The 57,671-nt window shown below is 59.1% G+C and carries 29 protein-coding genes; 16 read left to right on the top strand and 13 right to left on the bottom strand.

Features of this window, described 5'->3' with window-relative positions; translation table 11 throughout:
* Positions 1 to 722 precede the first annotated feature (722 nt).
* Positions 723 to 1,052, bottom strand: a complete 330-nt coding sequence (locus ABIQ96_RS01090) for an HU family DNA-binding protein (RefSeq protein ID WP_348212682.1) — start codon at positions 1,050 to 1,052, stop codon at positions 723 to 725.
* Between the two features lie 788 nt (positions 1,053 to 1,840).
* Here ABIQ96_RS01090 and ABIQ96_RS01085 point away from each other — a divergent pair.
* The 5 genes from ABIQ96_RS01085 (at position 1,841) to ABIQ96_RS01065 (ending at position 11,081) form a co-directional block, all read left to right on the top strand.
* Entirely contained in the window at positions 1,841 to 5,386 is a 3,546-nt protein-coding gene (locus tag ABIQ96_RS01085) for a pilus assembly PilX N-terminal domain-containing protein (protein ID WP_348212681.1), read from the top strand.
* Between the two features lie 70 nt (positions 5,387 to 5,456).
* The gene (locus ABIQ96_RS01080) at positions 5,457 to 6,152 is read left to right on the top strand and encodes a hypothetical protein (protein WP_348212680.1); all 696 of its coding nucleotides are present in this window, start codon (positions 5,457 to 5,459) and stop codon (positions 6,150 to 6,152) included.
* Positions 6,149 to 8,674 (top strand): LamG-like jellyroll fold domain-containing protein, encoded by a 2,526-nt coding sequence (locus ABIQ96_RS01075; protein ID WP_348212679.1) that lies wholly within the window; start codon positions 6,149 to 6,151, stop codon positions 8,672 to 8,674. The genes ABIQ96_RS01080 and ABIQ96_RS01075 overlap by 4 nt, the downstream gene beginning before the upstream one ends.
* Entirely contained in the window at positions 8,671 to 9,318 is a 648-nt protein-coding gene (locus ABIQ96_RS01070; protein ID WP_348212678.1) for a response regulator transcription factor, read from the top strand. Before ABIQ96_RS01075 ends, ABIQ96_RS01070 begins: the two co-directional genes overlap by 4 nt.
* 86 nt (positions 9,319 to 9,404) lie before the next feature.
* The gene (locus ABIQ96_RS01065; RefSeq protein ID WP_348212677.1) at positions 9,405 to 11,081 is read left to right on the top strand and encodes a hypothetical protein; all 1,677 of its coding nucleotides are present in this window, start codon (positions 9,405 to 9,407) and stop codon (positions 11,079 to 11,081) included.
* Positions 11,082 to 11,323: 242 nt separating this feature from the next.
* Here ABIQ96_RS01065 and ABIQ96_RS01060 read toward each other — a convergent pair whose 3' ends face one another.
* The 5 genes from ABIQ96_RS01060 to ABIQ96_RS01040 all read right to left on the bottom strand — a co-directional run bounded on the left by ABIQ96_RS01060 (position 11,324) and on the right by ABIQ96_RS01040 (position 23,503).
* On the bottom strand, positions 11,324 to 12,901 hold the full coding sequence (locus tag ABIQ96_RS01060) for a sugar porter family MFS transporter (RefSeq protein ID WP_348212676.1): 1,578 nt from the start codon (positions 12,899 to 12,901) through the stop codon (positions 11,324 to 11,326).
* 28 nt (positions 12,902 to 12,929) lie between these two features.
* Entirely contained in the window at positions 12,930 to 13,847 is a 918-nt protein-coding gene (locus ABIQ96_RS01055) for a carbohydrate kinase (protein WP_348212675.1), read from the bottom strand.
* 13 nt (positions 13,848 to 13,860) lie between these two features.
* The gene (locus ABIQ96_RS01050) at positions 13,861 to 16,011 is read right to left on the bottom strand and encodes a glycoside hydrolase family 32 protein (RefSeq protein ID WP_348212674.1); all 2,151 of its coding nucleotides are present in this window, start codon (positions 16,009 to 16,011) and stop codon (positions 13,861 to 13,863) included.
* Between the two features lie 98 nt (positions 16,012 to 16,109).
* Positions 16,110 to 19,958 (bottom strand): autotransporter-associated beta strand repeat-containing protein, encoded by a 3,849-nt coding sequence (locus ABIQ96_RS01045; protein WP_348212673.1) that lies wholly within the window; start codon positions 19,956 to 19,958, stop codon positions 16,110 to 16,112.
* 446 nt (positions 19,959 to 20,404) lie between these two features.
* Positions 20,405 to 23,503 (bottom strand): glycoside hydrolase family 32 protein, encoded by a 3,099-nt coding sequence (locus ABIQ96_RS01040; RefSeq protein ID WP_348212672.1) that lies wholly within the window; start codon positions 23,501 to 23,503, stop codon positions 20,405 to 20,407.
* 1,060 nt (positions 23,504 to 24,563) lie between these two features.
* Between ABIQ96_RS01040 and ABIQ96_RS01035 the strand changes: the two genes are divergently transcribed.
* The 6 genes from ABIQ96_RS01035 (at position 24,564) to ABIQ96_RS01010 (ending at position 44,507) form a co-directional block, all read left to right on the top strand.
* Positions 24,564 to 25,691, top strand: a complete 1,128-nt coding sequence (locus ABIQ96_RS01035; protein WP_348212671.1) for a GntR family transcriptional regulator — start codon at positions 24,564 to 24,566, stop codon at positions 25,689 to 25,691.
* Between the two features lie 279 nt (positions 25,692 to 25,970).
* Positions 25,971 to 30,533 (top strand): autotransporter-associated beta strand repeat-containing protein, encoded by a 4,563-nt coding sequence (locus ABIQ96_RS01030; RefSeq protein ID WP_348212670.1) that lies wholly within the window; start codon positions 25,971 to 25,973, stop codon positions 30,531 to 30,533.
* 201 nt (positions 30,534 to 30,734) lie between these two features.
* The gene (locus tag ABIQ96_RS01025; protein ID WP_348212669.1) at positions 30,735 to 36,995 is read left to right on the top strand and encodes a lamin tail domain-containing protein; all 6,261 of its coding nucleotides are present in this window, start codon (positions 30,735 to 30,737) and stop codon (positions 36,993 to 36,995) included.
* A gap of 35 nt (positions 36,996 to 37,030) precedes the next feature.
* A complete protein-coding gene (locus tag ABIQ96_RS01020) occupies positions 37,031 to 40,585 on the top strand; it encodes a family 78 glycoside hydrolase catalytic domain (RefSeq protein ID WP_348212668.1) in 3,555 nt (1,184 codons plus the stop codon).
* An 89-nt stretch (positions 40,586 to 40,674) separates the two neighbouring features.
* Positions 40,675 to 43,581 (top strand): PVC-type heme-binding CxxCH protein, encoded by a 2,907-nt coding sequence (locus ABIQ96_RS01015; RefSeq protein ID WP_348212667.1) that lies wholly within the window; start codon positions 40,675 to 40,677, stop codon positions 43,579 to 43,581.
* Between the two features lie 137 nt (positions 43,582 to 43,718).
* A complete protein-coding gene (locus ABIQ96_RS01010; RefSeq protein ID WP_348212666.1) occupies positions 43,719 to 44,507 on the top strand; it encodes a DUF1080 domain-containing protein in 789 nt (262 codons plus the stop codon).
* 208 nt (positions 44,508 to 44,715) lie between these two features.
* Here ABIQ96_RS01010 and ABIQ96_RS01005 read toward each other — a convergent pair whose 3' ends face one another.
* From ABIQ96_RS01005 to ABIQ96_RS00985, 5 genes are all read right to left on the bottom strand, one after another.
* Complete coding sequence (locus tag ABIQ96_RS01005) at positions 44,716 to 45,561, bottom strand: amidohydrolase family protein (RefSeq protein WP_348212665.1); 846 nt, start codon at positions 45,559 to 45,561, stop codon at positions 44,716 to 44,718.
* A gap of 121 nt (positions 45,562 to 45,682) precedes the next feature.
* Positions 45,683 to 46,933 carry a tagaturonate epimerase family protein gene (locus ABIQ96_RS01000; protein WP_348212664.1) on the bottom strand — a complete coding sequence of 417 codons (1,251 nt, stop codon included), beginning with the start codon at positions 46,931 to 46,933 and terminating at the stop codon, positions 45,683 to 45,685.
* A 124-nt stretch (positions 46,934 to 47,057) separates the two neighbouring features.
* Entirely contained in the window at positions 47,058 to 48,089 is a 1,032-nt protein-coding gene (locus tag ABIQ96_RS00995; protein ID WP_348212663.1) for a zinc-binding alcohol dehydrogenase family protein, read from the bottom strand.
* A 55-nt stretch (positions 48,090 to 48,144) separates the two neighbouring features.
* Entirely contained in the window at positions 48,145 to 49,083 is a 939-nt protein-coding gene (locus tag ABIQ96_RS00990) for an aldo/keto reductase (protein ID WP_348212662.1), read from the bottom strand.
* A complete protein-coding gene (locus tag ABIQ96_RS00985; protein WP_348212661.1) occupies positions 49,080 to 49,883 on the bottom strand; it encodes a sugar phosphate isomerase/epimerase family protein in 804 nt (267 codons plus the stop codon). The genes ABIQ96_RS00990 and ABIQ96_RS00985 overlap by 4 nt, the downstream gene beginning before the upstream one ends.
* Positions 49,884 to 49,990: 107 nt before the next feature.
* On the opposite strand from ABIQ96_RS00985, the gene ABIQ96_RS00980 reads away from it, so the two are divergent.
* Positions 49,991 to 50,788, top strand: a complete 798-nt coding sequence (locus ABIQ96_RS00980; protein WP_348212660.1) for a helix-turn-helix transcriptional regulator — start codon at positions 49,991 to 49,993, stop codon at positions 50,786 to 50,788.
* Positions 50,789 to 51,542: 754 nt separating this feature from the next.
* Positions 51,543 to 52,532: an SAM-dependent methyltransferase gene (locus tag ABIQ96_RS00975; protein ID WP_348212659.1), complete on the top strand. Its 990-nt coding sequence runs from the start codon at positions 51,543 to 51,545 to the stop codon at positions 52,530 to 52,532.
* A 137-nt stretch (positions 52,533 to 52,669) separates the two neighbouring features.
* Here the strand turns inward: ABIQ96_RS00975 and ABIQ96_RS00970 are convergent, their stop codons facing one another.
* On the bottom strand, positions 52,670 to 53,026 hold the full coding sequence (locus tag ABIQ96_RS00970) for a hypothetical protein (protein WP_348212658.1): 357 nt from the start codon (positions 53,024 to 53,026) through the stop codon (positions 52,670 to 52,672).
* 128 nt (positions 53,027 to 53,154) lie between these two features.
* Between ABIQ96_RS00970 and ABIQ96_RS00965 the strand changes: the two genes are divergently transcribed.
* The 3 genes from ABIQ96_RS00965 (at position 53,155) to ABIQ96_RS00955 (ending at position 54,742) form a co-directional block, all read left to right on the top strand.
* Positions 53,155 to 53,664 (top strand): GNAT family N-acetyltransferase, encoded by a 510-nt coding sequence (locus ABIQ96_RS00965; RefSeq protein WP_348212657.1) that lies wholly within the window; start codon positions 53,155 to 53,157, stop codon positions 53,662 to 53,664.
* A 98-nt stretch (positions 53,665 to 53,762) separates the two neighbouring features.
* Positions 53,763 to 54,179: a hypothetical protein gene (locus ABIQ96_RS00960; protein WP_348212656.1), complete on the top strand. Its 417-nt coding sequence runs from the start codon at positions 53,763 to 53,765 to the stop codon at positions 54,177 to 54,179.
* A gap of 125 nt (positions 54,180 to 54,304) precedes the next feature.
* Complete coding sequence (locus ABIQ96_RS00955; RefSeq protein ID WP_348212655.1) at positions 54,305 to 54,742, top strand: hypothetical protein; 438 nt, start codon at positions 54,305 to 54,307, stop codon at positions 54,740 to 54,742.
* A 331-nt stretch (positions 54,743 to 55,073) separates the two neighbouring features.
* Here the strand turns inward: ABIQ96_RS00955 and ABIQ96_RS00950 are convergent, their stop codons facing one another.
* Positions 55,074 to 56,324 carry an integron integrase gene (locus ABIQ96_RS00950; RefSeq protein WP_348212654.1) on the bottom strand — a complete coding sequence of 417 codons (1,251 nt, stop codon included), beginning with the start codon at positions 56,322 to 56,324 and terminating at the stop codon, positions 55,074 to 55,076.
* Positions 56,325 to 57,671: the final 1,347 nt, after the last annotated feature.

Below are 57,671 nucleotides of genomic sequence, written 5' to 3'. Positions count from 1 at the left end.
TTAACGTTGGGGACTTATTTGCCTGTAGCGCTTCTGAGGGTGTTAGAATCCATGTTGCCGATCTCCTGAAGCACTCCGACATCGGCGCGCCGCAGTATTTTCAGACCCAGACTTGGCCGTATTCGAAGACCAGCATTTCGATCTGCTTGCCGAGCGCGGAGTGAATTGAAGCGGAGTATGGCAGGGTGCCCGGCCCTTCCGCCAATCAAGATTGATTGTTAGGCCTGTCGTTCGAATCTTTTTTTTGCGGTTTTACCTACCCGTGGTAAAGTCGATGCGTGGTGGTTTGGAAGCGTGAATGATTCCCCCCGCAAGGATCCGCAAAGAGATCCGCCTCTTCCAAGCCACCTGTTCCCATCCTCCAATGGCATCCGGAGAGGCGACCCATTTGGGGTGGATAGCTGTTTCACAACAGCAGCAGCTTCCCGTTCAGGAAGCTGCTGGAGGAGTCGCTTGACGGCTGGCAAGTCCCCCCCGGTTCCTGCGCTGCGCCTTGTCTCTCGATGCTTGGTTCCGGAGGAATTTCCGCATCTGTTCAGATTTAGCACGGTTCCGGTCCCAGCGCAAATTCCGTTGCTCAAGTGGACTTCCGATTCGCGGCCCAGCGACAAAAATCATTTACCGAATTTCATGTTGGAGCGGACGATGAAAATCCCACAAAAAAAGCGGCCCCTCGGACGAACCGGGGAGCCGCTTGGATTGGATCGTCTAATTGACCGATCTCAGAGAACCATGTCCTTGAGCTTCTTCAACGGACGCACTTTGACTGCTGTCGATGCTGGCTTGGCCTTGAACATGACTTCTTCCTTGGTGAAAGGATTGATGCCCTTGTGTGCCTTGGTAGCCGGCTTGCGCACGGTGCTGATCTTCAGAATGCCGGGGAGAACGAATTCGCCGACAGCGTTCTTTTTGACGTGTGCTTCGATGACGTCGGTCAGGCTGTCGAGGACGGCCGAGACCTGCTTGCGGGTGAGTTCCGTGCTTTCCGCGATTTGATCGAGAATCTGGGTCTTGTTGAGTTTGTCTTTGATGGGTGCTGATTTCTTAGCCATGAGTGCGAGTTCAAATCACCGGTCACGAATGTCAAGGCCACAGCGTGAAAGAAACGCTATAAATCAAGGGTGATTCGCGCGACACCCGGAAGGAGGCGGGGGAATTCGCCTGTTTCGGGGTGGATTGGCGGTGGGAATTGATTCCGTTGCCTCCGTTTTGGTGCCGGCCGCCGCCGCGTTGTTAGGTTTGCATTTCGAATCGTTGATCCGGACTTCGGTCGGCTCACCACCCGGGAGCGGGGAGGAGACGAGGGTGTCGTTCGCCAGCTTGCTAGGATCGCAGGACAGACGCCCGACTTCGGCTCCAGTGCTTTTTGGGGGCAGGGCCACCTTGTGTTCTGCTTCCGCCGTTGATTTAGAGAGAGGATGGGGACCCATGCGGATCGGATTGACGGTCCGGGGGCTTGGACGGGATTCTGGGTTTCCGCTCGTTCAGGCGGCCCTGCGAACCGGTGCCCAGTGCTTTTACCGACAATTCGCGACCATGGGCTATCCGGAAGCCTGTTTCCCGCACTCCGAACCGCGAATGCGGCTGCCTGGATGACGAAATATTTCACGATTTCAAAGATTCATTACCCGCTGTAAACGGTTCAAAATAAGGGGAAATCGGGCATCCTATAGAAACAGGGAGGTAGGCGGAGCCGCAAGTTTGAGGTATTTACATTTGCACTGGCCGGGCGTGCCTGCATTTCGCTCAAACCCGACCATTTGATAGCCAAAGCACCCGCTGGATCCACCATCCAACACCAGCGGATTTTCAAAAAACCCCAGGCCGGTCAGATAAATTCATGAAACTCAAACCCAATAAAAAATCGACCGGAGGCTTTGCGCTCATTGTCACGCTGTCGCTGATGATTCTGCTGACGGTCATCGCGGTAGGGCTGCTGACGCTGAGCTCCATCAGTCTCCGGACCTCTTCCCAATCCTCCGACATGGCGACCGCCCGCAGCAATGCCCGGATGGCGCTGATGCTCGCGGTGGGGGAATTGCAGAAAAACGCGGGACTCGACACCCGGGTCACGGCGCGGGCGGATTTGGTCGATGCCAATGCTTCCCCGGTTCTCGGTGTTTGGAAAAGTTGGGAAGGAACGGATCATGATGCTACGGGACTTCCGAAGGCTCCGACTTATACCGATCACAAAAGCGCACGTTTCCTAGCGTGGCTGACCTCGGCGTCAGTGGGAGCCACCATGGGCAATCTGCCAAATACCAAGGCTGCCAATGGCAAGGTTGCGCTGCTCGGAGAAAAATCGGTGGGTGCTATCGATCCCGACAAGCGCCAGATTCATCTCGAGCCAACCAGAGTCACCTCAGGTAATTCGCACGGCACCTACGCATGGTGGATCAGCGGGGAAAATCAGAAGGCCCGCCTGCCAAGGCCCTACGCCCCCGCCACGGACAATCCCGCCACTTGGTCGGTATTGGCCAAGTCGTACGCGCCAGCTGATCCTGTGCCGTTCGGTTTGGATAAATTGCTCAAGGACACTTCTCTTAAGGATCCGGCCATGATGTCTATCGGGGCGAAGGCGATCAGTCTTCAGCAAAGCAACCTTTTGGATCCCACCACCGCTGTTCCCAATCCGCAACGCTCTCAGGAATATTATCATGATCTCTCGGTGAACTCCGTCGGACTTCTGACCAACACCGCGACCGGCGGCTGGCGCAAGGATCTGTCACTAGTCGCGGATACCTACGATACTTCGTTGCCGTCCGCCAATCTTCCGTTTTTCAGAGTCCTCCCTGAAAGGGATCTGTTATACACCAGGCCGTCTAGCAATGCCGTCGTCGCGAAATCCCTGCTCTATCCATGGAGCGACTATCGGCGCGCCGCCGTCAGCGGCAACGAGGCGATTTATCGATTTCCGCCGATTGGCAGTTGGGCAAACCTCGCGAGATACGCCACGCTTTACAAGAAATTCGGCGCGACCAGTGCCTCCGGTTCGATGTCCACCGGGATCCAGGCAACTGCCATCAGTGGTGATGTCGGAAGTTTCATCCATAACGTCCGAATTCTGCCGGTGATCGCCCGCGTGCAATGGATTTACTATCACCACACGGTTTTCAACGCCACCGGTGCCAACGCCGGCAAGTATGATGTGAAACTCGCCGTGCAACCGGTGCTCACACTGTGGAATCCCTATAACGTCACCATCACCGCACCTGGGAAATTGTCGTTCAGGCTGATCGGATCGCTTCCGCCCGTGATTTCCTACAAGATCTGCGGGGTTGCCCAGCCTTTGGGAGTTACCTTGCAGGACAGTGCCATGACTCCTGCGGCGAAAGCGACGACTAAAGGCGCGTTCCCAGGCGAGAGCACTTATGTCATTGAGAATCTTCAGTCATTGGCTCCGGGTGAGACCCGGGTTTTCAGCCCTAAGAGCGCGTCCAACACCCTGGAACCTGGTTATTCTCCTTACACCGCGGCCAAGCCATATGGGACATCCGCCACGATCGCGACAGTTTCCCCGGCTCCAACAGGTGGCGACAATAAGATTACCACCGATGTCGCCTTCATCTCCGAGTTTTCCGACAAGGGGGACGGCGTAGGACTCTACATGAACATGGATGCATCGATGGGAACCGTCCTTGCCTATCGAATGTTGTATGACAAGGCAAAGGCGAACGAATTCTATCCGCCGTTTCCGGCGAGCAAATTCCCATCTCCCACTCTCTCTGAAGCGATGGTGCCAACTCCTTTCCTGTCCGTTACATTCGGTGCGCGGATGGCCAGTAACACCCACTTGCCGTCGAAGGGGTTTGTGCAGTCCAGTCCGTTTGTGAACTACACGGCGATGGGCAAAAAGGGCCCGGCTGAGGAAACCATCACTTACAGCTATCCGGGGGTGCTTCACAACGTGAACTCGCCATTTGAATTCAGCTTCCAGGGGCTGCAGTCCATCGGCGATTATATCCCCGATACGGATGCCAAGAACCATGGATTCATCATGACCGGCTTCAAGGTTTCGAATGGATTGTCGCGTTGCGTTATCGACGAATTGCCCGGCCGTCCGCTCGCTTCCCTCGCGGAGCTTCAGAACTGGGACGCGCGTTATGAAAATCCGGTGCCTCCCTATTCATTCAATCTTGTGGGAAACAGCGACGCCAACCCGCTGTTCCCGTCCAACGCTGTCGTCAACGCCGCCGAGGTAAATGCGAAAAGGGCTGAAAACCTGCAGAACGACGATTCCTACTGCCTCAATCACATGCTGTTCGACGATTGGTTCTTTTCCTCGATCGCTCCGGAACCCACCAGCTTTGGTGCGCCCTCCGCCAGCTCTTCGGCCAAAACCACCTACACCAATTTCCTGAGAGACGCCACCAAGCCGCTGGCGAATCGTTCCTACAGGGCAATCCAACAGGACGTCGCGTATGCAGCCTCGTCCGCCGCGAATGCCAGCACGCTTGCGACCAAAAACGTCGGAGTGATCGCCACCTCTTACAAGACCATCGCCTCGCGCCTCGAGGTCGAAGGAATGTTCAACGTCAACTCGACTTCTGTAAAAGCCTGGCGCGCCCTGCTTGGCCACGCGCGGAATCAAAAGGTCCCCTACATTGGGAGCAATAGTACTCCCGAACTTTCCGGCGAGACCGATTACCCGTTCAGCCGCTTCAGCGTGGCTGGCGACGTGGAAGCGTCGAAGTCCGGAAACTCCGGGACTTTCGCCGGTAATGCCCAATATGCCGGCTACCGGGTATTTACCGAGAGCCAATTGGACCTTCTGGCGGATGAAGTCGTCAAACAGGTCCGCCTCCGCGGCCCGTTCCTTTCTCTATCGGAATTCGTGAATCGTCAGCTCTCCCAAGACAACGGCCTGGCTTTGGCGGGAGCCATCCAGACCGCTCTGAACAAACTCGCGGATAGTTCGCAGAATCCGTATTCGGTGGTTCAAAAGGACACCACCCCGGCGACTCCCGGAGGTGTTTCGGGATCCAATAAATCGACGGCAAATCCGCCTGGCGGTGCCCCAGGCGACACGGGTTACAAATTTGGGGCGGCTGCGGTTGGCTACAATCTCTACGGCGTTCCTGGATGGACGCGCCAAGCCGACGTCCTCCGCCCGCTCGCCCCGATCCTTTCCGCCCGCGACGATACCTTCACCATCCGCGCCTATGGTGATGCCCGCGATGCCACCGGAAAAATCGTCAAGGCCCGTGCGGTTTGTGAAGCGACCATCCGCCGCAGCAGGGAATACGTGGATTCCACCGATGACACGGCTGTTGTCGATCTCTCGACATCGTCGGGGACGCTCCCCACCAAAAGGGCGGCGAACGGCCTCTTCGGCCGACGTTTCGAGGTGATCTCATTCCGGTGGCTGTCGCAGGACGAGGTTTGATGGTTCCTCGCTGTGGATTTTTTTGACACGTCTCCGCCCGTTGCCTAGCTTTTGAAATTCCTGTACGCCCATGCGCCGCCTACTTCTACTCGCACTCCTGTTTCCGATGCTTGCCCATGCGCAGGACAAACCCGCAAAGCGGACCTGCCGGATACTTTTCCTCAATCCGCCCGCGGATGCTCCGAAGAAGCTGTATCTGTTCGATGGCGTGGCCTCGCATGAAATCCAAATGCCGGAGATGAATTTCTCGGACGTCTATCAACTCGCCGGCGGCGACACCACCCTCCGCCTGCTGCCCGCGCCGGTGGTCAAGGCCGAGGAAATCCCGGCGGGCGCGCCATCCGGCAAGCTGGCGGAATCGGTGGTGGATCTCTATCTCGTCGCGAGCTCCGACCCTGCGAACAAGGTGGTTCCGGTGCGGTTCCAGATTATTGACGCCAGTGCGATGAAATTCAGACAGGGCCAGATGATGTGGTACAATCTAACGAATCTCGCTGTGGGCGGAAAATTAGGAAGCCAGAAACTCGCGATGAAGGGGCAATCCCGCGTGGTGACCGAGGCACCCACCTCGGGTCCGGAATCATATGACGTGGAACTCTCCTATCAGATTCCCGGCGATCCGCAGTTCCATCCGATCAGCCAGACGAAATGGGTCCATGATCCACGGTCACGGATGGTCATGTTCATCTACGGAGGCAATGACAACAGCGTACCGCAGATTTCGGGATTCAAGGATTTCCGGGACGCTCCCGCAAAGACCGAATGAACTGGCGCATCGGCTTGATGGCGGCTGGCCTGCTCCAGATGGCGGGCGCGGCACCGGCATTCACTCCCTACGTAGCGGACGACGCGACCCTCCACCTCTGGCATCTCGATGAACGGACTCCGCCGTTTCAGGACTCCGGCCTCAGCCCTGCGCCGCTGTTAGGCCTGCTCAACGGGGCGGCTTCGGGAATTCCATCGTTGGATGGTTTCGGATCGGCCGTCTCATTTACCTACTCCGCCACCACCGAGCCGGGCAACGCCCACCCGTATGGTCCGATCCTGCTGGCCAAGCCGGCACTGGATTCGGGGCCGGCCGACAATGTGGATGTTCCGTTTCCGGTGATGGGCGAGAATGGTGCTTTCACCATGGAGGCGATTGTGAAACTGGACATGTTGCCGTCCGCCTCACCGAGCTTCGCCGCCGATATTGTAACGATGGATGATGACAGCCAGGCGCACCGTGTTTTCCTGTTCCGCATCGAGAAGCCCGGGTTTCTATCATTCGTCCCGATCTCCGGTGACGCCGTGCGCGGTGGGGGGTTGGCGACAATCCCAACGACCGGCCCGCATGCGATCAACACTCATGACTGGTTCCACGTCGCCGTGACTTATGACGGAAACGAGAACGTCGCGGACAATCTCAAGCTCTACTGGACGCGGATCGGATCGGGAGCGGAGGCCGCCAATCAGATCGGTCGTGGAACCCTGCCTGCCGACCTGCGCCGCGAACTTGGCGATTTCGCGTTAGGAAACTCAGGGAAAATCAATGCGCTCGGGCCGTTCGAGTTCTTCCCCGGTAGCATCGACGAGGTGCGGATGAGTGGTGTGGTCAGGCGGCCGCAGGATTTCTTTTTCGTCAGCCCGGAGGCGAAAAAGCGGGCGGACGAATTGCTGTCGGAAGACCATCCCGGACAGCCGCGCGCGGATCTGGCATTGAAACAACTTTTCGTAGATGACGTGTCGATACCACTTCCCGTGGACCGCTCGCCGTTGGCTCTCGGACCGGGGACGCATCGGTTGGATTTTGATTTTGGATTTCCCCCAGGAGTCGTCGCCGACCCGACGGCCGTGAAATGCCGCATGGACGGACTCGACGAGGACTGGCACGCCACGGCGCGCGGCATGACCCTCACCTGGGAAATGCTCGACAAGTCGGGGGAGCTGATAGGCCGTACGATTTTCTCCGCCACCCGTTCCAGCCCGGGATGGGAGAGCGACGTGGTTGACTCGCCATGGGTCCGCAGGTCCGAGCCGCTGTTTATACCGGAGAACACCCGCCGGATCCGGGTGACCATGTCATCAGGCACGCCGGACACCACCGGGTGCTGGGTGATCGATGATATTGCTCTAACAAGATCCGCCAGGCCCGACGCGAATCTCTGGATGAATGGAGGGTTCGATGACGGCGAGCGCACCGACCAGATCGGCGGCATTCCCTCCGGTTGGACGCGGGGCGGCAGCGAACCCGCGATCGCCCGGTTGATGCTGGGAGGCGCGCCGGCGCTGGGATTGCTGGATGCCGAGCAGAACAGCTCGGCGTTCTGGACGAGCACCCAGAATCTGTCGGTTAGGCCGGCCGGAGGAGGAGAGACCTTCCTGCTCTCCTGGTCGGAAGCGTTCAATGTGATTTCGGGCTCGTCGTTGCGCGCCACCTATATGAACGTGCCGTCCGGAGAATATACATTCCGGGCGATCGCGGTATCGGACAAGCCCGCGGTGCGAACTTCGGCTCTGGCGTTTCCACTGCTTATCCGGCAGCCGGTATGGAAGCGGGCATGGTTCCTGCCGCTGGTCGTCGCTGCGGGACTCATTCTTGTCGGCTGGACCTTCTTTCTCAACTATCAGCGCCGCTCCCGCAACCGCATCGCCGCGATCCGCATGGCCAGCGCGGTGGAGAGAGATCGGGCCCGCATCGCCCGTGACATGCACGACGATCTCGGCACCCGCGTTTCATTGTTGAAACACGCCGCCTCGGTCGTCCTCGGGGCGATCGAGAACGAACCGGGGAAGGCGCGCTACCAAGCGGTGAGACTGGAGTCCGCCGCCTCAGACCTCGTTTGGGCGATGGATGGTCTGGTCTGGGCGGTGAACCCGGCGAACGACACGCTGGAACATCTAGCAGGCCACTTGTCGGGAGTGGCTCAGGAAATTTTTCGTGATGCCCCCGTCACGCTGCGGATTTCAATCCCGACGGATTTTCCCACGTTCCCTCTGCGGTCGGATTTCCGTCATCATTTCTCGCTGGCGACCAAGGAAGCGCTCCACAACATCCTGAAGCATGCCGGCCCCTGCGAAGCCACCCTGCAGTTGATGATCGAAGAGAAGAACCTCGTTGCGATCATTACCGACACCGGCACGGGTTTCGATCCTGCCGACCCGGATGCCGGCAACGGACTCACCAACTTTCTCGCCCGCGCCGCTGAAATGCAGGGCACTTGTGAGATCCATTCCGCGCCGGGGAAGGGCACGCGGGTGGTTTTGCGTTGTCCTATGCCGAAAGTTCCGTTGGTCTTACCCTCATGAAATCCAAAGCCCATAAAGTCGTCATCGTTGAAGACGACTCAATGTTCCGGGAATCCTTTATGGAAACCATCGCCACCACCGATTCCTGGACCGTCAGTGGCTGTCACGTCCGCGCGGAGTCCGCCATCGAGGCGATTCCCAAGTCTCCTCCGGATGCGGTCATCGTCGATATCCAGCTCCCCGGATTGTCGGGAATTGATCTTGTTAGAAAATTGAAGCCGCTGTGTCCGGAGACCCAGTTCCTGATGGTCACCGTTTTCGAGGATGCCGACATGGTGTTCGAAGCGCTGGCCGCCGGTGCTTCGGGTTACGTCTTGAAACGGGACGTGCATTCGCGTCTGTTGGAATCGTTGGATGACGTGCTTTCAGGCGGTGCGCCGATGTCCAGTGCCATTGCCCGCAAGGTGGTCCAGCATTTCCGGCTCCCGATTCAGGAGCCGGGCGAGGATTTCCATCTCACCCAGCGGGAAACGGAAACGCTCGACCTCCTGGTGAAAGGCTATTTCTACAAGGAAATCGCCAGCGAGCTGGGAATCCGCATCGATACCGTGGCCTTCCATCTGGGCAATATCTATCGGAAACTTCACGTCCGCACCCGCAGCGAGGCCATTCTCAAATACATGGGCCGTGGAGGCGAATCCTGATGTGTTAGCGGGTGGGGATGCTCCATAAACAGGGAGCTTCACGAACCGGCGGTGAAAGCTCACCGTTATCAACCACACGCCCACGAATGAAAACCCATCGCTTCGGAAAATTGATGTTGTCCACCCTGAGTGGAATTCTCCCGCCCCTCGCGTCATGCGGAGTGGCGATGGCGGACGAGTCGAAACCGGTGATTCCTGCGCAACCGCGCATCGTCAATCTCTACAATTTCATCCGCAATTCGGACTACCGCCTCCAAAACTCGGAAGACATTCTTTTCGACACGACGAAGCGGCAGATCGAATTGATCAAACCCACGCACCTGCCAGCGACCTGGGCTTTGCAATACGACGCGCTGATCAATCCCAAATACCAGGCGCTGCTGAAAGAACAAGCCGGTCCCGACGACGAGATCGCCGCCTGGTGGGAGATCCCGCGGCAGTTGGTCCAAAAGGCGGGACTGAAATGGCGGGGCCATGACCATGACTGGGACTCGACCGCCAACGTCGGATTTTCTCCAGGCTATTCGCCGGATGAACGCCGCAAGCTGGTGGACGTCTACATGGCGGATTTCAAGCAGATCTTCGGCTACTATCCGAAGTCGGTGGGCTCGTGGTTTATCGACGAGGTGACCTTGGACCACATGGTCAAGCGCTACGGCATTGTCGCGTCGTGCAATTGCAAGGACCAGGTGGGCACCGACGGCTACACATTGTGGGGCGGCTATTGGAACCAGGCCTACTATCCGAGCCGAGTGAACGCCTACATGCCCGCCCAGACGAAGAGCGGCCAGATCGATGTTCCGATCTTCCGCATGCTCGGCAGCGATCCGATCTATCAGTATGGCCGTACCAACGGGATGTTCACCCTCGAGCCGGTCTATGCGGGAGCCGGCGGCTCGGAGGCGTGGGTGAACTGGTTCATGAAGAACCTGATCCAAGAACCATCACTGGCGTTCGCCTATACCCAGGCAGGCCAGGAAAACTCGTTCGGCTGGGACGGGATGAAAAACGGACTTACCCTGCAGGTGAAACTGCTGGAAAAGCAGGCGCAGGCCAAGGAGATCCAGGTCATGACGCTGGGGCAAGCGGGCAAGTGGTTCAAGAGTCGCTATCCGCTCACGCCACCGACCTCGATGGTTTCGATGGATGATTGGAGGAATCAGAATCGCAAGACGGTTTGGTATAACAGCCGTTTTTACCGGCTGAACGTTCTGTGGGAGGATGGCGGATTTTTCATCCGCGACCTCCACCGCTTTGATGAAAAGGTCGTCTCAGTGACGCATGATTCCGCGCTCACCACCTCGTCGTTGGCGTATGGCACGCTTCCGGTGATGGACGGTTCGCTTTGGTCCGAGAAGGAAAAAGCGGGCATCCGTCCGGTGCTGTTAGCTACGGATGGAAACAGCTCGCCGATGGCTCCTGAAGGTCCACCGGTGGTCAAGGAGTTGAATCAAACGGATCTGGGAATCAGCCAGCCTCTCGCCGGCGGGGGAACTTTTTACATGGTGTGTCGCGAAGCGAACGTCACCTGCACGGGGCTGGACGGACAAGGAAAGCCTTTGCACTGGGCATGGGAGATGAGGGGAGGGGATCAGCAGAAATCCGCCGTAAGCAAAGTGGATCCGAAGAGCATCACTTATCGCGTCGGGGACACGAACTACGAACTCGGACTCTCGGGTTCATCCCAACAAATGCCCGACGGCGCGATCCGGATTATTCCCAACAGTTCGGGAAAACTCGTCATGACCCTCGGCGGATCGTGAGTTTGTCCGTTAGACCCATTGGTAAAAGATTTTTCCGTTAACCGTGCCGCATCGTCGCCCCAAGGTGCGGCGATCTCCGAATCGCCGTGGTCCATGGAAAGCCAATGAACGAGGCTAGCCACTTTCAATTGTCACCTCATGGGCTGGGGCGATTCGGAGATCGCTCTTCCTTGTGAAGAGCTGCCTCGTCGGGACTCATGGGCGTTCCGGCAATGAAATTTGGCAAACGGCCCAGATGAAAATCAGCTGATGCCGAGTTTTTTCTGGATGTCCTCCAGCGGGATGCCCTTGGTTTCCGGCACCGAGAAGATCACCCACAGCAATTGCAGCACCATCATGCCGCAGAAGAATGCAAAGACCGTCGCCGGCGAGAAGGCGGTGACCATCTTCGGGAAAAACGTCGTGAGCAGGGCGGCGAAGATCCAGTGGGTGAAACTGCCGAGTGCCTGACCTTCGGCGCGGTGGCGGTTAGGGAAGATTTCCGAAATCAAGACCCAGATGACAGCGCCCTGGCCCACCGCGTGCGATGCGATGAAAGCGAAGATGCAGAGCATAACCACCATTCCGCCAGAGCCTGCGGACTCGGATGCCCTCGTCATCGCCATTTCGGCCACAGATTTTACGTCATCAGGAGTGGCTTGATCGGAGATTAATACCGGCCCGGGTTCGTAGCGTGGATCGGCGGATGCTGTTAGCAATGCCGTCTTTGCCTCTGAAAAATCTGCTTCGACCTTGGTGCGGCTCTCCGCATCCGCTTTTTCGACACGGGGTGCCATTTCCACCACGGCGATCGCCGTAGAGGCGACTTTGAATTGCGGAGCCCAATGAGAAAAGGCGAGCGCACACAGCCCGAGCGAGGCGATGTAACCAAACGACCCGATCAAAAGCAGGGTGCGGCGTCCCATCCGGTCGATGAGCCAAAGACCGACAAACGTGAAGACGAGATTGGTGATGCCGATACCGACGGATTGTAACAGCGCGGCTTTTTCTCCCAGACCCGTCATTTCAAAAATCCGCGGGGCGAAGTAGAGGATGGCGTTGATGCCGGAGAGCTGGTTGAAGAACGCCACGAAGAACGCCAGCATGATGGGAACGCGCAGCCCCCAGGTCCAGAAACGTCCCGAGGTTTTCTGCCCTGACGATGCGGACGTGATGAGATCCGCTTGTGCTTCGAGCTGGCTATCCGTTGCGTTCGGTTCGATCACGCGCAAGGCCGCCAATCCTTTCGCACGGTCGCCCTTGCGTGTGAGAAGCCAGCGCGGGCTTTCGGGAATAGCGAAGCACATGACCGTGTAAATGACGGACGGAACGGCGGCCACGCCGAGCATCCAGCGCCACGCATTGGGGCCGATTCCGGCAAGCAGGGCATTGGATAGAAATGCGATTACGATTCCGAAAACGATGTTGAACTGGAACATGCCTGCCAGACGTCCGCGGTGGGCCGGCGGAGCGATTTCCGAGATGTAAAGCGGCGCGGCGACCGTGGAGATTCCGATGCCAAGTCCACCGATGAAACGCGCGGCGATGAACATATTCACATCCGTGGCGAAGCCGCAGCCCAAAGCGGAAATCAGATAGAGCGCGCCAATCCACAGCAGCGTCGCCCTGCGCCCGAAGCGGTCGGTGGGCCAACCACCCGCGAGCGAACCGATCACGGTTCCATAAAGCGCGGCGGCCATTGCGATGCCGTGCATGCCGGGGCTCAGTCCCCAGAGTTTCTGGATCGTTTGTTCGGCTCCCGAGATGACCACGGTGTCGAAGCCGAAAAGGAAACCGGCCAGCGCCGAGACGATTGCGAAGAAGAAGATTCGAGGATTCATGGTTGGGTTTTAAGAGAGAAATGCATTGTCAGGTAGTGGCCGCCTGATGGCGCGCGCCGTTGACATCGAAGCGGGCGAGTATGGAATCCGGCAGCCGTGGGACGGCACCGGCTTGGGAACAAACGTGGGTGGCCACTTCGTTGGCGGCTTCCGAAATCCTGCCAATCGGCCAGCGGTTCAACAAGCCCATCGTGACGGCCGCAGTGAAGGAATCTCCGGCGCCAATAGTGTCGCTGACATTCACGGCAAGTCCGGGATGCTCGCACCATTCAACGCCATCGTAAAGAATGCTGCCTTCCGCTCCACGCGTGAAGGCGATGAGACGGAGTCCGTATCGATCGAGAAGCGTGGTGAGACACTCGCGGACGGATCCCTGAATGTCTAACATGGCGGCGATCTGGGGCAGCTCGGCGTCGTTCAATTTCAGAACATTGGCCAACTCCAGCGAAGCCTCGATGGTGGCGCTGGAGTAATGGTTCTGCCGGAGATTCACGTCGAAAACCCTGAGCGCTTCGGGACCGGTCAGCGAGACCAATCCACGAATGGTCTGCGCCGAAGCCGCGGAGCGTTGGGCGAGGGTGCCGAAACAAACCGCATCCGCCTGCGCGAAGACGTTTTCCAGACGGGGATCGGAAACGAGGTGATCCCACGCCGCGTCGGGCTCGATGGTGAACGCGGGTTGTCCGTCTTCCATGATTTTCACGCCGACGGATCCGGTGGCATGGGTGGGATCGATGGAAATGCCGGAAACCGGAAGCCCGAGATCGATTAGATTCCGGAGTAGTCCGGCACCCGGCTCGTCGTCTCCCACCCGGCTGGCGACTTGTGATTCCGCGCCGAGAGCACGGGCGTGACAGGCAAAATTGGCGGGAGCGCCACCCATGCGGGGGCCGGAAGGAAGGAGATCCCAGAGAATCTCGCCGATGCCGATGACCAGAGGTTTCATAAAGTGCGTCGGATCATTTCCAGACCGAACGGAGAGTATGGATTTTAAGGGATTCGAAAATTACCGAACCACCGGAGGCGACGATTTTCACAGGCTTGGTTCCGGGTGTTTGACGCAAATAGCGGCTGACGAAAGTGCCGTTGATGAAGGCCTCCATCGAAACGGTATCGACGAAGACGTGGATGTGGAGTTTGCCGTCCACCGGTGGTTGGACGCCTTCCGCTCCGGAGAATGTCTGATCGTCTTTTTTCCAGATCGCCGGGCTTTGATCGAAGATTTTGAAACCCATTTCAGCAGCCTGCGAGTTAGCATCGACCACGGCTTCGATTTCGAACTGTCCGCCGCTGAAGTCCGCCAGCGGATCAACGCCATCGGAAGTGACGGTTAGGTTTTTCCACTCCTTGGTGGATTCACGCAGCTTGGTGACCTCCTCGCTGGGTTCGGCCCAGAGGCGGATGGCACCACCGACCTTTTTCAGTGAGAAATCCATGGGCACGGTCATCTCGCAATTGAACGGAGCTCCCTGCATTTCAGCACCGCCCGCCCGCATCCAGCCGATGTGGACGCGGCGGCCGCCGGGCGCGTTGCTGTAAGTCTGGCCCGCATAGGCGCTGCCGAAATAGTACCGATGCGGACCGCTTTCCGCAGTAAATTTCCGGCCGTCGAAACTTCCCAACATGTATTTCCCGTTCGCGCCCCAGACGACCCAGCGGGTGTTCTTGGCATCGCCATCGACGGGCAGTTCGAACATGTCCGGGCACTCGCCTTCTCCGGGAATCTGATAGTCGCAGGTCTTCTCCCATTTTACCAGATCGGGGGAGGTGTAGATGGCGTAGTCATTTCCATCGTAATAGAGGTTGAGGATCCAGCGCTTGGTCGCCTCGTGCCACTGCACCTTCGGATCGCGGTTTTCCGCGCGGACATGCGGGATCACCGGATTGCCGGCGAATTTTCGAAAGGTTTTTCCGTTGTCGTCGCTGGAGGCGATGGACTGGGTTGTAGCGATTCCCGGAAGATAACTGTTGGGGCCGTGCGCGGTATAGGCCAGGACCAGCGTGCTTTCACCCTTGACCGGAAAGCCGACTTTCCCCTTGGGAGCGAGTACGGCGGAACCTGAAAACATGGAACCCTCGGCATCGGGAAACAACGCGGGCGGCAGTTCCTTCCAGTGAAACAGGTCGGGACTGACCGCGTGTCCCCAGGTCATGTTGTCCCAGCCGTGGTTATAGGGATTGTGCTGATAGAAAAGGTGCCAGTTGCCGTCCTTCCAGACGAGGCCGTTGGGATCGTTGAGCCATCCGCGGCGGCTGGTGAAATGATACTGCGGCCGGAGCGGCTCATGATAGATTCCGGTCTCGCCCGGATAGGTGGAGCTGATGGCGACTTTTTTCCAAGCCTCCTGCAGTGCGCCGGGAAGTTTTCCGGTGATGGTGATCTTCCTGCCCTGGAAGTTGGCGAGATCCGTGAAGACCCAGAAGTCGGGATGGTTGGTCAGGCAGATGTCGGAAAAGGTGAAAGGCTTGTCCTCGCCGTCCAGCGTCATGAAAAAGCGTTTCTTCAGCTTCGTGTCGAGGCTGACGGGCCAGACCAGATAGCGCTGGTTCACGGTGAACTCCTGACGGATTTCCATCACCCGCGGAGTGTCGCTTTGATCGATCTGATCCACGTTCAGGTGACCCCAGGTGCCTTTGCGCGAATCGATGATTTCCAACGAGACGGTTTTTCCCATCAGATCGGATAGATCCCACGTTTCCCAATCCAGCCGCTCGCTGCCGCCGGGCTGTTGGTTCGGGCCGGTGGAGGTTCGCACGACTTTTCCGAGCGACCGCAGGTTGATGCAGGTTTCTCCGGGAAATCCACCACCGCCTATCAGGAAGTTGAGGAATTTCCGTTCGACCTTGAATTCTGGTGAAACCAGCGTGCCGGTCGTGTCATCGCCGCCCTGATAGCTGTTGACGAATCCCTTGCCAAGGAATCCATCTACAGCCATCTGGCCTTGAAGCGCGCCCTGGGCCGGATTCTTCCCGAAGGCCTCGCCGGTGACTTTCCAGCCGCCGTAGTCCGCTCCTTCGAAATCGGCGATGAGAATGTCGTCCGCGGCCTTCAAGCCGGGGTGGGCGAGTGCCGCAAGGAAAAGAATAGTGGTTGTTAGTTGGGTGCTCACGCAAGAGATGAAAAGTCTGAAAATAGGCTGCCAGCCCGCGCGTCGGCGGGCTGGCAGCAAGGGTAATGGATCTCCCCCGATGATGGGGATGGTTTGGATTACGGCAAGGTCGCGCGCAGGCGGGCGAACACTTTTCCATCGACGGCGTTGGAAGCCGGGATGTGGACGGTGACGGCGTCCGGTGTGGCGGTTTGGTTCACGGCAACCGTGACTCCGTTGGCATAGGATCCTCCAGCTTGCACGACGGGGACGTCAGTCCAAATGCCGTCGAGATTGTCGTCCCATTGAACGATCAGCGTGGCGTTTCCGAGCGAGGCTTCCTCACGGGTGAACGTCAGGGTGAGGCCGTTTGTTCCGCTACCGGTTGCAGTGACGAGCGTGCCGCCGTCCTGGGCGAGAGGATCGCCACCGAGGATCCATTCCAAACCATTGGCAACTCCATCGAAATCCGGATCGGCGTTGAACGCAGGGTTCCTTCCCGCAGTTCCATCAAGGCCCTTTGAATCGGCCCAGTTGGTGTAAGGCGTGCCGACGGCAGTGAGAGTCACCTGCCCTGAAGTGTAGTTCAGGGTGAAGATATTGCTGCCGACCGTGACCGTGCTACCGTTGGGATAGCCCGCGAAGGTGCCAGTAATAGTACCCACGGCCTCAACAATCGGGAGTACGGTATTCACGGTGACGATGCCGGTGCCGATTTCCTCGAATGTAAGGTTGGCGCCATTGATATTGATGTCGCTGCCGAATGCCGCCAGTTCATCGGCGCTGTCGGAGGTGCTGTTGATGCTCACCGCGAGGGTGGAACCACTCGCGAGGCTGGCCGTGTCGCAAGAGAAGACGCCGATGGCGCTGTCTCCTGGTGCGATGGTTGCTCCCGACGCAACGGTCACTGCTGAGTATTGGTTTCCGTTGCCGGCAAGCGTGCCGGCACTGATCGTCGTGGGGCCGGTGTAGTCGTTGAAGCCGTTTAGGGCCAGGGTTCCGGAACCGGTCTTGACCAGTCCTCCGGCAGCGGTGGGCGTGTCAAAATCCGTGAGACCTCCTGATAGAGTGATCTTGTGATTCGCGCTATCGAAGGTCACGGGATTGATGAGTCTGATCACCAGCGGAGAGGACCAGTCGGCTGCCGCGCCGATGGTGCCGCCCTTGAGGTTGATTTCATAGTGGCCCGAGCCACCGGCGCTCGTGATTCCATCCGTTCCGACGTTCAAAGTGCCTGAGGTGAGGTTGTAAATGCCGGTTCCGGTCGTGAGGATGGATCCCAATTCCAATTGGCGGACGTTGATCGTTCCGCCGTTTTGATCCAGTTGGGAGGTGATGGGGCCGATGGCGAGTCCGAGACGGGTGTTGCTCATTTCAAGTGTTCCGCCGTTCATGACGTAGGATGCGACGGTCCCGCCGGCACCGCTGGCACCGATGAACGCATCAGGATGGTTGCTTGAATTGTAAGTGATGGTGCCACCGTTTTGTATCACCGAGCCATTGCCTCCGTCACGTCCGATCACCCAGGCATCACTGAAGATACCGGTGATGTTCAGCGAGCCGCCGGGTTCAACCGTTAGGGATGCGTTTGCGCCGGCCAGGTTGCCGATCCAGACGGCTGTTCCTCCGGTTCCCGTGATCGATGTCGGGCCGGTGATGGTGGTAGCCGCAGTGGTGGTCACGATTCCGGCGAACGAATTCGTTCCGCTGAGGGATTGCGTGCCGGCATTGGCAAACAGGGTGCCGGTGAAGGTATTGGTTCCACCCAATGTCGCGGAGATTGTTCCCCCGTTCAGGTTGAGCTGGCTTCCCACCGACGTGGTGCCGTTCAGAAACAGGTCGCCGCCGCTGACGATGATTGCCGAGCTGAAGTTCGATGCGCCGGTTAGAGTCAGCGAACCGGCACCGGACTTCGTCAATCCGCCGGAGCAGGTGATCGTGCCGCTGCCGCCGATGCTGTAGCTCTTCGTGTCGCCGGTGACGGTGACGGAGCCGGTGGAGACACCGGTGGTCACGTTCACCGCAGGGGTGTCGGAGCCGCTGTCGCTGAAGGTCACCGGATTTCCATCCGTAAACTGGGTTGCCCCGGTTCCATCATTCCAATTGACGTCGGCGAAGTTCCAGTTGTTGGAGGTGCCATCGCCCACCCAGGTGAGCGGGAGGCGGCTGGTGCCGAAGACCACATCCGACCAGCTCTGGCCGAGACGGATTTCGTCGTGTTTCACGGTGCGCCCGTTGTCGAATGCAGCCAGTGAGATTCCGTTGAAGGACATGTCGGCCACGGCCGTCTTGATCAGCGTGGGCGTGCCTGGCTCGAAGGCGGAGATGGGATTCTGATAGACATAGACATCGTCCGGGCCGGACTTGAAATCGATGCGAACCACGTAGAAGTTCACGCCCGTGCTGCCGGGACCGATCAGGGACGTTGCGTTGTTGGGAGCGCGCAGGTTGACGACGGGGTTGTTCGTATCGTTGCCGACACCACCAATCCGGCCCGAATCGCCAAGGTTGCCGCGATGGAACTCGAACTCGTAGAATTTGCTGGTTCCGTCCGGCTGCTGCATGAAGCTCAGATAGAGAGTCTTGCCATCGGCTCCGATGTTGCCATTTCCGTCCACGTAACCCGCCGTGCCGAAGCGGCCACCGGGCGTGGTGTCCACCAAACGGCCGCTGCGCTGCGCATTGGGCGTGAATGAGCTGTTTGACAGCGACATCGCATCGTACCCATTCGGAGCGTTGGTTCCGGCGGCGAGGTTGCCGGCCAGCACGTTTGACCCGCCGTTGTCGACGGCCGCCCATGCGGCGCCCCAGCCGAGGCCACCGAATTTCCCATCCATGTTGGTGGATCCGGTGTTGTAGTCGAATCCTTCGTAAGCCAGCAAACCGGCCGGCGTGGTCTGGACGACCACTGTTCCGTCGTTGGATGGCGTGGAGCCTTGTGAATTGGTGGCGACTACATGATAGGCCCCCGCATCACCGGGTTGGATATTGCTCAGATTAAGCGTCGAGCTGGTTTGTCCCGAGAGGAGGGTCGCACCCTTATACCACTGATAGGTCGAATCCGGCTGAGCGCTGGCAACCGCCGTGAAACCGATGGAACCGCCAACATAGGCATTGACGGTCGCCCGCGGCTGGCTGGTGAAAACGGGTGCGGCAAGTGTCGCCGCCAGAGCCACATCATCCCAAGTCGTGCCGAAGCGGATTTCGTCATGAGCCACGGTGCGGCCGTTGTTGAACGCGCCCAAGGAAACTCCGCTGAAAGACATGTCGGCGACGGCAGTCTTGGTCAGTGTGGCTGCGCCAAGGCCGGGGTCGGTGGCGGAGGTCGGGTTCCGATAGACGTAAACGTCATCGTTGCCGGGTTTGAAGTCGATCCGCACGATGTAAAAGTTCACCGCCGTGCTGCCCGCGCCGATGGCGGAATGAGTGCCGTTGGGGGCCCGCAGGTTCACGTTGGTCGTGCCGGTGTCGTTGCCAATGCCGGCGATGCGTCCGCCGTCTCCCAGATCGCCGCGATGAAACTCGAATTCGTAATAAGCGCTGGTGCCGTCGGGCTGCTGCATGAAGCTGAGATAAAGCGTGGTGCCATCCGCCCCGATCCGGCCATTGGGGTCACGATAGCCACGCGAGCCGAACGGCCCCGTGGTGGAGGTATTGAGCGACCGCCCAACGCGGCGGTTGTTCGGCAGATTACTGCTGTTTCCGAGCGAGCGGAGGTCGTAGCCGGTGGGCGAGCTGGCTCCTGCGGCGAGGCTGCTTGCAATCACATCGGCACTGCCGTTGTTGACCGTCTGCCAAGCTCCGTTCCATCCCGTGCCGCCGTTTTGGGTTGTTAGGTTTCCGGAGCCCGTGGCGTAGTCGAAGCCCTCATAGGCCAATTGCGTGGCCTGCGCGCCGAGGGGGACCAGCAACAATCCGGCCAGCAGGGCGGCGGAATTCGCGCTGAAATTGGGAGATATCAGTTTCATGGGATTTGTGTTCTTTGGGTTTGCAACGAGAGAGGAGACGCCGACGTGGGAATCATCGCCTCACTGATTGAATTCCCCTCACAAGCCGATAAGGAGTCGTTTGCGACAACGAAAAAATCCCTGTGTTTGGAGGTTCCTGTCATGTCAGGTTTGTCGGTAATCATTACAAGTTCTTGGCGCTGATAGAATGCGCGAACGAAGCTTGATGGAATGTTGATCCATACCAGGAGAAGAGTCAGTCCGTGGTGATCCGGCTATGGCGGGCCCCGTCACCCGCTGAGCGAATTCGACGATGGATCAGGCTCTTTGCGCGAATTGAACCCGCTCCCTATCGATGAACATGATTCAGGGAATCGGACGTCAAAGCCGCGGGAAGAGCCGGTTTTTTGGATGTTAGCCCTTCACTTCGAGATCACGTTTGAGATCGATGGGTTCCGTTGACACGATCATGGTATGGTCGCCCGGAGGCGTGCGAATATCCTGCCGTTTGCCGTGTTCGAAGCGGGGATGTGAACGGTCACCATATCCGGGGTAGCGCTTTCATTGACCGTGACGACGACACCGCCGGAATGAGTTCCCCCGTTTTGATCGATCGGGATGTCGGTCCAACTGCCGTCGAGGCCGGAGCTCCATTGCACGGCGAGTGTGGAGCTCCCGAGCGAGGATTCGTCGCGGGTGAAGGAGAGCGTTAGTCCGTCGTCCGCGCTGGAGGTGACGGACGCCGCCGCGTCGCGGGCGAGCGGGTTTCCTCCGAGGATCCATTCGAGTCCGTTAGGGATGGCGTCTCCGTCCGGATCGGCGCCGAAGGCAGGGGATCTCCCGGGAGATCCGTCCAGTCCCTTCACATTGGTCCAAGCAGTGAATGGCGTTTGTCCGACGGCCTCCGTCCACGATCTGGCCATGCGGATCTCGTCGTGAGCCACAGTCCGGCCGTTCACGAAGGCACCGAAGGAAATGCCGTTGAATGACATGTCCGCGGCGGCCAGCCGGGTCAGGGTGGGGGAGCCCGGCTCGGTCGGGGAAGTCGGATTCCGGTAAATATAGACGTCATCGTTGCCCGCTTTGAAATCGATGCGCATGACATAGAAATTCACCGCCGTGCTTCCCGCTCCGATGGTGGTCTGCACGCTGTTAGGCGCGCGCAGGTTGATGTTGTTGCCCGCCTGGTCGTTGCCGATGCCGGCGATCCGGCCCGAATCGCCGAGATTGTCGCGGTGAAACTCGAATTCATAAAAGAGGCTGGTGCCGTTGGGCTGCTGCAGGAAGCTGACATAGAGAGTGGTTCCGTCCCCGCCGATGCGGCCGTTTGAGTCGACGTATCCGCGCGCTCCGAACGGTCCGGTGAGTGTGGTATCGAGCAGCCTGCCTATTCGGCGCCCGTTGGGAAGGCGGGTGTTGTTTCCTGATGAGAGGAGTCCGAAATCCGCGGGCGCATTGCCGCCGGCTGCCAGGCTTCCGGCGATGATATCCGCACTGCTGCTGTCGACCGTCTGCCAGGCGGCGGCCCAGCCTATACCTCCGTTTTTCCCTGATAGGTTTGCGGATCCGGCGGCATAGTCGAATCCCTCGTAGGCCATCGGGCCTGCCGGGATGATGGGGAAATCCGCTTCGAGCGTTACGTTGTCGGCGAGGTATTGTTTCTCTCCATCGGTAGCGGTCGTGCTGCCCGATGTGTTTTGAAGATCGATCACCGCGAATATTTCGGTGCCGACATCCGCAAGGACGGGAGTGAAGACTGCGGTCGCTCTAACGGGGGTGACGTTGGCGAGCGAAGGCAGTGCGGCATCGTCGGCGTTGACCGTTTTTGTTCCCGCCGATCCCAGCAAGGTTCCCTTGTCACCTGGAACTCCGGCGGTGACGCCTTTCCTGAACGACACCGTCAGATCGCCGGTGTAAGCGTAGTTTCCGGGGCCATCCATGATCCGCGCTCCCAAGTCAGCGCCTAGGGTGAAGGTTTTGCCGAGATCCGCCGAGGCGACATGGCCGAGGGACTGGAACAGGCCAGCACGGTTCTCCGTGGCTCTATTCCGCGCCTTCAGCGACGCTGCTCCGAGACCGGTGAAATTCGGATAGCCTGCTGCCTGGGTGAGGGCGTCGTTGCTGTCGTCCAGATACCCCGCCGCATCCGTCCAATCGCCGAAGGCCGTCCAGTTAGGAACCGCATTGTGAAACGTCGATCCGCTGGGGATTCCTGTTTCAAATCCTGGATTGAGGATCGTCGTGGCCAGCGGCGTTTCAGGCGTCCAAGAGGAGTTGAGCGACTTCACACTGAGCGAATACACATACGCCTGACCACCGATGGAGCGAAGCGAAGGTGTTCCGGTCCCACCGGTGGGGCTGATGTAATGTGCGCCGAAACTCTCGCCGTCGAAGGCGTAGGCTTCCAAGCTCAGGCGGTCGAGAAGCAGGCGCAGTTTCACCCGGCCGTTGCGGGGTGTTAGGGGTCCGTCCACCGAGGTGACGGTGCTGCCGTTAGTTCCGGTGTGGGTAAGGGCACCGCTGGCCACGTCATAGCGGACCGTGGTGCGCGGGAGATCGATGGCGATCTGCGTGGCGGTGCCGGGACTGAACTCCAGCGAGAGATCGACCAGGTCGAGGGTTCCCATGCCGTTGAACAGGTTGCTGGTGGTGGTGAGTGCCTGCTCTGTCACCACCTGGGTTGAGTTGACCAGCGTCGAGATCTCGGGAATCGGGAAGGAACAGAGACGAACGCCGGACGGCGTCGTTCGTAATGTTAGGTCGCATGGGAAGGACATTTGCTGGTTGAAGGGCACGCCGTAACTGGTGGCGGAGTTCGGACCACCATTCATCCATCCGATCTGCACCGTGCGGCCACCTGGGGCCTGGTTGAATGTCTGCGCGGCGTAGAAATCTCCGCGGCTTGCGTGAAACGGACCGGCTTCGGTGGTGAAGGTGGTGCCGTCGAACGTGCCGATCTCATAGTCGAAACTCGCATCGTAGATCACGCATTTGGTATTCGCGGGATTTCCGTCCACCGGAGCGAAGAACAGGTCCATGCATTCAAACGCCCAGTCGCGCAACAGGTCGGATGCGAACGTCCAATCCTTGAGATTGGTCGAGGTGAAAAAACGCACCCGGCCGGGGTTGGTATGCACCCACAGCACCATGACCCAGCGCTGCGAAGCTTCATGCCAAAATACCTTCGGATCGCGCTCGACGTTGTCGAAGCCTTGGTTGGGAACCACTGCGCGGCCGTTGTTGTAATATTGCCACGTTACGCCGCCATCGGTGCTGTAGGCCATCGCCTGATAGGACGGTCCCGTGTTCGCATAGGTGAAAAAGGCCACCAGTGTCTTGCGCGAACTCACCTGCATGCCGAGGCTGTTGTTGTGATCGACCACTGCTGTGCCCGAGTAGATCACGCCATTGCGGCCATCCACCTGATAGGGAAGCAGCGCATGGTCGACCTGCCGCCAGTGGAGCATGTCGGTGCTGACAGAGTGGCCCCAGACCTGGTTTCCTCCGCCGGTGCCCAGCGGATTGTGTTGGAAAAACAGATGGTAATCCCGGCCGTCGAAGACCATGCCGTTAGGGTCGTTGAGCCAGTTCCGGCGCGAGGTGAAATGGATCTGCGGACGCGACGTCTGGTCGTAGCCAACGCCTGGAGGATCCGCGGCGGGGAAGCCGGGAGTGAGTCTGAACCCGCCGTCACTGGCTGGAGCGGGCTCGTCACTGGCGGCGAAATCGTCGGCATTGATGTGCCCCAGCCACCCGTTGCCTGGTCGAAGATCACCACCCGGACGAGCTTTCCTGTTAGGACTGCGGCATCGAACGTCACTGGAAACATCGACTCACTGTCGAAGCCGGTGCCCATGGCATATTCCTGGCCTTCGCAGAGCAGCTTGATGCCGGTCTGGCCGGGCAGGTTTCCGCCGCCGGCGAGAAACGTAATGTAGCGTTTGGAGATCGTAAATTCCTGCGAGGTCAGCGTGCCGGTTGCTCCGTCGCCGCGGGTGTCCCCGGGATTTCCGGTAATGCCGTCGTAGTTTTCAAAGGTCCCGATCCAGTAGTTGCCCTGATGGAGGCTGGCGACATTTTCGCGGGCGGTGGTGTTGTCGCCGAAGGTTGGCTGGCGGGTGAAAGCTGTGCCGACGGCGGTCCAGTTAGAGAGTGTGCCTGCTTCGAAGTCGGAGTTGGGAAACAAAATCACTCCGGCAAACGCGGGCTGAACGGCGAGGGCTGCGACAGCCAGGACGATGGGTTTCAAGACGGGTTTCATCAGTTGATGCGGCGGGAAGGCAACTTTGAGGAAGTCGGCAACCTGCCGTAGCGGCAACCGGGAAACAGAAAATCTGAGAATTACTTGTATTGGCAGATCGGTAAGTGCTCATGACTGGAATACAGAAACGGGCTCCCGAAATTCTCCTTGCTGCGAAGTCACGGAATTTCTTTCTGCAATTCCTGTCATGACAATTGGAAAAATTCTTGCGTTTCAAAGGCCTATGATCGAATGAGTTGTGAAATCCTAGTGAAATCAGGAGTTTCACGGGCGAGACGCTCCGCGTTAACAACACGTTCAAACCCATTGAATTTCACGGCTAAACCTGTGCTGGTAGGTTTTGAATTCAGCAATGACAGATTCCCATGAATGCTTCATTTTCAACCAAACACGCCGAACTCGCGGCCGAATTGCGCAAGGAAATCTCTGCCGGCCGGTATGGCGAAGAGGGACGCCTGCCCAGCGAGGCCCAACTGGTCGAGCGCTTCGGGGTTTCGCGTCCAACCGTGGCTCAGGCACTGCGCACTCTGGGCGATGAGGGGCTGGTTATCCGCCGGGCGGGATCGGGGACCTATGCGAGACCCCCCAAGCAGCCTGCCACGGCTTCCGCCACGCGGATGTTGGCATTGTTGATGCCGGACTTCGGACATACTGAGATTTTCCAACTCATCGCCGGGCATCTCGCCAGTCTGGCCCGGCACCACGAATATGGCCTCGTCTGGGGCGGCTCGACCCTGCCGAAGCTGGATGCCGACACCCGGCTGGAGCATGGTGAGGAATTGTGCCAGCAGTTCATCGAAAAGCGGGTGGATGGTGTGTTTTTCGCTCCCTATGAACTGATGGAAGGCGGGGCCGAGGCGAATGGCAGAATGGTCAAGCGGTTGCGTGATGCCGGTATTCCCGTTGTGCTGGTCGATCACGATCTAACACCATTTCCGGAACGCAGTGAGTTCGATCTCGTCGGGGTCGACAATACCGGTGGCGGATATTTGTTAGGAAGACATCTCATCAAGCTCGGTTGCCTGAAATTTACCTGCGTGGCGCGTCCATGGTCGGCATCGACGGTTGATGCCCGCCACACCGGCATGTGGGAGGCGGTTCGCCGTTGCGGCGGCAACTCCTGCTCGGTGACAACCGAAAGGGGCAATGTCGCCGACCCGGTTTTCGCCAACAAGATCATGGCCGGGCGGCCGGATGCGATCGCCTGTGGCAACGATCATACAGCCGCCGTGCTTATCCAGACGTTGGGTAAACTCGGGGTTTCGGTGCCGGGCGACGTGCGGGTGGTGGGATTCGACGATGCGGGGTTCGCCGGCCTCGTGACGCCGCCTCTAACAACCGTTCGCCAGCCGTGTCAGGAAATCGCGATTTCCGCATTCCGCGCCATGATGGACCGCTTGGTCGATCCTTCGCTTCCTCCACGCAGCATCAGTCTGACACCCGGCTTGGTGGTTCGCGAGTCCTGTGGGGCTTACTCCAAGGGAGGAGTCTGAAATGAATTGCCGTGGCGGTTTTGATCGACTCGGAGACGGATTTCGCATTTCGAGGATTCAATAGGTTGAGATGGATTTTGCCCGGAAATTGTTGAATCATTGGGTCTGTAATATGCTGTAAATAAGCGGTTTGTGACATACTCCATAAACGAGGAGGTTCACAGAGTCCACAAACGGCACTATCTGAACCGGTCTCCACCACGGCTGCCGCAGTGGATGGGTGTCGGCAAATCCATTGCGTCCGACCTGTTTGATAAAACCCGAAATCCAATAAATCCAATGAAACCCCGTTCGCTTCGCAACTTCCCACGGACCCTGGTCGTCTGTTTCGCCCCTCTGATCGCTTGTAGCTCGGCCCACGCCCTCGTCGTGGCTGCCAACGAGGCTAACAACACCAATTCGTATACGCTTCCTTCGGGCGCGAATCTCCTCACCCTGCCAGCATCACCCGGCGTGGTGACCCACGAAGGGTCGGACGGCAATTGGAGCACCGTGATCGACGGCACCATCAGCGACGGTGGAGGTGGTGCGCTCGCGAGTTGCACGCCAAACAACGGCGATGTCGTCACTTTCCCATTGAATCTCACCGGTCACCCCGGTGGTCGTGATGTCACCTCCTTTGATTCCTACTGCTCATGGGGGAACAGCGGCCGCGACAACCAAGACTATACCCTCCAATATTCCACGGTGGCGGCTCCCACCACTTTCATCAACATCACTTCTGCCAGCGTCCACACCGGCAATGTCCGGTCGACCCACACCCGGCTGACGGACACCACCGGTTTTCTCGCCACCGGAGTCCACTCGCTCCGGGTCATTTTCAATAATCAGGAAAACGGCTACGTTGGTTATCGCGAGTTCATTGCTCAGGACACCACTCCGGTCGCCGCGGTCTCCAACCTGAAGAATGGCGACAACGCCTGGGTTCTGCCCGCAGGCCCAAATCTTCTCACCGCTCCGGCAGGCACCGCGAACACCCACGAAGGCTCGGACAGCAATTGGGGCAGACTGATCGACGGCAGCTTCGGTGACCACACCCAGACCTCCAGCGCCGTTACACCTAACGATGGCGATTCGGTTGTGTTCCCGCTGGATCTCACTGGCCACGCCGGAGGCCGCGACATCGCCACTTTCGATTCCTACGCCGCGTGGGCCAGCGATGGCCGCGATGACCAGCATTTCCTTCTTGAGTATGACACGGTGGCGAACCCGGGCGTTTACGTCCCCATCACCACCATCGCCAACACCAGCGAGTTCCTGAATGGCGGCAACCGCGCCACTCATTCCAGCGTCTCCTCCAATACAGGCTTCTTGGCCACTGGTGCCAAATCCATCAAGATCACGTTCAATGGTCAGGAAAATGGCTACGAAGGTTTCCGTGAGTTCATCGTGCGTGACACTCCTTACACGATCAACGTCGTCAACGAATCCAATAACACCGGAACGTGGTCCTTGCCATCGGGGACCAATCTCCTGAACAACGGCCTGACAAAAAATCCCGGAGCTCCGGCGGGCAGCAACCATGGCAACGGCGATAACACCGGCACGTCCTGGGGAATCCTGACCGATGGATCGACCGGCTCAGCGGGCGTACAAAATACCAGTGTTGCTCCCTTGAATGGCACTTCCGTCGAGCTTCCGCTGGACGTTTCAGCGAATACCAATGGTTACAACCTCACTTCGTTCGATTCCTATTGTGCATGGGGTGACGGCGGACGGGATGACCAGAATTTCACCATTCAGTACTCTAAGGTGGGGAGCGAGAGCACTTTCATCTCACTCGAGACTGTCAACAACCACACCCTTTCGCCGACGAACGCCACGCATACGCGGATTACCCCTACTTCAGGCTATCTCGCTACCAATGTGGCGGTGGTCAAGTTCCTCTTCAATAACCAGGAAAACGGCTATGCCGGCTATCGCGAATTCATCGCGCTGGGCTCCGCCGCCCCACTCGTCAATGACCTGACTTGGACCGGTAGCACCAATGCCAACTGGATCAACCCCTCGTCCGGCAACTGGAAAGACACCCTCAGTGGTGTGGCGGCACCTTTCGACTACCGCGCGCTGGTGCACTTCGATTCCACCCCGGCCACCAACCGGTCGATCACGATTCCGACAGCGCTGACGTCGGGCGGCCTGACGTTCAGCAACGATCTCGCCCATCCTTACACGTTCAGTGGTGACGTGCTCACCGTGACGAACAGCATTGACTTGACGGGTGCGGGCAGCGCCGCGTTTGCCAATTCCGTGACAGCCTCCGGTGTGTCGGTTTCCGGAACCGGCCACCTGACTCTTTCCGTTGACAATACTCTAACCGGAAGTGCGACGGTGAGCAACGGCTCGCTGACCTTTGGGAGTGACAGTGCGGTGGGCACCGCGGCGCTGTCGCTGAGCGGAGGCTCGGCCGGCTTCACCTCGCCACAGCCGATTCTCAACAGCCTTTCGGGAACCGGCGGGACCGTTTTCCTCGGCAATGCCGGATCGAACGCTCACACGGATCTGTTTGTAGGCGATGCGACCTCGTCGAGCTATGCCGGTTCCATTGCCGACGCATCCGTTTCCGCCACCGGCGGTCTGCTCAAGACCGGAACAGGCACGCTGACGCTGACAGGAGCGAACACCTACTCCGGAGTGACGACTGTTAGCGCCGGTGAACTGAAAATGGGCAAGCGGCTTTCCCTCTATAACGGAAACACCGCCAACTGGTCCGCCAGCAACATCCTTGTTGCGCCGGATGCCACTCTGACTCTCAGGGTGGGCGGCACCGGTGAGTTCACCAGTGCCGACGTTGCCGCGCTCAACACCGGAGGCTTCGATCCCGGTTCGACACTGAGCCTGGACACGACAAGCGGAGATGCCGAAATTTCCAACAACATCGGCGGCAGTGCGGCGATCGAGAAGCAGGGGATCAACAACCTCACGCTTTCCGGAACGAACACCTTCAGTTCGGGCATCACCGTTGATCAGGGGGCCCTATTCCTGGCAAACCCGGCGGGTGCTTCGATTCCCGGCGACCTGACCGTGGGTAACATCACGTTCGACGCATTTGCGATTGCGAATCTCCCCAACCAATTCGGTCCGAATTCGTTGATCAAATTCGTGACCGGCCCTGGTGCGGTGAACGGAAAATTCCAACTTCGCGGCAGCAATCAGACCGTCGCTGGTATCGAAAGTGGAACTGGTAACCGGATTGCAATCATCCAGAACGACGAGACCTCGGCACCGGGCTATACCTTCGATCCCGATCCCGCCACCCTAACGATCAATGCCGCCACCGATCATAGTTTCGCCGGTATCATCCGCGACCAGAACGGTGGCGCGCTGTCGCTGGTGAAAAACGGCGCGGGCACTCAGGAGCTGATCAACGCGCAGGTCCAAGGCTACGGCTATACCGGTGACACCACCATCAACCAAGGCACTCTCAAGCTCAACTTCAATGGTGGAAACACCGGCTTCGGATCCAACGTTATGGTCAACAGCCCGGCGACATTCGCGATCAACGCGGTGGGCGGAGACTATAACTTCGACAGGACGATCAACGGTGATGGCAACGTTGTTGTCACCGGAACCAATGCCGTTCGTTTCACCAACGTAGGCAACTCGTTCACCGCTGGCCTAACTGTCGGATCTCCCGAAGTTGCGTCCTACAATGGATTCCTGGCACTGGTTGCCTTAAACGGAGTGGTACAAGGTGCCGGCAACGGACCTGATCAAACTTGTATTGCGGGAGCCATGACTCCTACCAACGTGGTCACGGTCCAAGGGGGAGCCACTCTGGCACTCGATGGCATCGGGCCACTTGGTGAATCCTCCGTAGTGCCGGCTTATGCTCCATCCATTGTGATCAACAATTCGGGATTGAGAGGTTCAGGCCTGGCTTTCGTGGCCAACCTCACATTGAACAATGCCGAGGTCACAGTCGGCGACGGTATCGCCATTGCAGGATTCGACACCAGCTTGTGCTTCGTCGGCACCGTCACCGTTGGCGGCGACAGCAACCTGGCATCCACCATCAACACTCCCAATGCAGGGCCGAATGCCAATGTCTCGTTGGGATCGGCTGCTTTGCCTGGAACTGTTTTCGATGTGACCGATGTGACAGGCACTGCCGACGTCGATCTGGACGTGAACGCTGTTCTGAGAAACCTGAATGGTTTGGTTTCACCGTTGACGAAGACCGGTGCGGGGTCGATGTCGCTGAATCAAGCCAACACCTACACCGGGGACACCACGGTCTCCGGAGGAGAGTTGATTGTCAGCGGCAATTCCATCGCCGACTCCAACAAGGTGATCCTCAATGGCGGAAAACTCGGAGTTTCTGCTGATGAAACCGTCGGAAGACTGTTCTATGGAGGCGTGCAACAAATCGCGGGAACCTACGGCAGCACCACCTCCTCGGCTACCTACAAGAACGACAGCCGGTTTTCCGGATCTGCTGTTCTAACGGTCACCAATGGTCCTTCCCTGTCCTATGAAGACTGGGCCTTGGTCATCCCGAACGCCGCTGACCGCGACCGTACGGATGATGCGGACGGCGACGGCTTCTCGAACCTCAACGAGTTCCTTTTCGGCACTTCACCGATTGCTTCGAACGGCACCTTGTCAACCGTTCAGGACACGGGTTCCACGCTGATCATCCGCTGGTGTGAGCGTCTGAACAGCAGCAGCGTCTATGTGCTTCAGGAAAGCACGACGCTGAGTAGTTGGACAGCCAGCGGAGTAACTCCGACCACCGACGCCAATCAAACGGGACGCTACTCCGCGGACTACATCCGCAAGCAGGCGGTGATCCCGGTCGACAGCGCCAAGAAGTTCGTCCGCGTGCAAGGCACCGAATGATTCAGCGTGATTCGCGGTCGGCTTCAGGTTGACCACGAAATCACTACCATACAGCTAACAGCTCCCGGGGACTCGTCCAAAAAACGGTTTCCGGGGGCTTTCCCGCTCTCCGGAGCGAGGGTTGGAGTGGGTTCCACCGCCACCAATCCTCGCTCAGCCAGTGCGGTTCGTTTCACCACCCGAATTTTTTCACACCACCCGATGTCTTTTCCTGTCTTACTGCGAACCGCGCTCTTTGCAGTCGCGCTGTTGCCGGCGCATTTGCTGGCCGATGCCGTGGTGACGTTCAACGAAGTGAACTACAACCCGGTCGTCTCGCAGGATGCCGAGTGGATCGAGCTGCACAACCAGATGTCGGTAAATGTCGACCTGTCCGGATGGTCGCTCGCCAACGGCATCACCTACACCTTCGGAAGCGGAACCGTCATTCCTGCGGGAGGATTTCTAGTCGTCGCGAAAAATCCCGCCAATGCCGCGCTCACCGGAGTGCCGGGCGTTCTCGGTCCGTTTTCGGGAAATCTATCGAACTCCGGAGAAACCTTGGAACTTCTCAGTCGTTCCGGTCGCCTCATGGACCGCGTCACCTATGGTGACACCGGAGAATGGCCGATCGCCTCGGACGGGGTGGGGGCCACTCTGGCGAAACGTCTGCCCGGCACGGACTCGGAAAACGCCGCGAGTTGGACCGCCAGCCTCGCACCGGGCGGGACTCCCGCCGCCGCCAATTTCGCACCACCCGGAACCCTCATCCGGCACACTTGGGCGGACGAGAATTCCGTCTGGCGCTACAACGATTCCAACACCGCCCCGGCCGCCAACTGGAATACCAACGCCTTCAACGATGCCGCATGGCCGACGGGGCAGGCGTTGTTCGGCACCGCGTCGTCCACACCCGTGCTGACGGTCACGGCGAATCTAACCGAGCGTTATCGTGCCGGTGCCATCACCGGCGTGGCCAATGCCGCGACGTTCAGCCAATGGACCGACACCGCCACCTCCGACGGATCGACGCAGAGCGCGACCGCAGGGGGGAATCCGACCTATCGCACCAACGCCACTCCAACGGCGGAGCCGGTGGTTCGCTTCGATGGCAATGACGAATTCCGGACGACCTTGTCGCCCGGCATCTCGCCCTCGTCCGGCTTTGTCTATTTCATCGTCTGCAAGGCGATTTCCGTTCCCGACAACAGCGATTACATCTTCGACCGCAACCACACCATCGCCGACGCACCTCTCGTTTCGCTCAAAGCGTCTAACGGTCATTACCAGTTCCAGAAGCGCGACGACAGCAACAACGGTCTCGGCGGTCCCGTTTCCACCTCCCTGATCTCCACCACCCAGTTCCAGATCGTCGCCCTCCGCCGGAACACCGTCGCCGGTCGGTTCGAAATCTGGGTGGATGGCGTGATGGAGGGAACTACCGACGATCCCGGGGACAACCTTACTCCGCAACCCATCGTCATCGGGCGGCATGCCGTGACCGTGAGCGCCGGCTTCAACGGTGACATCGCGGAAATGCTCGTTTACAAGAGCGCCCTTTCCGACGCCGAATTCCAATCCGCCGGCGCATACCTCGAAGCCCGCTACGGCCTCACCACCGCATACCCTAACACAACGGTCGTCACTCCGCTCGCGGCCGCCACTCCGACGAGCTATTTCAGGAAAACCTTCACCTTCACCGGCGATCCGTCGCGCACGGAACTCCGCCTGGACCAGACCGTGGCCGATGGTGCTATTTTCTATCTGAACGGCCAGGAACTCACCCGTACGAACCTTCCCGCCGGCACCATCAGCCATGGCACGGCGGCCCTTTCCAACGTTCCCCAGCCTCTGCCAAGCGGCTTCCAGACGCTTTCGTCGTCGTCACTCGTCTCCGGCACCAACGTGCTTGCCGTTTCGCTTCATAAGGCTGCCGCGGATCCCAGCGCCTACTTTTCCGCGAGTCTGGCGGGGACGGAAACTCCGGCGGATCCGGGCCAGTCGCAGACTCTGAGGTTGAATGAAATCGCGGGCGCGTCCGATCCCTCGTTCTTCATCGAACTCCGCAACAACGGGGCCACCACCACTTCGCTGGTCGGCTGCACGCTGGGCATCTCAGGCGGAGCATCCTTCGCCCTGCCCGCGTCTTCTCTAACCGCCGGTGCCGTGGTAAGCTTCACCGAGGCCCAGCTCGGATTCCGGCCGCTTGTCGGTGACAAGATCGTCCTCCTCGCGACGAATGCGGCGATCACCGATGTCCAGATCGCAGCCGCCGCGATCGGCGGTCGCAGCGATGCCTATCCCGGCCAGTGGCTGCGTCCATCGGCTCCGACTCCCGGCGGGTTAAACCAGTTCGCTCTAACGAATGATATCGTCATCAACGAAATCTGCTACAAGGCGCCGGAACTTCCCTCCACCCCGGGAACGCCGCCTGTCACCAGTTCGATTCCGTTGGTTTCCTACGGTACCACCTGGCGCTACAACCAGTCCGGCGCGATCCTTGGTTCCAATTGGGCTGCTTCCGCCCACGCGGTCGGCAGCGGCTGGCAATCGGGACCGGGAACCCTGGCCTTTTCAAACAACGCGCTGCCGCTGGCGATCGGGACGGCGCTCAATTCCCCTGCGTCCAACAACCCGTTCGTCATCACCTACTATTTCGAAACGGACATCAACCTGTCCGCTGCGAATGCCGCGAATCTCAGTTCGGTGACGCTTTCCCATCTGATCGACGACGGTGCCGTCATCTATCTGAACGGAGTCGAGCTCACGCGTTTCAACGTGCCTGTCGGAACGGTCACGGCGGCAACCCTCGCGAATCCCGGCGTCACTACGGCCGCAGTGGTCGGACCGGTCACCCTGACGGTTCCGTCCGGAACCGCGGTTACCGGAACCAACCGGATCTCGGTCGAGGTCCATCAAAGCTCGACCAGCAGCAGCGACCTCGTTTTCGGACTCCAAGGCACGGCAACGGTCGTCACCACTCCCGGAGTTCCTGAATTCCCGGCTGCCCCGTCCCTGCAGCAATGGATCGAATTGTATAACCGCGGGACCTCCGCCGTGAACCTGTCCGCATGGAAATTCGCCGCGGGAATCGGCTATACCTTCGCCTCCGGCACCACGCTCGCCCCCGGTGCCCGCGTGGTTGTCGCGCGTGATCCGTTCCTGATTCCCCCGGCTCCGGGCCTCACTGTGTTAGGCCCGTGGTCGGGAAGCCTTTCCGGGTCTGGCGAGCGCATCCTGCTTCAGGATGCGTCGGGAAATCCGGCCGACGAGGTTTCCTATGTCGATGGCGGCCGTTGGCCGGGAACACCCGACGGAGGAGGCTCCACGCTTGAGCTTCGTGATCCGCATTCCGACAACTCGCTGCCGGAATCCTGGGCCGCCAGCGATGAAACCGCGCGCCGTTCGTGGCAAACCTACACCTATCAGGGCGTTGCTGCTGCGAGCTCCGTCGGTCCTGACGGTCAGTGGCGCGAGTTCATCCTGGGTCTTCTCGACGAAGGAGAAGTCCTGCTCGACGACATCACCGTCACCGAGAATCCCGGAGCCAGCGGCGTGTCCATGATCAGCGGTGGAAATTTCGAATCCGGCACGGGCGGATGGCGCTTCCTTGGAAACCACAGTGATGCCCGCATCGTCACCGACCCGGCCAATGCGTCGAACCACGCGCTCTATCTGCATTCCACCGGTGCGACCGAGCACATGCACAACCATGTCGAAACCACGTTTCCCGGAGCGCTCTCCGTCGTGAACGGACGGACCTATCAGATTTCGTTCAAGGCCCGCTGGATCAGCGGCTGCAACAAGCTCAACACCCGCCTGTATTTCAACCGGCTTCCGCGCACCACCGTGCTTCCCCGGACGCAGGTCCTCGGCACGCCTGGTCTCGCCAACTCGACCGTCTCGCCGAATATCGGTCCCGGGTTCACATTTCTCAATCATTCTCCTGCCGTGCCGGAACCCGGAGAAACCGTCACCGTCACCGCGCGCGCCAGCGATCCCGATGGCTTGGGAGCCCTGACGCTTTACTATTCGCCTTCCGGTGGCGCGTTCACGAGCGTGCCGATGACGCCGACCGGTGACGGCGCGACTTTCACCGCGCACATCCCCGGCTACGCAGCCGCTTCGGTGGTCCGCTTTTATGTTGCCGCCACCGATGCCGCCGCCGTTCCCGCCACCTCGTATTTCCCGGCGGAAGGAGCATTGGCCCACGCGATCTATCAGGTTAATGATGGTCTCGCCGCGACCAACGGTTTGAACAACATTCGTATCATCATGGCTCCGGCCGACGAATCGCTGCTCTATCAGGCGAACAATCTGATGAGCAACGATCGCATCGGTTGCACGGTGATCTATCGGGAAAACGAGATCTACTATAATGCCGGTGTCCGTTTGAAAAGCAGCCAGCGCGGACGCCAGAACTCGGCACGGGTTGGCTTCAATCTCTCGTTCAACGACGACCAGTTGTTCCGGGGCATCCACAGCAGCATCGCCATCGACCGCTCCGAGGGACAGATTACCGGCGCGCAGGAAATTCTTTACGATCACATGATGTATGCCAGCGGCGGCATTCCCGCCGAGAGCAACGATCTGGTGAAGGTCATCGCCCCGAATCCCGCCCACACCAGCACCGCGATCCTGCAGATGGCGCGCTTCGGACCGGTTTATCTCGATTCCCAGTTCGATCATGGCGCGGACGGCACGGTTTACGAATACGAGCTCATTTACTATCCGACCACTGCGGATGCGAACGGCTACAAACTGCCGCAGCCGGACAGCGTGGTCGGTGTGGGAATGACGAGTCTGGGTGATGATAAGGAAAGCTACCGCTGGTCCTATCTGACGAAAAATAGCGAGGACAAGGACGACTACAGCCGCGTCATCGCCATGACCAAGCAGTTCGACAAGACGGGCACGGCGTTCGACTCCACCGTCAACGACGTTCTGGACGTTGATCAATGGCTCCGCGCGCTCGCCTATTCCTGCGCCAGCGGGGCGGGGGATTCGTTCTTCGTGAACTCACAGCATAACGGGCAGTTCTTCGCCCGTCCGTCTGACGGACGTGTTCTCTATTTCCCGCACGATCTCGACTATGCCTACAATGCGACCCTGCCAATCTTCACCAGCAACGAGCTTCAGAAACTGACGGCCGACCCGGCCCGCCGCCGTGCCTATCTCGGACATTTATACGACATTTGCACCACCGTCTTCAACCAGTCCTACATGTCCGCCTGGACGACACATTATGGAAGCTTGCTGCCGAACGAAGACTTCCCCGGGCACTTGAGTTACATCAACACCCGTTCCAACTACATCCTGTCCGCCATTAATGCAGACACCGCACCCGTGACCTTTGCGATCACAACCAATGGCGGCGCGAATTTCGCCACCAACGATACTCCGGTCGCGCTCGCCGGCCAGGGCTGGGTGAATGTTAGGAATATCCGGCTCGCCGGATCGACCACTCCGCTTGGTGTTACCTGGACCTCATCCACCGCTTGGTCAACTGTCGTGTCTGTCGGCGCGGGAGCGAACGTGATCAACCTCGAAGCCGTTGATTTCAACGGACAGGTTGTGGGAGCGGACAGCATCACCATTACCAATTCCGGCAGCACCCAGCTTCCCGCTTCGAACAATCTGGTAGTTTCGGAAATCTACTATCACCCGCTCGTCCAAAGCGGCAACAGCGAGTATATCGAACTGCAAAACATCTCCACCACCGCGACGATCGACATGAGCGGATTGGCTTTCACTCAAGGCATTGGCTTCACCTTTGCCAACGGTGCGAGTCTGGCTCCCGGTGCGAAGGTCGTTGTCATCAAAAACACGGTGGCTTTCCAAAACGAGTTCGGCACCGGTCGTCCGGTGTCGACGGGACTGTTTACCGGCTCGCTCGCGAATGAAGGTGAGACCATCACGCTGCGTCGTGCCGACAGCACGCTGGTCCGGACCTTCGACTATGGTGTCGCCGCTCCATGGCCTACATTGCCCAGTAATTCCGACTACTCGCTGGTGTTGGTGAATCCGTTTTCAAACCCCGATCATTCCGATCCATTGAGCTGGCGCGCCAGCACCGCGGCGGGCGGTTCTCCGGGCGCGAGTGACTCGGTAGATTACGCGGCGTGGAAAGCAACCTACGGAAACCCGGCCGACAATCTCGATGCGGACGGTGACGGACTGACGACGCTGGCCGAATACTATCTTGGAGGAAATCCCAACGTCGCCGATCAGGGACTGGCACCCACCTACACCTTGGAAGCTGGCAACACGCTGCTGCTCTCTATCACACGTCCTGCCGATGTGGCTGGATTGAGCCTTGTCCCGGAAAGCTCGAACAATGTCGGCCAATGGCAGCCCGCCGCCGGTGTTGTTTTCGTCAGCAACGACCGCCTGCCCGGAAGTCCCGCACGCGATCGGCTCACGTTCCGAATCCCAAGCCCTAACGGAAGCATCCGGTTTTTCGTCCGGTTTGCGATCCATTGACCATTTCCACCAGAACCCGAAAGGAACCCATTTATATGAAACCGCAGGAAGGCCACCTCATCGTCCGGAGCCCCGGATTTAGCAAATCGTCGATCATCCGCACGGCGTTTCTCGCCCTGACATTTTTCGCCACTCCTCTCGGTGCGGAGGTGACCACCGCGAACCTTCGTTGCGAATATCTCACCGATCCGCATGGGATCGACGTGGTGAAGCCGCGACTGTCCTGGGTGGTGGAGTCGCTTGAACGCGGTGAGATGCAGACGGCCTATCAGATCCTTGTTGCGTCGTCCCCCGCCTTGCTCGCGGAAAACAAGGGCGATCTCTGGGACAGCGGCAAGGTGGCCGGAGACGCCACCAGTCAAGTGTCATACGGCGGCGCTCCATTGGGTTCGCGCACCCAGTGTTTCTGGAAAGTTCGTTCGTGGGACAAGGACGGCGAGCGCTCGGAATGGAGCAAACCCGCGACTTGGACGGTCGGCCTGCTTCAAACCGCCGATTGGAGTGCGAAATGGATCGACGCCAGCACCCGGATCCAACCGGTAGCCAATCAGCCGGCCGCGGTTATCGTCAAGGCTGCCTACGAAACCCTCGATGGCGGCGCGTCGCTTGACGTCACCGCGAAGTTGAACGAACTCGCCCGCGCCGGTACGTTTTCGGTGGCGGTGGAAAACGAGAGTTTTGGTAAAGATCCCGCCTACAGCAAGGTGAAGCACCTGCGGGTGGAATATGGGATTGCCGGCAAGAATACAGTGAAGTTGTTCCCGGAAAAGGCGACGCTGCATTTCCCGGCGGATTTGCCGCCACCACCCGAGATCACACATGCGGTTTACGAAGCGATCGATGGCACCGGTTCGCTGGATGTCACCAAGAAGCTCGCCAATCTGGCTGAACCCGGAAGTTTCTCCGTGGTCGTGAACAACGACGCTCTCGGCACCGATCCGTCCCGCGATCACATGAAAAGGCTGCGGGTGGAATTCACCGCGAACGGCCAGAAATGGGAAAAGATCGTTGCTGAAAATACTCCGCTCCACTACCCGACGGACCTCGCTCCGCCAGCCACGGTTCCCTATCTGCGGAAGTCATTCGCTGTCGGAAAGCCGCTTGCACGGGCCACGGTTTACGCCACAGCGCTCGGTGTTTACGAACTCAGGCTCAACGGCCAACGGGTAGGCGATCACTTCCTCGCACCGGAGTGGACGGACTTTTCGAAACGCCTCCGCTATCAGGAATATGATGTCACATCGCTCCTAACATCCGGACGCAATGTTCTCGGCGCCCAGGTAGCCAACGGCTGGTGGTCCGGACACATCGGCAACGGCGGCTATCAATACTGGGGCAAGAGTCCGGCGCTTTTCGCCCAACTCGAGCTGGTCTATCAGGATGGCAGCAGCGAGCGGATCGTTACGGACGGCAGTTGGAAATCCCATGTCAGCCCGATGCTGGCCACCGACTTCATGTTGGGGGAGGACTATGACGCCACCAAGGAAATCCGTGACTGGGAGAAGCCCGCATTCAATGACGCGGATTGGTCGACGGTGGTTGAGCGCAACGAGCCGTTCCGCGAGATGAACGGACAGGTGATGGAACCCGTCCGCCAGTTGTCCGAGATCCAGCCCAAGGCGCTGACCGTGCCCCAGCCGGGTAAATGGACTTATGATCTCGGCCAGAACATGGTCGGTGTGGTTCGTCTGAAGATTTCAGCGGCTGCCGGAACCAAGATCACCCTGCGCCATGCGGAAATGCTCAATCCGGATGGAACCGTTTATACCGACAATCTTCGGGGGGCTCCTTCCATCGACACATACGTCTGCAAGGGAGAAGCCGTTGAAATCTGGCAGCCGAAGTTTTCCTTCCACGGATTCCGCTATGTCGAGCTCACCGGTCTAACAAAGAAACCGCCGATGGATGCCGTCACCGGGATTGTCATTGGTTCCGCCACTCCTCAGACAGGCAAGTTCGCCTGCTCGGACGGACAGGTAAACCAGCTCCAATCGAACATCGAGTGGGGCCAGCGCGGGAACTACCTGAGTGTGCCCACCGACTGCCCTCAGCGCGACGAGCGACTTGGCTGGATGGGAGATGCGCAAGTGTTTGTTCGCACGGCGACCTACAATGCCGACGTTGCCGCGTTTTTCACGAAGTGGCTGGTGGACGTTACCGACAGTCAGGAATCGAGTGGTCGCTTCGCCGACGTCTCACCCTTCGCCGGTCCATCGAAAGGAACTCCCGCGTGGGGTGACGCGGGAGTCATCTGCCCGTGGACTGTCTATCAGGCTTATGGCGACCTGCAACTGCTGGAGCGCCAGTATCCGTCCATGGTGAAATGGATCGAGTACTGCAAGGCCGGCAGCAACGGCTTCATCCGCAGCGGCAGCCGCGGCAGCGACTACGGCGACTGGCTCTCTATCGGCGCGGATACCGATAAGGAACTCATCGGCACCGCTTATTTCGCCTACTCCACCCATCTCCTGGCCAAGGCCGCCGCGGCACTTGGAAAGACCGCGGATGCCACCGGCCATGAACAGCTTTTCCAATCCATCAAATCCGCATTCATTGCGAAGTATGTGAAGCCGGACGGTCACATCAAGGGCGATACCCAGTGCGCCTATCTGATGGCTCTTCGCTTTGAACTCCTGCCCGACGAACTGCGGGCTCCGGTCGCCGATCTGCTCGAAGCGGACATCGTTGCCAAGGGCTACCATCTATCCACCGGCTTCGTTGGTGTGAGTTATCTTCTGCCGGAACTGACCAAGGCTGGCAAAACCGAAACCGCCTATCGACTGCTCATGCAGGACACCTTCCCGTCGTGGCTCTTCTCCGTGAAAATGGGTGCCACCACGATCTGGGAGCGTTGGGACGGTTGGACGCCCGACAAGGGATTCCAGAACGTCGGCATGAATTCCTTCAATCACTACTCGCTCGGTTCGTGCGGCGAATGGCTCTATCGCTCCGTCGCCGGAATCGATGCGGATCCTGACAGCGCCGGATTCAAGAAGCTGGTCATCCGTCCGGTGACCGGTGGCAAGCTCAGCGAAGTCGAAGGAGAACTTCGCACGATCCACGGACTCGTTACGAGCGCCTGGAGTTCGGCTAACGGTAATTTTACCCTGACGACCACTATTCCCACCAATACCACCGCCGTTGTTCATGTTCCCGCCAAGGATGCCGCGAGCGTCCGGGAATCCGGCAAGCTGGCATCCAGTGCGGAAGGCGTCAAGTTCCTGCGGATGGAGAACGGCGCTGCGGTTTTCGCGGTGGAATCCGGTCGCTATCAGTTTTCCACCGGCACGATTCCGATTCCGGGAACCGACACGACTTCCCGAAATCCTGCGGCAGGGATGAAAATTTCCATCAGCACCCTGCTGGCCAACGACGGCAAGCTCTGCACGTTCCGGTCGGTTTCTCCTCTCAGCATCAACGGTGCGTCCCTCACGGTGCGCGACGGCTCGGTGATCTATCAACCGCAGCCGGGCAACACCACCGCGGATTCGTTCACCTACACGATTGTGAATTCCAAAGGCGGTGTGGCCACCCGTACCGTGAACGTCAACATCACCGCGGAAAAACTTTCAGCCCAGGCGCGCGAATAGGTCCCTGCATCCTCCGGCCGGAATCCTTCGAATTCCGGATCATTTGAAAGCTCGTCCGCGCTTGCGACGATTTATAGGCTTCATTTTTCATGAAAGCCCAAATCGTCCTCGCGCTTGTTCTATCAGCTTTGGGTTCCGCCCAGAGCGATCCCACCCGCGATCCCGCCCGACCGCTGGCGGCCAATGACGCGCTGGACCCAGCCGGCACTGCTTCACAAATGGTCGTCCCACCGGGCTTCCGCGTGGAGGTCATCGCCGGGGAGCCGGACATCGTCCAGCCCATCGCCTACACGCTTGATGACCGCGGCCGGCTGTGGGTCTTGGAAAACTCGAACTATCCGGAATCGCCGGGCAAGCCGAAGGACCGGATTCTTGTTCTGGAGGACAGAGATGGTGACGGGAAATTCGAAAAGCGCACGGTGTTTTGGGACAAGGCGAACTTCAGCAGCGGTCTTGCCGTCGGCTTCGGAGGCGTTTGGCTAGGCTCGCCGCCGAATCTGTTATTCATCCCCGACAAGGACGGCGACGCGGTGCCCGACGGTCCACCGCAAATCGTGCTCGACGGCTGGGGCGCGGAGGACACGCATGAAACGTTGAATGATTTCACCTGGGGACCCGACGGCTGGCTATACGGCACGCAGGGGATTTTCACCAACTCGAATGTCGGCCACCCCGGTGCCTCCGCTGCGGAGCGTATTCCACTCAACGCCTGCGTCTGGCGCTATCATCCGACTCGGAAGATTTTCGAGCGCTGGTGCGAAGGTGTGAGCAACCAGTGGGGGCTCGATTGGAACGATCACGGCGAGGCGTTCTTCGCCGCCTGCGTTGTTCCCCACATGTGGCATGCCATTGAAGGAGCGCACTACACGCGGCAGGCCGGCTCGCATTTCAATCCATACATTTACGATGACATCGAGACCATTGCCTGGGGTCGTTATGAAAAGGCCGGCTATTGCGGCGCGATGTTCTATCTCGGCGGGGCTTTCCCGGCGGAATGGCGCGACAACTTTTTCTTCCACGACGTGCACATGAACAAGCTGCGCTGCGAGACCTTCACTCGCGAGGGCTCCGGCTACCGCAGCGCGCGGAAGACTGATTTTATCGCCAGCCCGGACGCCTGGTTCCGAGGACTCTCGCCGCAATACGGGCCCGACGGCGGGGTCTTCATTTCCGACTGGTATGACAAGGTGCCATGCCACCAACAACGCGCTTTCACCGATCGGTCTAACGGGAGAATCTACAAGATCGTCAATGATCAGGTGAAACCGCGCGCGGTGGATCTATCAGCGCTGAGCGACATGGATCTGGTGAAGATGCAGCTCGACCCGAACGATTGGTATGTCCGCCACGCCCGCCGCTTGCTTCAGGAGCGCGGACCGAATCCGGAAACCACCGCTGCGCTCGAGAAAATCCTCTTTGAAAATCCCGATGACACCCGCCAACTCCGCGCGCTGTGGACACTTCACAGCCAGGGGGCGCTGAGTGAACCAACCGCACTGCGTGCTCTAACCGTCAAGTCGGAATTCGTCCGCGGCTGGATTGTGACCTGTCTCGCGGAGCAGGGGAGTCTTACCCAAGATGCGCTCGCCCGCTTTGTCGCGCTGGCGAAATCGGATCCCTCGCCGTCGGTCCGTTTGCGGCTTTCCTCCGCCGCGCAAAAGCTTGCGCCTGCCGATCGTTGGCCGCTGCTTGCCGCGCTCGCCGACCACGCGGAGGACGTGAACGACCACAATCTTCCGCTCATGATCTGGTATGCCGCCGAAGGTGCGGTCGCTGCTGATCCGGTGCGCGGTGTGGGGTTGTTCAAATCGACCCGCCAGCCGCGGCTTCATGAATTCATCGCCCGCCGGGTGCTTGCCGCGTCGCTGGGAGATGAAACGAAATCCTCCGCAGGGATGGGCGCTCTGACTGCTGAGTTATCCGAGGCTGATTCCGTCACCCGCGCCGCCGCGCTGCGAGGGCTGCTCGCCGCCGCCGTGGGCCGTCCGCATTTGCCTGAGCCGGAAGGTTGGGCGGTGGCTTACGAGAAACTCAAAGTGGATCCCGACTTAACGGTCCGCCAGCAAGCCCGCTCGCTCGCCCTGATTTTCGACAGTGCTTCCGCCCTCGATGAAATGCGCGATTTGCTGGCCAACAAATCCGCCCCCGTGAAGTCCCGCCGCGAGGCGATGATGTCACTGGTCGCCCGCCGCGATTTGGCGCCGGTCGAAGTTTTGTTAGGGTTGGCGGGCGAGGAAAGCGCCTTGCGCATTGATGCCTTGAATGCCCTCGCCAACTACGACGATCCACGGATTTCAAAAGCCGTGATTATCGCCTATCCAAGTCTCTCGCAGCTTGAAAAATCCGCGGCCCTAACCACCCTCGTCGCGCGCCCAGCAGGCATTGAGGCGCTGATCGCCGCCTTTGATGCCAACGCCATTCCCGTCAAGGATCTCACGGCCCCTGTCGCCCGTCTGATCCAGGGAGCGCGGCGCGACGACTTCGACCGTTGGCTCGCCAAAAACTTCGGTTCGCTCAACCCGACCGACGCCCAGCGCCAGGCCGATATCGCACGCTACCGCCAATTTCTCAGTGACGACGCCATCCTTAGTGCCGACGTGAAAAACGGTAGAGCGGTTTTCCAACGAACCTGCTCCGCCTGCCACAGCCTCTTCGGAGAAGGCGGTCACATCGGACCGGAACTTCCCGGAAACTTTTCCGACACCGACTATCTATTGCAGAACGTCCTCGATCCGAACGCCATCATCGGCCGCGACTATCAGCAGACGTTCGTCACGATGAAGGATGGCAATCTTGTCGCCGGAGTCGTTGCTGCGGAGGACGACCGCACGCTTACCCTCAAGACCCTCGCCGCACCGGTCACGCTGTCGAAAGATGGCATTGCCAAACGCGAGCTCAGCCCGCTTTCGATGATGCCGGTCGGCTTGCTCAATACCCTTGAAGAACCCGAGGTTCGCGATCTTTTTCTCTATCTGCGCCAGTCGAAGAATCCGTGAGACATTCTGGCGGCGGAGCGGCGCTTTTTTCGGGGTTGATTACCGGCGTGGAATTGGCCTCCCGAAAAAAAGATTCGCATGAAATCCCGGAGGCAGGCGTATAGTCGGAAGGTCAACCCATTCCACCAATCCATATCATGAAATCGAAACTCCTCATGTTCCGTCGATCCATTCTCGCGCTGTGCCTCGTTGCCGGAGTCAGTGCCCAGACTCCGGTGGCCGCAACCGCGCTCAACACGCTGACCGATGCTGAAAAAGCCGACGGCTGGATCATGCTCTGGGACGGGAAAACCACCGACGGCTGGCGCAGTCCCAAGACCGAGGCGTTTCCCACCAACGGTTGGAAAATGAATGAAGGCATCCTCAGCACCCTTGAGAATAAAGGCGAGGAAGCCGCCGGTGGAGGTGATATCATCACCCGCAAGCGCTATTCGGATTTCGAACTCAAACTCGACTTTCGAATCACCCCGGGCGCCAACAGCGGCATCAAAATCTTCGTCCAGCCTAACATCACCCCGATTTCAAAGGCCGGCGAACCGGCTGCCGTCGGATCCGCCATCGGCTTGGAGTTCCAGATCCTCGATGACAAGCTCCACCCGGACGCCAAGCTCGGCCTCAACGGCGACCGCACCATCGGCTCGCTCTACGACCTGATTCCCGCTCCTCTGGACAAAAAAGTGACGATCGTCGGTCAATGGAACCACGCCCGCATCGTTTCCAAAGGCAAGAACGTCGAGTTCTTCCTGAACGGCGTGAAAACCGTGGCATTCGAGCGTGGATCGGCGGATTTCCGTAAACGGGTAGCCGCGAGCAAATATCATAACATCCCGATTTTCGGCGAGTGGGAGGACGGGCACATCATGCTCCAAGAGCACGGCAATGCGGTCTCCTTCTGCAACATCAAACTTCGCGAACTCGACAGGTAATCGCCGCCTTCCGGCTGGCAGCCGCGGATTGGATCTTACGGACGCACCGGCCTCTCGATGGCGGGTGCGTCCTTTTTTTCCTTAGAGGCGGTCTGAAGATTTCGATCCGGGTGCGGTCGATGACACTCCTGCCACTTTGTTCCGCGTGAACCGCGCATAAGGGGCATGGACGTCTCGACCATGCGTGGGGACGAGACGTCCCCACCCCCTATTTTAAGACAACCTCTTGGAGATCGTAACAACGAACGGCGTTGTCGTGGAGGATTGCGTGTTGCTCGTCGGGAGTTAGATCCGAGACGAAGCGGCGGACGGTTTCCGCCCAGGCTTGATAGGAATCGATGCGAAGGAGGCAGACGGGCCAATCGGTGCCGAACATTACTCGGTCCGGGCCGAAGAGCGCTAACGTCTCGTCGAAGTAGGCACGGAGGGTGGCTTCGTCGATTTCGGAATCGAGGACTTCGGTGACCATGCCGGAGATTTTCACGCCGAGAATGTTGTCGCGTTTGGCGAGCTCGCCCATTCCGGCTTTCCACGCGGAATCGATCCGGCCTTTGCGGATTTCCGGCTTGGCGATGTGGTCGATGATGATGCCGAGTTTCGGCTGGCGATCGACGAGCTGAATGGCGACCGGGAGCTGGCGTTGGAAAAGCAGCAGATCGTAGCGGAGATCGAGATCGGGCAGGAGCGAGAGCCCGCGGTGGAAATCGTCCCGGAGGAGATAGCTGTCCGGCTCGCCTTGGAGGACGTGCCGGACCGCTTTGAATTTTTCATGCGCGGCGAGACGAGCGAGTGAATGGCCGACGTTCGCATCAATGAGAGGCACCCAGCCGACGACACCGGCGATGAGGTCGGATTGATCTGCTAGTGAGAGCAGCCAGTCGGATTCTTCAATCACCTGGCGCGCCTGCACCACGACAGTGGCGTCCACTCCGGCAGCCGTGGTCGCCGTTTCCAACTCCGCGAGAAGTTGGTCCTGCGCGAGAGACGAGCCGGGAGGAATCCAGTCATACTCTTCAGTGGAGTAGTTCCAGAGGTGATGGTGGGAGTCGATCATTTTGAAAAGTTAGGGAGCCATGACACTCCTGTCGTGGGTCAATGGAAAGCGAAAGGGAATGTGCCGGAGGCTCCTCCTATTCTCCTTTCATTGGCTTGGCGGACAAGAGTGTCCGCCCTCCTTAAAGAAACAGCGGCTTCATGTGGCGGTCCAACAGATTGCCGGTGACGTTCTTCGCGACGACTTCCTTGTTGTCATGCAGTGCTTGGATGTAAACCGGGCCGAGTTGCGCGGCGATCTTGAATCCGACGTGCAGCAATTGGCGGAGGTCCGCGTTGTAGCCGGGATTCGATTCATCGTGGCGCAGGGCGTCGGTGAATTGGGTGCTGGTCCAACCGTTGACAGTTTCGGCGGAGGGAAGCTTGGCGTCGCTGATGTCGATGACGGTGGCGTAGGGTTCGCAGAGCGCTTCCTTTTTCTCGAGGGCCTTGGCGTAGATCTGTTTCGCGAGGGCGAGTCCGTCGCCACCGGCTTCCGCGAGTCCGACGATCTCCTCCAGCCAGTTCGTCCCGGCGGTCTTGATGTGGAGACCGGCGCCGGTGCGCTGGATGGCTTTCTTGATGATCGGATAGATCGAGAATTTGTCGGAACCCGAGTGCACGGAGAGTTTCAACGCGGCAGGCAGTCCATAGGTCTTGATCGCGTGGGCGATGACGGCGAGGTCGTCGTTGAATTCCTTTTCAAACTGCGCGACATCACCGACGTAATCGACGCCCTTGTTGAAACGACCGGTGAACTTCGGCGCGATGGTCTGGATCGGAATCCCTTGATCCGCGATGGCGGCGAGGATGATCAACATTTCCGGCGGCGTCTGCGGGCTGTCGGTTTCATCCATGGAAACTTCGGTGACGAAATTGTCCACGCCTCCCTTGGCCTTGACGATGTGCTGATAGATGGCGGCGGCTTTCTGGGTGGCCTTGAGGAATTGGTTCGCGGTCTTCTCGACATCGGCGCGGGAAATTTCAAACGGCGCGGCAATGCCCTCAATGGCGACGGTGCCGATCAGCTCCGGATGTTTCGCGATGAAGGCCGCCACATCGGCCGGGTCGGCGGCTTCACCGATGTCGTCGGCGACGTCGAGAGTGAAGAAGTCGCAGGGTGCGACGAAGCGGTCTACGGTGGAGAGATTGATGTGGTCTGCATCCAACAGATACTCGCCGGTCCAGCCGAGATCCGCCACCGCCTTGTCGGCGGCCTGGCGGGTTTGGATCGGCTCTGAGCCGATGATGTTGTGCTCGCGATTCGACTTGTTCCAGACGGGAACAATGTCGATGCCGAGTTTGTTAGCTTCGATGAACGCGGTGAGCTGGGCGTGCGCGCCGTTGGCGAAACGATCGCCGACGCCGAAGGTGTATTTAGGGCAGGTCTTCATAAGATGAGTTAGCTGGGTTTCAGTGTTCGGTTTTCAGAAAGACGAAGAAGTCCGAGGAGAGTTTTTAACCGCCTGGAGAGCCGAAAGGAAAAAGATCATTTGGGGTAATGGGCAACCCTGTTGCTCAGCGGACCTCGATGATTGCCTTGATGGCGCCGAGGGCGGGATCGGTGAACTTTGCAAACTCGGCGGGGACTTGCTCGAAGGCGATGCGGTGGGTGATCCAGAGCCCGGTGTTGATTTTTCCCTCGCGGATGAGCTGGATAATCTTCTCGAAATCCTCCGGCATGGCGTTGCGCGAGGCTAACAGCGTCAGCTCGCGGCGGTGGAAGACCGGGGCGTGGGGAAAGGTGAGATCGGAGGTGGTGATGCCGACGTATACGACGCGGCCGGTGAAAGCGGCGTAGGTGAAACAGGTGGACATCGACTTCGGGCTGCCGGTGGCGTCGATGATGACGTCGGCGAGTTGGCCGTCGGTGAGGGCTTCCAACTCCGCGAGAGGGGAATCGTCCGGCTTGAATTGGATGGCGTGTTGGATGCCGAGGTTCTGCTGACAGAAATCGAGACGGCTTTGTACCATGTCCATCACCACTGTTTTTACGTCCATCAGTTTCAAAAACTCCAGACAGGCGAGGCCGATGGGGCCGGCACCGATGACGAGCACGGTTTCACCCGGCTTGGGATTGCCGCGTTGCACGGCGTGGTAGCCGATGGCGAGCGTCTCGACGAGGGCGAGCTGATCGTAGGAAAGATCGTTGCCCACATGCAGTTTGCGCGCGGGAACGGCGAATACACCCTTGCGCAGGCCGCCGTTGTTATGGACGCCGATGACCTGCACGCCGGGGCAGCAGTTGACGGAACCTTTCCGCGATGTCGGCGATTCCGGATCATTGACGTAGGGCTCTAACGAACACTTGTCGCCCGGCTTCACATTCGTCACATCATCGGCGACGGCGACGACTTCCAGGCCCAGCTCATGGCCGGGTGTGCGCGGATAGGCGAAGAAAGGGAACTTGCCGAGATAGCACGAAAGGTCGGTCCCGCAGATGCCCATGCGATGGGTGCGGACGAGGGCCTCGCCTGGACCGGGAGCGGTGGGTTCCGGGAGATCGACGATATTGATCTCCATGGGCGCGGTGAATTGGATGGCTTGCATCAAAAAGTGGCTAGTAGTTAGTTTTCAGTTTTCAGTGAAGGATGTTCTGAACAGATTAGTTGTTTTCCGGAAGGCCTTCGAGGTGACCGGAGTTTTTCACCGGAGCGAAAATGGCGAGCACGTCGGCCAGTAGTTCGCGGTCGATGGGCTGCTCCAACCATTCCGCCCACTTGCGGATGTTCGCTGGGTTCGCCGAGCCGGCGACGGTGGTGGCGAGGCCGGGATGCTCGCAGGAAAATTGAAGTGCGAGTTGGGCGATGTCCACACCACGGCTTTCGCAGAGCTTTGCGGCAGCACGGGCGGCGGCTTTGACTTGCTCGGTCTCCTTGAGCCATGCGGGGAGTTCGGCATTTGTTAGAAGACGTGCGGAGAACGGTCCGGCATTCATCGCGCCGATGTTCTTCGCCGCGAGGCGTGGCAGAAGATCATCGGCGAAGGTCGTGTTCTGCAGCGTGTAGCGATTGTAGGAAAGCACGCAGTCGATCACATCCTCGACGTGATCGAGCACGGTGTTGAACGTCTTCAGCGGATAGCAGGAAAATCCAACAGCCCGGACTTTTCCCTGCTCCTTGAGTTTTAAAACCGCGGGAATCGTTTCCTCCCAGATCTGCGGCAGGGGCACGAATTCGACATCGTGCAACAGGATGACATCAAGGTAATCCGTGCCCATGCGGTGCAGCGAGACATGGACGGATTCCTCAACGCGTTTGGCGGAAAAATCGAAATGGGTATTGGAGTAGCGGCCAAGCTTCGTGCCTAGCAGATATTTTTCGCGGGGGATGTCTTTCAGTCCGAGACCGAGCATGATCTCGGACATCCCGCGGCCGTAGTAGGGCGAGGTGTCGATGAAGTTCATGCCGAGGTCGATGGCGGTGCGCGTGGACTGCATCGCCTCGTCGAGTGTGATGGAACGGAACTCCGCGCCGAGCGAGGAGGCTCCGAAGGCGAGGATGGGAAGATCGATGCCGGTCTTGCCGAGCGGGCGGGTTTTCATGATTCGAGCAGGGAACGGATGGAGGAAATTGTTTGACGTGCGGCGGTCTCGGGATCGGGCAATGGAAGGATTTCAGCGGAAAGGTAGCCCGTATAACCGATCTGCCGCAGCGCCGCGATGATCGGTGCTGCAGCAGTGTGGCCGAAGCCCATCGCCTGTCTGTTGGAGTCCGCGAAATGGACATGGCCGACATGTGGAGCCGCTTCTAGCAGAGCAGTTGCCACGTCCTGTTCCTCGATGTTCATGTGGAACAGGTCCGCGAGGAGGACGACGTTTTTCAGATCGTGCGCTTCGAGAAATTTTGCGGCATCACCGAGGCGATTGAACAGATTCGTTTCGTATCGGTTGAGCGGCTCGTAGATGAACGGCACGTGATGTTCGGCAGCGGCTTTCGCGCAAATTCGGAGGGCGGCGACGAGATGCTCCATCGAATCCGGTCCGACGTTCTTCCCCTGCATGGAGCCGAGGATGGCCGGGGCTTTGAAATGTGCGCCGAAGTCGATCATCGAAAGGACGAAATGGAGCGCCTGCTCGCGGATTTCTTCGGAGGGATCGGTGAAGGAAAGTCCGTGCCGCAACCAGCCCGCTCCGGTGCCGACGGCGGCGATGGCGAGACCGTGAATGGCCGCCAGAGATTTGACCTGCTCCACCGATGCAAAATACGGTCCGGGCAGAAACAGTTCCACCGCATCGAATCCGATGGCGGCTGCGGTCGCGAAAGCTTCCGGCAGCGGCGTGCGCAGGACGAACGGGCCGGCCGCGGCTTCCGGGACTTGGGAGATGGTGATGGCGGATTTCAACGAGCGCGTGGGTTTGTAAGGGTCGATCACTACAACCACGGCCCGCGCTTGGCTACGGAAAAATGCTAGCTCATTCCGATGTGGTGACATAAACTGCTATCGCTCTGATGACGATACCCAAAGGAACATTGCCACCGCCACCGGGCCGCCCGAGTTGGGGCGGGGGAGAGGAATTGCCGCTGCTCTACCTCGGATGGGGGCAGCGGGATTTCGCGAAGGACCCGCTGGCGATGCACTACGACCTTGGCACGAACTACTACCTGCTCTTGCGCGGGGAATTCGTTGTCACCACGGAAAATTCCACGCAAACCGTTCGAGGACCGGTGGCACTTCTGTTCGATCCGGATTGTGCGTTCGGTATTTCCCAAACGAAGAAGGCGACCGTCGAGATTCTCGTCTGGATCTGGCAGGGACGCCCCGTGCTCAACGAACTGTGTCCGGAGCCGGGAGGCTTCCGCTCGCTGAACTTGCGCCCCGCATCCGTGGAAACTTTGACAGACTTGCACGTCCGCTGCCGGAACGAAGTCGCGTTGGCCGACGGTCAATTGCCCCGCACCCTGGGTGCCCTGCGTGAATTGCTGGAGGTCGAAATCCTGCGCTCTAACCAATCCGCGCCGGCCGAGGATGAGATGCGTTGGAAACTCGCCCATGCCTGGATGGCCGGAAATCTCGCGATCCACGCCCCGGTTCCGGCGCTGTGCGATTACCTCCGCATGTCGCCCAGCACGTTGCATCGTTTCTTCAGGGCGCAGACGGGGTTGTCACCGGGAGCCTATTTCCGCCGGATCAAGGCCGAGGAAGCCCGGCGACTGATCCGTGAGGAAAAGTGGCAGGTGAAGGCCGTGGCCTATCACCTGGGTTACCGCCATCCGAATGATCTCAGTCGGGCGCTGGCCGATAGTTGAATTTTATTTCGAAGGGAGGCGGAAATCCTGAGCGCCAGAGTTGGACCACTCAATATCCCTTGGATTGAAATCAAGCTGGACCGTTCGCGGTTAGGTGGACTGAAATCATGGAGAGGCGCCGATCGTCGTATACGACTGGGTTCCTCATACTGGCTCGTATTCGAGAACCCGACTGCCCGAAGGCAAACCCGCTTTTGGAATCGAACCCTTACCTGAGGAATTTCAAGAGTCCGTCGTGCGACTTGAGCTTGATTTCGAGGCCGCTGAAACTGTTCAGTTCCTTTCGATAACAGCTTTGGCAGGAAACGGATGACCGCGAGTCCGTCTGAAAATTGTCGGAAGTCGTTTCAAATTCCAGAAGAGATAGATGTCTCGCGCAGAGACTTGCGTTGATGGATGTTGCGGCGATTTTCTCCCTCCAGAAAAACTCTGCGCCTCTGCGTCCCTGCGCGATAACAGAATTCATCATTTTTCAGACAGCCTCCTAGTTGGCGCTGGACGCTGGGACCTGTTCCCGGTGAGGCGCTCCGTTTCGCTGTCCGGAGTTCAATCTTCAGATTGCCTCTTCAAGAGCACGGTAAACCGTGAACTCCAGACCGCCTTCTGATGGCAAACGCGTGAGGGAGTTCCGAGAGTGACTTCCGGCAACCGGTCTCGACCGTTCGGCAGGGACCTGGACGACATTGCGCCTTGCCGGGAACGGGTGGCTTCCTAGTCTCAGCGGACGAGGGTGGCGGGACGCCACCGCATGCGGATGATGAAACGAATCGAGACGGAATTCTTATTTGCCCTGACCAATCCGGGAACGGAGAAGGCGCTGAAGCTGGAAGCGGAAACGATGGGGCTCGGCTGGCGCTTGAGCTACCAGCGGCGCGGGTTCGTGACGTTCAAGGCGGACGCGCCGTTTTCTTTGGAATCGCTGGACGTGGCAGTGGCCTGCGCGCGGCGGCTTTGCCTGTCGTTGGGGAAATCCGCGACGCGCGAAGAAGCGGTTGCGAAACTCGGCGACATGGCGGTGATCCACCATGCGAAGTTTTATGACCGGAAGATGCAGGGCGTGAACGAAGGAGCTCCGCTTGCGAGACCGAAGGCCGGCGAGCTCATCGGCACGGTGGTGGAGCTGGGCGAGGGCGAGTTCTGGTCGGGAGTGTACCGGCATGGGCCGTTTCTCAGTCCCGATCCCGCGGGAGATTCCGGGATCGTGATGACCGAGCGTTCGCCATCGCGGGCATGGTTGAAACTGGAGGAAGCCACCCGGTTTTTTGATCTGAATTTTACTTCCAGGGACATCGTCGTCGAGCTCGGTTGCGCGCCCGGCGGAGTGGTGCTTGCCCTTCTTGATAGAGGCATTCCCGTCATCGGTGTGGACCCGGCGAAGATGGCGGACGTGGTGATGGAAAAAGCCATCGTCAATCGCGAGGACGCGCCTCTTGGAAAGCCATGGTTCTATCACTGCCGGAAACCCGCCGCTCTCGCCAGCAAGCGCGACCTCGGCCAAGGCGTGACATGGTTCATGTCAGACATGAACCAATCGCCGGAAGTGGTGCTCAAGGAATGCGCGAGGTTCTGCAAGATGGCCCCCTCCATCCGTGGCGCGCTGATGACTTTGAAGCTAACCGATCCCGCGCAGGTCGCGGAAAAAGCGGCGTGGTTTACGAGTCTGCGGGAAATGGGATTCAAGGCCATCCGCCTCCAACAGCTCGCCGTGCATCACAAGGAGCTCGCTTTGTTGGCGACTCGCTGAGCCGGCGTCCCGCACGACGCGGGAAGGCACGCCATGATAGGATGACTACGCGATTGCGTACAGGAAACTGTTTTTGATTTACTAATTATTAGAGTATCTAATTTTCCGTTACCCCCGCCCGCTAGACGCTTCCGCGATCACGGGTTGAAGTAACCGTAGGATTCGAAAACATGGGTAAGCAACCACCAGCTCAACAGAGTGGCAGCCAATGCGGCAGCAGCGAGGACTTTCATCGTCTTTGGGCTTTTCTGCATCGTGCGAACGGCGGTGTAGCCCGCGAGACCGCGGATCATCCAGAACAGTCCCGTCGCGACGAAAAACTCACCCAGGATCACCAGCTTGATGGAATACTCCACCAGCGGTTTCTCCGCCACCGCGGCCTGTAGCGGCAGCACGCCTTGCCACCAGATCACCGCCGCTCCGGCTGAGAAAACTCCCAAGCCCAGCAGGCGGGCCGCGACGTCGGAACGGGGTTGATAGAGAGGCTCGCTCATCCCCGCAGCAAAACCCCGCCGGGCCGGGAAATCCAGCGTGATCTGTCGGGTCGTCCTCCGCCCCGTTTCGGATCGGCGGGAAACGTTTTTCTTCCCCGTGGCTGCCATCCCCCGTTTGATCCATTCCCATGCACGCCATCCGACGTTTGAACCCAGGCGAAGCGTCGCTCTATCGGGCAATCCGGTTGGAGGCCCTCAAGGAATCGCCCGAGGCATTTGGCAGCACCTATCAATCCGCCTTGGAAAGGGATGACGCCAGTTGGGTGGCGCAAGCGGACGCGTCAGCCCGAGGCGAGGATCGTGCCACTTTCGTCGTTCTCACGGATCGGCCGGTCGGTCTGGCCGCGCTCTATCGGATCCCGGAACATCCCGATCAAGGAGAGCTGCTTCAGATGTGGATTGCTCCCGACCTCCGCGGTGGTTCCGCAGCTGCCGATCTGCTGGACAGCGTCTTTCAGTGGGCATCGACGCGGAGCTTCCGCATCATCCGCGCCGAAGTGACCGCAGGTAATGGAAGGGCGTTCCGATTTTACGAAAAGTATGGTTTTCGTCCGGTCGACCCGGCGGGCGGGGGAACGATCCTGACGAAAGAGGTCGGACAAGCCGCCCCTTCCGGCGGTGATGAGCCATCGAAATAGACCCGGCCTTCAGGTGCGCCGTGGGGCCGGGACATCCGGGCCACCGGTATGGATTGAATCGGATTGACCCGCCGCGATCGCTTCTGTTGGATGAAACGGTGATTCCCTCGAAAAACCTGCTCTCCCTCTGCCGCCTGCACATTCTCCTGGCGGTCGCCGCTCTCGCCTCCATGTTTCTGCCTTGGGCCTCCACCGCGCGTTCGGGCATGCAGGATGTGGTTGTCGAGGATGTCGTCGGCTGGTTCTATCCGGGAGGAAGGTTGCTCGTGCTGATGCTGGTTGTCAGTCTCGTCATTTCCCTGCTGGAGCGCGCCTACGCCCAACGCGCCGGCTGCGCCCGCTCGGTTCTATTTATCGCCAATCTCGTGGTCGGCATCGGCTCGTCGGTGGTTCCGTTCATGAGGGGTAACGTGATTGCTCCCATCTGGGGTTTCATGCTCGGCTTCTTTCTTTTCATCCTGTTCCACGCCGTTTCCATCATGCTCCCGCCCCGGACCTTGGAGAAGGCGGAGTAGGGGAGTGGCGGCTTGTTTCGGATGCTCTTAATACGCGATCCCAAGGAACGTTCCGATAGTGCCAATCCACCCGATCGAAATCGAGCTTTCATCCCTCTGCGGATGGGCCCAAACATTTCACACAAATGAAAATACCAAGTCGATGGATTGCCTGCCTGCTGATCGGATCGAGCCTCCTGAGCGCGGCCGCCGAACACGCTCCAACGCTCAAAATTGCGGGCGACTGGATCGTCGTTTCAGGATTCAGGGATTCCACGGACGTTGGAGCCATGCCATGGACCTGCGCGATCAGGAGAGCGGGCGTTATGTCCGTGTGCATCCATATTGATTACTCTGCCATTCATCCAACGGACGGATCGAAACCGAAAAACGATGATGGAGCATCGGCGGAAGAAATCGCGGCGTTGCCTGCCTATATCGAGATCACCACGACGGAGATGGATAGCGACGGGAGGAACAAGCAATACCAAGTATCTGGACTGACGAACGGAACCGCCCCCGCGTTCCTTGAGAAAATCCTCGAGGCGGCTCAGAAGCTGGAAAGTTCGGGAGGTACCAAGTGATCCGCTCCACGGAACCGTGAACGCTCCGTTTTTCGCCTCTGGCTCGGCTCCCGGCGTGCCGCTTTCACCTCGGTCTCGACCACCGCCGGGTGCCTTCCGAGGGTTTTCGTAGAGGCTCCGAAAGTTTTCGTAAGGGCTCCGAAAGTTTTCGTAAGGGCTCCGAAAGTTTTCGGTGAGGCTCCGAAGGTTTTCGGTAAGGCTCCGAAAGTTTTCGGTGAGGCTCCGAAGGTTTTCGTAAGGGCACCGAAGGTTTTCGGAGAAGCGCCGAGAGTTTTCAGAGAGGCACCTGGGGTTTTCGGAGAAATGAGTGTGAGAGTGTATGTTTGATGGATCAGACGCAGGCATCCAAGGGACTTCTCACCCCCATCGCTCCCACCCCTTTCGCCACATGGGTGTAGATCTCCGTCGTCTTCACATCCGCATGGCCCAGAAGTTCCTGAATGGTTCGGATGTCCTTGCCTCCTTCCAACAGGTGGGTGGCAAACGCGTGCCGCAGCGCGTGGCTTGTCACCCGCTTGTCGATCATGGCCTCATCCACCGCCTGACGCAGCGCCGTCGAATACGAATCCGGATGCACGTGATGGCGGCGCACGATCCCGCTCTCCGGATCCCGCGAAGGTTTCGCCGCAGGGAAAAGCCACTGCCACGGCCACTTTTCTCCAGCCCGCCGGTCCTTGCGGCCAAAAGCATTCGGAAGCGCCACTCCAGGCAGCCCCGCCGCACGGTCCTGCGTTTGCAGCTCGCGGAGGCGCGCCTTGCGGGTTGCCACTTCTTCACCCACCGCCTGCGGCAGCACGGTGGTTCGGTCTTTCCCTCCTTTTCCATCACGCACGGTCACGATGCCGCGGCCTTCGTCCACGTCCTTCACCCTCAGGGTCACCAGCTCGTTGAGCCTCAGGCCGGCCCCGTATTGGATTCTCGCCATCAGGCCGAAGCAGCCGTCCATCTTTTCCAAAATCGCCACCACTTCCGCCACATCCAGCACGACGGGCAGCCGCTTCGGCGTCTTGCGCAGCCGGACTTGGAACTCCACGCTCTCCCACCCGCACACATCCTTGAAGAAAAACGCCAGCGCGTTGAGCGCCTGCTTCTGGGTGGAAAAGGAGACCTTCCGTTCCGTCACCAGCCAGCCCAGATAGGCGCTCGCCCGCTCCGGCTCCATCACCGCCCGCGCATTCCCGGCCCATCGGGCATAACCCGCCGCCCAGCGCCCGTAGGTCTCCCGCGTCCGCAGTGCCAGCCCGCGCCGCGCACCCGCGCTCTCCACCGCCTGCCGCACCCGTTCCTCCAGACTCCGCACCTCGCCACCGGATTCCTGCCGGTATTTCATCCAACGCAAATACCACTGGATCGCCCCGCTCCATTGCTCCAGTTGCCATGGCTGGCGTTCCTTTACCATCACCTGTTCCCGCCAAAACTCCTTGCACGTCTCTCTTCCCGCCTCGCGGCCCAGACGCAGACGCCAATGCTCCAGCCACCCCAGGACCATGGCAAACGCCTCTCTCTGGCGGGGGTTCAGATCGCGGGATGCCTCCAAATCCGCACCCCACGCGTAAACCACGACCGGCTTTTCCGAGTTCATCCGAACACTCTCCGCGTTTCCTCCGTTAGCGTCGAGAAATTTCGGGTTCCTTCGCTTTCGGAGAAGATCGCGTCTGGTGGAAAGCCCGGATGACGAAAACGGTCGTATCCAACTGCTCCGGAATTCCTGAAGATCATCGGAATCTCTCTCAGTTCCCGCTTCACTCTCCGGCCTCGAATCGGCGGATTTCGTTGACGCCCATGGTCTAAAGAGCTTGGCTCTATCCAATGACAGCAGATCGGATATCGCGTTCTCGCGATATGCTGATCCGGCTAATAAAGACTGTTAGCCAGAAATGAATCCCATCCTTAAAATCGTGGCGAAGTTTACCGTGTGGATGGTCGTGATAACGATCATGTGCACGGTTGGATGGGGGGTTTGTAGCGATGGGCTTTACGACTGCACGGACTCTAGTGGACCCGGCTACTGCCAGCCTGGGAATTGGGTTCACGGAGACGTCGTCGCTGTTCAACAAGTTGTTCATAACCGATCCATGAGTGACCCAGACACTATCAAGGAGGGGTGGAGTGTGGGGAGATTGTGGTGCTTGTGGTTTTCCTTCGTTGCAACTTCAGTTATTGCCAGCATTGTTTTCACGTTCATGCCTCGTATTTCGGAATGGCGAAGACGCATCCCGAATGATGATCGCTTTGTACGATCTAATGCCGGAACACACGCAACAAAAGAAGAGGCTAACAAGGCGTCGCACCACAATCCGCTACCCGCTCCGAGTTTGATTTTTCAGCGTAGCCACAACCCTCAACCTGAGTCGAAGCCTCGCTCCCGGTAGCGGATGTGTGGACATCGACGTTCGCCTCAAACATATGAGCAAGACGCGCTTCAGTCCTGGATTCCGCATCTCGATGATAGACGTCGTGATCTTGTGTGCGGGAACGGCAGGGACCACTGTTTTGGGATCCCAGGTCTGGCGGGGTGGCGCTGTGATAGCGTTTGTTGTCCTGCACTTCTTTCTATTCTGCAACGTATTCCGAATTTCGCGGATTCCGGAACTGATATGGGCAGCCGTATTCGTAACGCTTGCCGGTTTGACGATTTTTACGGGCTTCCCAGGGTGGCTTCCGACGTTCATTTCAAGCACTGTCCTCAGTTCGGCTTTGATTTGGCGCGAGACGAAGAGACACGACTACCATGGAGTCTTTTGGCAGCATTGGAACCCGGGGCTGCCGGAGTGGTGGAAGTCCCGTTTCAAAAACAACATTGGCGAACAAGAATAGATGAGAAGGCAGCAGGCGCGAGTTGCGCGTTGTGGTAAACTACCGCTGCCATGAAAAACACATCATCTACCAGAACCGTCGGACTCGACCTTGGTGACCGCAAGCACTCCGT

Origin of the sequence: Luteolibacter sp., from assembly GCF_039920825.1 — a bacterium.
Lineage (GTDB): Bacteria > Verrucomicrobiota > Verrucomicrobiia > Verrucomicrobiales > Akkermansiaceae > Luteolibacter.
This window is presented reverse-complemented; position numbering and strand designations above follow the sequence as displayed.

What these genes read in the sequence shown, in the direction of transcription:
- ABIQ96_RS01090 (WP_348212682.1), bottom strand. Translation starts at nt 1,052, where the DNA reads ATGGCTAAGAAATCAGCACCCATCAAAGACAAACTCAACAAGACCCAG.
- ABIQ96_RS01045 (WP_348212673.1), bottom strand. Translation starts at nt 19,958, where the DNA reads ATGAAACTGATATCTCCCAATTTCAGCGCGAATTCCGCCGCCCTGCTG.
- ABIQ96_RS01060 (WP_348212676.1), bottom strand. Translation starts at nt 12,901, where the DNA reads ATGAATCCTCGAATCTTCTTCTTCGCAATCGTCTCGGCGCTGGCCGGT.
- ABIQ96_RS01015 (WP_348212667.1), top strand. Translation starts at nt 40,675, where the DNA reads ATGAAAGCCCAAATCGTCCTCGCGCTTGTTCTATCAGCTTTGGGTTCC.
- ABIQ96_RS01005 (WP_348212665.1), bottom strand. Translation starts at nt 45,561, where the DNA reads ATGATCGACTCCCACCATCACCTCTGGAACTACTCCACTGAAGAGTAT.
- ABIQ96_RS00970 (WP_348212658.1), bottom strand. Translation starts at nt 53,026, where the DNA reads ATGAGCGAGCCTCTCTATCAACCCCGTTCCGACGTCGCGGCCCGCCTG.
- ABIQ96_RS01030 (WP_348212670.1), top strand. Translation starts at nt 25,971, where the DNA reads ATGAAACCCCGTTCGCTTCGCAACTTCCCACGGACCCTGGTCGTCTGT.
- ABIQ96_RS01020 (WP_348212668.1), top strand. Translation starts at nt 37,031, where the DNA reads ATGAAACCGCAGGAAGGCCACCTCATCGTCCGGAGCCCCGGATTTAGC.
- ABIQ96_RS00955 (WP_348212655.1), top strand. Translation starts at nt 54,305, where the DNA reads ATGAAAATACCAAGTCGATGGATTGCCTGCCTGCTGATCGGATCGAGC.
- ABIQ96_RS01035 (WP_348212671.1), top strand. Translation starts at nt 24,564, where the DNA reads ATGAATGCTTCATTTTCAACCAAACACGCCGAACTCGCGGCCGAATTG.
- ABIQ96_RS01025 (WP_348212669.1), top strand. Translation starts at nt 30,735, where the DNA reads ATGTCTTTTCCTGTCTTACTGCGAACCGCGCTCTTTGCAGTCGCGCTG.
- ABIQ96_RS01085 (WP_348212681.1), top strand. Translation starts at nt 1,841, where the DNA reads ATGAAACTCAAACCCAATAAAAAATCGACCGGAGGCTTTGCGCTCATT.
- ABIQ96_RS01080 (WP_348212680.1), top strand. Translation starts at nt 5,457, where the DNA reads ATGCGCCGCCTACTTCTACTCGCACTCCTGTTTCCGATGCTTGCCCAT.
- ABIQ96_RS00995 (WP_348212663.1), bottom strand. Translation starts at nt 48,089, where the DNA reads ATGCAAGCCATCCAATTCACCGCGCCCATGGAGATCAATATCGTCGAT.
- ABIQ96_RS01000 (WP_348212664.1), bottom strand. Translation starts at nt 46,933, where the DNA reads ATGAAGACCTGCCCTAAATACACCTTCGGCGTCGGCGATCGTTTCGCC.
- ABIQ96_RS01040 (WP_348212672.1), bottom strand. Translation starts at nt 23,503, where the DNA reads ATGGTCTTCGACGGCCGGGATTACCATCTGTTTTTCCAACACAATCCG.
- ABIQ96_RS01010 (WP_348212666.1), top strand. Translation starts at nt 43,719, where the DNA reads ATGAAATCGAAACTCCTCATGTTCCGTCGATCCATTCTCGCGCTGTGC.
- ABIQ96_RS00965 (WP_348212657.1), top strand. Translation starts at nt 53,155, where the DNA reads ATGCACGCCATCCGACGTTTGAACCCAGGCGAAGCGTCGCTCTATCGG.
- ABIQ96_RS01055 (WP_348212675.1), bottom strand. Translation starts at nt 13,847, where the DNA reads ATGAAACCTCTGGTCATCGGCATCGGCGAGATTCTCTGGGATCTCCTT.
- ABIQ96_RS00980 (WP_348212660.1), top strand. Translation starts at nt 49,991, where the DNA reads ATGACGATACCCAAAGGAACATTGCCACCGCCACCGGGCCGCCCGAGT.
- ABIQ96_RS01065 (WP_348212677.1), top strand. Translation starts at nt 9,405, where the DNA reads ATGAAAACCCATCGCTTCGGAAAATTGATGTTGTCCACCCTGAGTGGA.
- ABIQ96_RS00975 (WP_348212659.1), top strand. Translation starts at nt 51,543, where the DNA reads ATGATGAAACGAATCGAGACGGAATTCTTATTTGCCCTGACCAATCCG.
- ABIQ96_RS00990 (WP_348212662.1), bottom strand. Translation starts at nt 49,083, where the DNA reads ATGAAAACCCGCCCGCTCGGCAAGACCGGCATCGATCTTCCCATCCTC.
- ABIQ96_RS01070 (WP_348212678.1), top strand. Translation starts at nt 8,671, where the DNA reads ATGAAATCCAAAGCCCATAAAGTCGTCATCGTTGAAGACGACTCAATG.
- ABIQ96_RS01075 (WP_348212679.1), top strand. Translation starts at nt 6,149, where the DNA reads ATGAACTGGCGCATCGGCTTGATGGCGGCTGGCCTGCTCCAGATGGCG.
- ABIQ96_RS00950 (WP_348212654.1), bottom strand. Translation starts at nt 56,324, where the DNA reads ATGAACTCGGAAAAGCCGGTCGTGGTTTACGCGTGGGGTGCGGATTTG.